Annotated in this window: 50 protein-coding genes (2 of these 50 running past the window's edge); 25 read left to right on the forward strand and 25 right to left on the reverse strand. The window is 41.6% G+C overall.

Annotated elements, in window-relative coordinates; all coding sequences use genetic code 11:
- Both AOG26_RS01200 and pdsO read right to left on the reverse strand, forming a co-directional pair.
- Nucleotides 1–940 carry the 5' portion of a marine proteobacterial sortase target protein gene (locus tag AOG26_RS01200; protein ID WP_054560856.1) on the reverse strand. It extends 1,061 nt beyond the left edge of the window, so only the first 940 of its 2,001 coding nucleotides appear in the window; the start codon lies at nt 938–940; its stop codon lies off the left edge, out of view.
- A 26-nt stretch (nt 941–966) separates the two neighbouring features.
- Nucleotides 967–1,704 carry a sortase-associated OmpA-like protein PdsO gene (gene pdsO, locus AOG26_RS01205; protein WP_054560857.1) on the reverse strand — a complete coding sequence of 246 codons (738 nt, stop codon included), beginning with the start codon at nt 1,702–1,704 and terminating at the stop codon, nt 967–969.
- Nucleotides 1,705–1,923: 219 nt separating this feature from the next.
- Here pdsO and pdsR point away from each other — a divergent pair, with 219 nt between their 5' ends.
- The 4 genes from pdsR to AOG26_RS01220 all read left to right on the forward strand — a co-directional run bounded on the left by pdsR (nt 1,924) and on the right by AOG26_RS01220 (nt 5,283).
- A complete protein-coding gene (pdsR, locus tag AOG26_RS01210) occupies nt 1,924–2,613 on the forward strand; it encodes a proteobacterial dedicated sortase system response regulator (protein ID WP_054560858.1) in 690 nt (229 codons plus the stop codon).
- Complete coding sequence (gene pdsS / locus AOG26_RS01215) at nt 2,613–4,736, forward strand: proteobacterial dedicated sortase system histidine kinase (RefSeq protein ID WP_054560859.1); 2,124 nt, start codon at nt 2,613–2,615, stop codon at nt 4,734–4,736. Before pdsR ends, pdsS begins: the two co-directional genes overlap by 1 nt.
- 116 nt (nt 4,737–4,852) lie before the next feature.
- Nucleotides 4,853–5,023 (forward strand): hypothetical protein, encoded by a 171-nt coding sequence (locus AOG26_RS20780; RefSeq protein WP_160316762.1) that lies wholly within the window; start codon nt 4,853–4,855, stop codon nt 5,021–5,023.
- Between the two features lie 50 nt (nt 5,024–5,073).
- A complete protein-coding gene (locus AOG26_RS01220; RefSeq protein WP_054560860.1) occupies nt 5,074–5,283 on the forward strand; it encodes a hypothetical protein in 210 nt (69 codons plus the stop codon).
- A gap of 1 nt (nt 5,284) precedes the next feature.
- Here AOG26_RS01220 and AOG26_RS01225 read toward each other — a convergent pair whose 3' ends face one another.
- The 4 genes from AOG26_RS01225 to AOG26_RS01240 are packed head-to-tail and all read right to left on the reverse strand — an operon-like array spanning nt 5,285 to nt 9,126.
- Entirely contained in the window at nt 5,285–5,785 is a 501-nt protein-coding gene (locus AOG26_RS01225) for a DUF1543 domain-containing protein (protein ID WP_054560861.1), read from the reverse strand.
- A gap of 8 nt (nt 5,786–5,793) precedes the next feature.
- Nucleotides 5,794–7,137, reverse strand: coding sequence for a sigma 54-interacting transcriptional regulator (locus AOG26_RS01230; protein WP_054560862.1), 1,344 nt, complete (start codon nt 7,135–7,137; stop codon nt 5,794–5,796).
- 2 nt (nt 7,138–7,139) lie between these two features.
- Nucleotides 7,140–7,667, reverse strand: a complete 528-nt coding sequence (locus AOG26_RS01235; RefSeq protein ID WP_054560863.1) for a hypothetical protein — start codon at nt 7,665–7,667, stop codon at nt 7,140–7,142.
- A gap of 1 nt (nt 7,668) precedes the next feature.
- Entirely contained in the window at nt 7,669–9,126 is a 1,458-nt protein-coding gene (locus tag AOG26_RS01240; RefSeq protein WP_054560864.1) for a sensor histidine kinase, read from the reverse strand.
- 312 nt (nt 9,127–9,438) lie between these two features.
- On the opposite strand from AOG26_RS01240, the gene AOG26_RS01245 reads away from it, so the two are divergent.
- From AOG26_RS01245 to AOG26_RS01265, 5 genes are all read left to right on the forward strand, one after another.
- Complete coding sequence (locus tag AOG26_RS01245) at nt 9,439–9,666, forward strand: cag pathogenicity island protein Cag25 (RefSeq protein ID WP_054560865.1); 228 nt, start codon at nt 9,439–9,441, stop codon at nt 9,664–9,666.
- A 9-nt stretch (nt 9,667–9,675) separates the two neighbouring features.
- Nucleotides 9,676–9,903, forward strand: coding sequence for a hypothetical protein (locus AOG26_RS01250; RefSeq protein WP_054551189.1), 228 nt, complete (start codon nt 9,676–9,678; stop codon nt 9,901–9,903).
- Between the two features lie 103 nt (nt 9,904–10,006).
- Nucleotides 10,007–10,240 carry an EF-hand domain-containing protein gene (locus AOG26_RS01255; protein WP_054560866.1) on the forward strand — a complete coding sequence of 78 codons (234 nt, stop codon included), beginning with the start codon at nt 10,007–10,009 and terminating at the stop codon, nt 10,238–10,240.
- A gap of 4 nt (nt 10,241–10,244) precedes the next feature.
- Nucleotides 10,245–10,478, forward strand: a complete 234-nt coding sequence (locus AOG26_RS01260) for an EF-hand domain-containing protein (RefSeq protein ID WP_054560867.1) — start codon at nt 10,245–10,247, stop codon at nt 10,476–10,478.
- A 93-nt stretch (nt 10,479–10,571) separates the two neighbouring features.
- The gene (locus AOG26_RS01265) at nt 10,572–12,212 is read left to right on the forward strand and encodes an amidohydrolase (RefSeq protein WP_054560868.1); all 1,641 of its coding nucleotides are present in this window, start codon (nt 10,572–10,574) and stop codon (nt 12,210–12,212) included.
- Between the two features lie 2 nt (nt 12,213–12,214).
- Here the strand turns inward: AOG26_RS01265 and AOG26_RS01270 are convergent, their stop codons facing one another.
- Nucleotides 12,215–12,445 (reverse strand): YgjV family protein, encoded by a 231-nt coding sequence (locus tag AOG26_RS01270; RefSeq protein ID WP_054560869.1) that lies wholly within the window; start codon nt 12,443–12,445, stop codon nt 12,215–12,217.
- A 268-nt stretch (nt 12,446–12,713) separates the two neighbouring features.
- Here AOG26_RS01270 and AOG26_RS01275 point away from each other — a divergent pair, with 268 nt between their 5' ends.
- Nucleotides 12,714–13,370: a Crp/Fnr family transcriptional regulator gene (locus AOG26_RS01275; protein WP_054560870.1), complete on the forward strand. Its 657-nt coding sequence runs from the start codon at nt 12,714–12,716 to the stop codon at nt 13,368–13,370.
- A gap of 361 nt (nt 13,371–13,731) precedes the next feature.
- A complete protein-coding gene (locus AOG26_RS01280) occupies nt 13,732–15,660 on the forward strand; it encodes a hypothetical protein (protein WP_054560871.1) in 1,929 nt (642 codons plus the stop codon).
- Between the two features lie 216 nt (nt 15,661–15,876).
- On the opposite strand, the gene AOG26_RS01285 is transcribed toward AOG26_RS01280, so the two are convergent.
- Nucleotides 15,877–16,443 carry a phosphoribosyltransferase gene (locus AOG26_RS01285; protein ID WP_054560872.1) on the reverse strand — a complete coding sequence of 189 codons (567 nt, stop codon included), beginning with the start codon at nt 16,441–16,443 and terminating at the stop codon, nt 15,877–15,879.
- 199 nt (nt 16,444–16,642) lie between these two features.
- A complete protein-coding gene (pepB, locus tag AOG26_RS01290) occupies nt 16,643–17,938 on the reverse strand; it encodes an aminopeptidase PepB (protein WP_054560873.1) in 1,296 nt (431 codons plus the stop codon).
- A 149-nt stretch (nt 17,939–18,087) separates the two neighbouring features.
- On the opposite strand from pepB, the gene sfsA reads away from it, so the two are divergent.
- From sfsA to mdoH, 10 genes are all read left to right on the forward strand, one after another.
- On the forward strand, nt 18,088–18,807 hold the full coding sequence (gene sfsA / locus AOG26_RS01295; protein WP_054561190.1) for a DNA/RNA nuclease SfsA: 720 nt from the start codon (nt 18,088–18,090) through the stop codon (nt 18,805–18,807).
- 252 nt (nt 18,808–19,059) lie between these two features.
- The gene (gene dksA, locus AOG26_RS01300; protein WP_054551179.1) at nt 19,060–19,503 is read left to right on the forward strand and encodes an RNA polymerase-binding protein DksA; all 444 of its coding nucleotides are present in this window, start codon (nt 19,060–19,062) and stop codon (nt 19,501–19,503) included.
- Nucleotides 19,504–19,523: 20 nt separating this feature from the next.
- Nucleotides 19,524–20,468 carry a tRNA glutamyl-Q(34) synthetase GluQRS gene (gene gluQRS / locus AOG26_RS01305; RefSeq protein ID WP_054560874.1) on the forward strand — a complete coding sequence of 315 codons (945 nt, stop codon included), beginning with the start codon at nt 19,524–19,526 and terminating at the stop codon, nt 20,466–20,468.
- A gap of 292 nt (nt 20,469–20,760) precedes the next feature.
- A complete protein-coding gene (gene pcnB / locus AOG26_RS01310; RefSeq protein ID WP_235575459.1) occupies nt 20,761–22,047 on the forward strand; it encodes a polynucleotide adenylyltransferase PcnB in 1,287 nt (428 codons plus the stop codon).
- Nucleotides 22,048–22,049: 2 nt separating this feature from the next.
- Nucleotides 22,050–22,538, forward strand: a complete 489-nt coding sequence (gene folK, locus AOG26_RS01315; RefSeq protein ID WP_054560875.1) for a 2-amino-4-hydroxy-6-hydroxymethyldihydropteridine diphosphokinase — start codon at nt 22,050–22,052, stop codon at nt 22,536–22,538.
- 29 nt (nt 22,539–22,567) lie between these two features.
- Entirely contained in the window at nt 22,568–23,362 is a 795-nt protein-coding gene (panB, locus tag AOG26_RS01320; protein ID WP_054560876.1) for a 3-methyl-2-oxobutanoate hydroxymethyltransferase, read from the forward strand.
- Entirely contained in the window at nt 23,363–24,214 is an 852-nt protein-coding gene (gene panC / locus AOG26_RS01325; RefSeq protein ID WP_054560877.1) for a pantoate--beta-alanine ligase, read from the forward strand.
- A 96-nt stretch (nt 24,215–24,310) separates the two neighbouring features.
- Complete coding sequence (locus AOG26_RS01330; protein ID WP_370625252.1) at nt 24,311–24,511, forward strand: hypothetical protein; 201 nt, start codon at nt 24,311–24,313, stop codon at nt 24,509–24,511.
- A 346-nt stretch (nt 24,512–24,857) separates the two neighbouring features.
- Nucleotides 24,858–26,576 carry a glucan biosynthesis protein gene (locus tag AOG26_RS01335; RefSeq protein WP_054560878.1) on the forward strand — a complete coding sequence of 573 codons (1,719 nt, stop codon included), beginning with the start codon at nt 24,858–24,860 and terminating at the stop codon, nt 26,574–26,576.
- Nucleotides 26,548–28,530, forward strand: a complete 1,983-nt coding sequence (mdoH, locus tag AOG26_RS01340; protein WP_054560879.1) for a glucans biosynthesis glucosyltransferase MdoH — start codon at nt 26,548–26,550, stop codon at nt 28,528–28,530. The genes AOG26_RS01335 and mdoH overlap by 29 nt, the downstream gene beginning before the upstream one ends.
- A gap of 52 nt (nt 28,531–28,582) precedes the next feature.
- Here mdoH and AOG26_RS01345 read toward each other — a convergent pair whose 3' ends face one another.
- The 12 genes from AOG26_RS01345 to AOG26_RS01400 all read right to left on the reverse strand — a co-directional run bounded on the left by AOG26_RS01345 (nt 28,583) and on the right by AOG26_RS01400 (nt 42,155).
- Nucleotides 28,583–29,551 (reverse strand): PstS family phosphate ABC transporter substrate-binding protein, encoded by a 969-nt coding sequence (locus tag AOG26_RS01345; protein ID WP_054560880.1) that lies wholly within the window; start codon nt 29,549–29,551, stop codon nt 28,583–28,585.
- Nucleotides 29,552–29,642: 91 nt separating this feature from the next.
- Nucleotides 29,643–30,974 (reverse strand): phosphate regulon sensor histidine kinase PhoR, encoded by a 1,332-nt coding sequence (gene phoR / locus AOG26_RS01350; RefSeq protein WP_054560881.1) that lies wholly within the window; start codon nt 30,972–30,974, stop codon nt 29,643–29,645.
- A 56-nt stretch (nt 30,975–31,030) separates the two neighbouring features.
- Nucleotides 31,031–31,720 (reverse strand): phosphate regulon transcriptional regulator PhoB, encoded by a 690-nt coding sequence (phoB, locus tag AOG26_RS01355; protein ID WP_054551169.1) that lies wholly within the window; start codon nt 31,718–31,720, stop codon nt 31,031–31,033.
- A gap of 146 nt (nt 31,721–31,866) precedes the next feature.
- The gene (locus tag AOG26_RS01360) at nt 31,867–32,817 is read right to left on the reverse strand and encodes a porin (protein ID WP_054560882.1); all 951 of its coding nucleotides are present in this window, start codon (nt 32,815–32,817) and stop codon (nt 31,867–31,869) included.
- A gap of 419 nt (nt 32,818–33,236) precedes the next feature.
- A complete protein-coding gene (fba, locus tag AOG26_RS01365) occupies nt 33,237–34,301 on the reverse strand; it encodes a class II fructose-bisphosphate aldolase (RefSeq protein ID WP_054560883.1) in 1,065 nt (354 codons plus the stop codon).
- A 197-nt stretch (nt 34,302–34,498) separates the two neighbouring features.
- On the reverse strand, nt 34,499–35,674 hold the full coding sequence (locus tag AOG26_RS01370) for a phosphoglycerate kinase (protein WP_054551165.1): 1,176 nt from the start codon (nt 35,672–35,674) through the stop codon (nt 34,499–34,501).
- 42 nt (nt 35,675–35,716) lie between these two features.
- Nucleotides 35,717–36,733: an erythrose-4-phosphate dehydrogenase gene (epd, locus tag AOG26_RS01375; RefSeq protein ID WP_054551164.1), complete on the reverse strand. Its 1,017-nt coding sequence runs from the start codon at nt 36,731–36,733 to the stop codon at nt 35,717–35,719.
- A gap of 375 nt (nt 36,734–37,108) precedes the next feature.
- Nucleotides 37,109–37,570: a methyltransferase family protein gene (locus AOG26_RS01380; protein WP_082401543.1), complete on the reverse strand. Its 462-nt coding sequence runs from the start codon at nt 37,568–37,570 to the stop codon at nt 37,109–37,111.
- On the reverse strand, nt 37,567–38,190 hold the full coding sequence (locus AOG26_RS01385) for a 3'-5' exonuclease (RefSeq protein ID WP_054560884.1): 624 nt from the start codon (nt 38,188–38,190) through the stop codon (nt 37,567–37,569). Before AOG26_RS01385 ends, AOG26_RS01380 begins: the two co-directional genes overlap by 4 nt.
- An 8-nt stretch (nt 38,191–38,198) precedes the next feature.
- Nucleotides 38,199–40,037 carry a DUF294 nucleotidyltransferase-like domain-containing protein gene (locus AOG26_RS01390; protein ID WP_054560885.1) on the reverse strand — a complete coding sequence of 613 codons (1,839 nt, stop codon included), beginning with the start codon at nt 40,035–40,037 and terminating at the stop codon, nt 38,199–38,201.
- A 119-nt stretch (nt 40,038–40,156) separates the two neighbouring features.
- The gene (locus tag AOG26_RS01395) at nt 40,157–41,881 is read right to left on the reverse strand and encodes a sodium:solute symporter family protein (RefSeq protein ID WP_054560886.1); all 1,725 of its coding nucleotides are present in this window, start codon (nt 41,879–41,881) and stop codon (nt 40,157–40,159) included.
- A 10-nt stretch (nt 41,882–41,891) separates the two neighbouring features.
- Nucleotides 41,892–42,155: a DUF4212 domain-containing protein gene (locus AOG26_RS01400; RefSeq protein WP_054551160.1), complete on the reverse strand. Its 264-nt coding sequence runs from the start codon at nt 42,153–42,155 to the stop codon at nt 41,892–41,894.
- Nucleotides 42,156–42,542: 387 nt separating this feature from the next.
- Here AOG26_RS01400 and AOG26_RS01405 point away from each other — a divergent pair, with 387 nt between their 5' ends.
- Nucleotides 42,543–45,983, forward strand: coding sequence for a PAS domain-containing hybrid sensor histidine kinase/response regulator (locus AOG26_RS01405; RefSeq protein WP_054560887.1), 3,441 nt, complete (start codon nt 42,543–42,545; stop codon nt 45,981–45,983).
- A gap of 36 nt (nt 45,984–46,019) precedes the next feature.
- Here the strand turns inward: AOG26_RS01405 and AOG26_RS01410 are convergent, their stop codons facing one another.
- Nucleotides 46,020–48,623, reverse strand: a complete 2,604-nt coding sequence (locus AOG26_RS01410; RefSeq protein ID WP_054560888.1) for a DUF2339 domain-containing protein — start codon at nt 48,621–48,623, stop codon at nt 46,020–46,022.
- Between the two features lie 104 nt (nt 48,624–48,727).
- Nucleotides 48,728–50,089 carry a hypothetical protein gene (locus tag AOG26_RS01415; protein ID WP_054560889.1) on the reverse strand — a complete coding sequence of 454 codons (1,362 nt, stop codon included), beginning with the start codon at nt 50,087–50,089 and terminating at the stop codon, nt 48,728–48,730.
- Between the two features lie 340 nt (nt 50,090–50,429).
- Here AOG26_RS01415 and purU point away from each other — a divergent pair, with 340 nt between their 5' ends.
- Entirely contained in the window at nt 50,430–51,260 is an 831-nt protein-coding gene (purU, locus tag AOG26_RS01420) for a formyltetrahydrofolate deformylase (RefSeq protein ID WP_054560890.1), read from the forward strand.
- Between the two features lie 52 nt (nt 51,261–51,312).
- Here the strand turns inward: purU and AOG26_RS01425 are convergent, their stop codons facing one another.
- Nucleotides 51,313–51,963 carry a response regulator transcription factor gene (locus AOG26_RS01425; protein ID WP_054551155.1) on the reverse strand — a complete coding sequence of 217 codons (651 nt, stop codon included), beginning with the start codon at nt 51,961–51,963 and terminating at the stop codon, nt 51,313–51,315.
- Nucleotides 51,964–52,059: 96 nt separating this feature from the next.
- Complete coding sequence (gene acs, locus AOG26_RS01430) at nt 52,060–54,000, reverse strand: acetate--CoA ligase (protein ID WP_054560891.1); 1,941 nt, start codon at nt 53,998–54,000, stop codon at nt 52,060–52,062.
- Between the two features lie 282 nt (nt 54,001–54,282).
- On the opposite strand from acs, the gene AOG26_RS01435 reads away from it, so the two are divergent.
- Together AOG26_RS01435 and AOG26_RS01440 are read left to right on the forward strand one after the other, a co-directional pair.
- Nucleotides 54,283–55,449, forward strand: a complete 1,167-nt coding sequence (locus AOG26_RS01435; RefSeq protein WP_054560892.1) for a DcaP family trimeric outer membrane transporter — start codon at nt 54,283–54,285, stop codon at nt 55,447–55,449.
- 190 nt (nt 55,450–55,639) lie between these two features.
- Nucleotides 55,640–57,671: the 5' portion of a TonB-dependent siderophore receptor gene (locus tag AOG26_RS01440; RefSeq protein WP_054560893.1), read on the forward strand. 92 nt of this gene lie beyond the right edge of the window; the window shows 2,032 of its 2,124 coding nt (coding positions 1–2,032); its start codon is at nt 55,640–55,642; the stop codon falls past the right edge of the window.

Consider the following 57,671-nt stretch of genomic DNA (forward strand, 5'->3'; position numbering starts at 1 on the left):
GTACTAACATCAGTAAACCATATTCTTGCCCTGCTACTGTTTCGGTAAAAAATGCAGCCTGAGAGTGGGCTTTATCAAGGGGTTTAAATGTCAGCTCAAAGTCTCTATCCATTGGAACATCACGATTAAGTGATAACTGGTACCGACCAAAACTTGGGTTATCGATTTGCATACCCGCTAAATTAGCGCTGATATCACTGAGTTCAAGGCCAATATCCATCGCAATTGCAAGGTTCAGGCTCGCATCAGACTCTTGGCTTTGTGCGCGATGAAAAACAGGTTTCAGCCACGCTGATGCCACTTGCGCTGTGTTAGCTGTTGCGTCGTTCTGTTGGTCTGTGTCTGTTGTTTCTAGATTCGCTTTTTGCTGTAGTTCTGCCGTTAAAGGTTCGTAGCGCGGCGTAATAGTGGTAGGAAAGCGCAGTGAAAACACACCATCTCGAAAACCGATTATCTCTTGGTATTGCAAGGTAATTTCAATCTCTTCCCCTGCTCCAAGGTTTGCCACATCAGTAGAGAAAATATTCGCACGTTGCTGACGAACTAAAGCGGCGCGTTTACCCTGTTTTTGAGCTTGCTCAAATTGCTGTTCAGCCTGCTGCTTAAGGGCAATGTTACCGGTGATAATACGCTCACCAATTTGCATTTGCATGGCATGAACTGCGCTTTCATCAGGTAACGGAAACACATAGCGGGCATTTACCGCAAACGGATGCGGGTTTTGATAACGCTGTTTAACAACAACATGATTAATAAGCCCAGTGAGCGTCATAGTGACATCGTTTTTCACTAATAAGCCCGAAGACACTTGGCTATTTGAGTCATCATAAAATCGCAGTTCGGCACTGGCATTGGCTGCAAATGCAGGGTTAACTGCATAACCTAATAAGAGGATAAAAAGGCTCCCAAAAAGGAGCCTTTTGGTACGGTTACTCAACATAATATGTCACTCCATCGACCGATGAATTAGTGGTTACTTTGTGCTGTACGTAAGCTGCTTTGTGACACAGGGCGTGTCGTTAAGGTTACACGGCGGTCAAACACGTTGTCTTCGTAGTTATTTGAATCGGCAACACTTTGCTGCTCACCAAAGGCGGTTGCGGTTAAGCGCGTATGAGGCACACCTTGTTTAATTAAGTAGCTTTGCACTGCATTTACACGCTGTTTTGAGAGCATTAAATTAGCCAATTCATCACCACGCTGATCTGCAAAGCCATTTAAGTCGATAGCCAAATTTGGCTGGGCAATCAATAACTGCGCGACTTTGTCGAGTTGATTAGCAAAGTGTGGGGCAATTTCGCTAGAGCCGGTTTTAAACTGTACCGTCATCGCCAGTAAGGTGTTTAATTGGGCTTGTAGTAACTGCTCTTTTTCGTCAGCTAATAATTCAAGCTGCTCACTTAGTGCTGCGTTATCGGCAATCACTTGTTGGTAATCAGCGGTTTGCTCTTTCATTACAACTAATGCGTGAGCTTGTTCATCAATGGTGTTGTCTGCCGCTTCTTTTTCACCAATTAAGCCACCAGCAAACGCGCCAATAAATGCTCCCACTGGGCCGCCGACTATGCCGCCAACAACTGCGCCAGCACCTAAGCCAATGGCTGTTTCTTTTGGTGTTTCTTGTTTACTTTGACTCGCAGCATCTGCAAAAGGGGCTACAGATACAGCAGATGTGATAACAGCGGCAATAATTAATTTTTTCATGGTTTAATCCTTTTTCTACTTAATTGCTTGGCAACATTGGTTGGTGTTGCAAACTTGGTATGGAGCTATTAAAACAAGTCGAAATGGCAATAAAGGGGATCAAAAAAGGCAAACTGCTGAGCAATTGTGGCAGAAAAATGGCAATCGCGTTTTTGCCAGTACGCAAGGCAAAAAATTAGGTATAGTTCGCTATAGAAAGAATTTAAGTAAGTATTAGCAATGAAGAAAATAGCAATCGTTGAAGATGAAACTGCAATCCGTGAAAACTACACAGAAATGCTCAGCGCTCAGGGCTATCAGGTTGTAGGCTTTGCTGACAGATCCAGTGCTGAACTGGCATTTAGTCAATCTTTACCAGATTTAGCCATTGTTGATATTGGCCTTGGCCATGAAGTGGATGGTGGTTTTTTACTTTGCCAAACATTACGAAGTCTATCTAAAACCTTACCGATTATATTTTTAACCGCCCGCGATAGCGAAATTGATACCGTATGCGGCCTGCGCATGGGTGCTGACGATTACTTAACTAAAGACATCAGTATGGCGCACCTTGCTGCTCGAATTGGCGCATTGTTTAGACGCCTTGATGCCTTCGACCAACCCGCCGATCAAACCGCTCTTTTGCATCGCGGCCCATTAAAGTTAGATACTCAGCGCATGCAGGTTTTTTGGCAAGAGCAACTGGTTGATTTAACTGTGACAGAATTTTGGATGGTGCATTCACTTGCACAGCGTCCAGGCCATGTAAAAAGCCGCAACGAATTAATGAGTGATGCCAAGATTTATGTTGATGACAGCACTATTACTTCTCACGTAAAACGTATTCGTAAAAAATTTATTGCTTTAGATGGTGCATTTGACTGCATTGATACCGTTTACGGTATGGGTTATCGCTGGGAGCAAGCTTAATGCTGCGTTTTGGGCTTAGAACAAAGTTTATTTTCTTATCCTGCTTTTTATTTTTATTGCCTTGGCTTGGCTATGAATATGTTTGGGAAATGGAAAAGTTCTTAAGACAAGGGCAAGAAAAAACCTTAGTAGGCACCACCCGCGCACTCGCAACCGCATTACATGAACGCCCCGCTTTGTTTGACTCGCAAACCAACTTTTTAGATCAAGTTGTAAAAGGCCGAGATTTATACGCTTACAACCTAAATAACCCGATTCAGCTTGATGGTAAATTGTCGGAGTGGCAGCCTTACCAAAGCTTATTTTGGCATTATGACAAACGCTACTTACAGGGGCTAAGCAATGAGCATCAAGATAGTGATCTAAGTTTTGATCACATGGTAGGCAAGTACGAAAACTACCTTTATGCGGCATTTAAAGTCACTGACAGCTCACTGGTGTATCGTGCTAAAAATGTGCTGAGCTTTACCCGTAATGATCACTTTCAGATCATGTTAAAAACACCTGAAGGTGAATTTAAAAGTTATGTGGTGGCTGCCCGTCAAGATGGTTGGGTTAATGCCTTTGATGCTACGACACAAGAGCCGGTCACTAAAATCCAAGGCTATTTTAAAAGCACCGATACGGGTTACAACATAGAGCTGCGTTTTCCGCTTTCGATGCTAGGTAATAAGCTTGGTTTTGCGATTGAAGATTGGGATGAAGACAAAGTTGAGCCTCAGCTAATGTCGACCTCAAACCTGCAAAACCCAAATGATATCGGCTCAGTTTTAGTGCCTTCACCAGAAATTAACCGTATTTTGAAAGGCATGGGCCACAGTGGCAGTCGAATTTGGGTCGTCGATAACCATCATCGTGTACTTGCGCAATCAGGCTCAATTCATCATGCCGATGGCGTTTGGGCAGACGGCTTAAAAGAGGAGCCTGCAACAACATGGTGGCAACGCTTTGAGCAAGATTACTTACACCCACTTTACTATAAAATTTTAACTCGCCCAGAAAATGAGTTTATTGATACCTTGCATGATGTCGCAGCGATGCAAGGTACTCACATAGCCAGTGCTTTAAATGGTAAACCCGCATCATCATGGCGCTTAACCCCAGATAACAAAGCCGTTATTTTATCGGCGGCCTACCCTATTTGGATCCAAGATAAAGTCATTGGTGCAGTAATCGCAGAAGAAACCACCAACGGCGTGCGCACTCTGCGTAATAAATCCTTAGAAAAGCTCTTTAATGTCATCTTAGCGGTGATGCTTGTTGGTACTGTGACACTGTTCTTTTTTGCTTCAAGAATTTCCAGCCGTATTCGCCGCTTACGTGATAATGCCGAGCAAGCTATTGATGCTCAAGGGCGGATCACTGGCAAGATTACTTATGCCGATTCGAATGACGAAATTGGCGACCTTTCTCGCAGCTTTGCCAACATTGTTAGCCGTTTAAGTGGTTATACTGATTACCTAGAAAATATGTCATCACGACTCTCCCATGAACTGCGTACGCCCGTGGCTGTTGTGCGCTCATCACTTGAAAACTTACAAATGCAGCCGCAATCTGAACTGAGTCAAAAATACCTCGACCGTGCCAGTGAAGGGGTTGAGCGGTTAGGTAAAATTATTACCACCATGAGTGAAGCAACGCGCCTTGAACAAAGTATTCAAAATGCCGAGGCAGAAGAGTTTGACCTGACCAAGGTGATCACCGGCTGCATGCAGGGCTATCAAATAACCTATGGTGAAAGCCTATTTACCTTGTCGCTTTGTAAGGAGCCGTTAAATGTTAGTGGCGCACCAGAATTTATTGCGCAATTACTCGATAAGCTCATCAACAATGCACTTGAGTTTAAAACCCCGCAAAGCACAATTTCAGTCAGCTTAACCAAGCAAGAGCAGCATGCATTATTAAAAATCAGCAACCAAGGGCCTTTGCTCCCTGACGGTTTAGTTGAACACATTTTCGACTCAATGGTCTCGGTGAGAAGTCAGCAACATCAGCAGCAGCCACACTTGGGTTTAGGCCTTTATATTGTAAGGCTTATTTGCGATTACCATCACGGTAAAGTATTAGCAGAAAATTTAGCTGATGGCACAGGTGTTGTATTCACTGTGGAGCTGCCTATTTAATAAGCATATTTGCGTTACATATGATTACAGTTTAATGACTGAGTATTCACCGATAATTCAGATTACAGGACGTAATATTTGTAATACAAAAGGCAAATTATTCTTTGGAGGGCATCATGCGATCTGGATTACAACGTGAAGAGATTGAGTTCATTATGGGGCTATTTAGCTATAATGAAGCAACCGATAAACCAGTGGCTCCAAAAAAGCAGCCTGTAAAAGCTGACACAAAAAAAGTTGATACAGCGCAATATAAAGCAAACTACAAAGCAACTTATTTGACCTAGCTAAGGGTAGCTCATTACAATGGCGCACCTTTGGAATATAACGCCTTGTAATGAAAAAACACTCACCTAAAAAAGAACTGATTTTACTGCCCGTTTTGTTCGTGGCTATTTTGCTTTGTGTTGCAGGTCACTTCCTACTCCAGCCTAACTACCAAGACAGCCATACCGTTGAGTATTTACTCGCTGCACTGCCATTTGCCTTGTTTGGATTGGTGATTATCGCCTTTAAAGTTGCCAGTAAAAACGATAACCAAGATTAGATCAAAGAACGTAATAGCCAAACCAATCGGGCTTCATTGCTTGAGCTTGCCCGCTTGGCGTTAATTTGATTGATAAATTACTATCAAGTAAGTCAATCGCAAAACAATCGTCTACATCGTGTAAATCATCTTTATGAAGATGAGTCATTCCAGCCAATAAAGACTCTTTAGCGCGTTGCTTTGCTTCTTCACTGCTACGGGCAACGTACAATGCAAAATCATGTTGCTCCGCAAGACTATCTGCTCGGTAAGCACCTAAATTTACAAAATACAGTTTTTCGGCTTGGTGATGCGCAGTATCAACCACTTCGACCTGATAGCCATCGATGTGCTGAATTTGCATGTAACTATCCATGTGCACATTGCTTTTATCACCCACCCACTGTGCTTTTAACTTTGAATAGGTTTGCTCAATGTTATCGCCTACAACAAATCGAACGTCGTGCATTTCAATGTGGCAACCTTGAATACGACCGCCCAGATAGACTAAAAAAAGCGCCATGTTTTTCCTTATATTAAGCTTTCAACATTAATGTTGTGCTTTTTAATTAATTTATAAAAATCTGAGCGATTACGTTTCGCAAGCTTTGCGGCTTCGGCAACATTACCCGCTGACATTTTCAGCGTATTAATTAAATAGTCTCGCTCAAATTCTTTTTTTGCATCATTTAACGAAAGTGGCTCAGCAATACTAACATTACTGTTTAATGCACTCTCTACTAGCTGAGCGGCAATCACTTTACCAGGTGTAAGGGCTACTACCTGCTCTATTACATTTTGTAATTGACGGATATTACCCGGCCAGTCATAGCGCACCAAAGCATGCATTGCATCATTGGCAAACTGCTTTTGCTCTTGCCCCATACGTTTAGCAATTAGACCTGCAAAATGCTGTGCTAGCAAACTTATATCTTCTCTGCGTTCACAAAGCGGAGGCAGTTTTAAGTTCACCACATTTAATCGGTAGTATAAATCTTCACGAAACTGCTGATTGCTAATTGCCTCAGGAAGATTCTTATGAGTCGCCGACACTACCCGCACATCAATTGGGATCTCTTCTTGAAAGCCCACAGGGCGAATGGTTTTCTCTTGTAAAACCCTCAGTAGTTTTACCTGTAAATTTAGCGGCATATCACCAATTTCGTCTAGAAAAAGGGTACCACCTTGTGCTTGTTGAAACAAACCTTGATGGTCTTTGACTGCACCTGTAAATGCGCCTTTTTTATGCCCAAACAATTCAGATTCTAAAAGCTCTCCCGGCACTGCGCCGCAGTTAATTGCCACAAATGGCCCATCACTAACATGGCTGTGTTGATGTATTGCTTGTGCAAGCAGCTCTTTACCTGTGCCGCTGGCACCTGAGATCAACACATTCACTTGCGTTGGACCAAGCAATTTAACTTGCTCAAGTAGATGCAACATCGCGCCGCTACGGGTGACAATATTCGTTTGTGTGGGTGTTTCATCACCGTGTACACCATGGATCTCGATAGCTTTAGCAAGGCTGTCGAACAGCTCATCTTTATCAACCGGTTTGGTAATAAACGCAAATATACCTTGTTTAGTCGCTTCCACGGCATCAGGTATCGAACCATGTGCTGTCATCATAATCACCGGCATTGAAGGGTAACGACTTTGTAATTGGCGATGAAGAGCCATGCCGTCCATTTCATCCATTCTTAAGTCAGTGATCACCGCATCATAGGTTTGGTTTTTTAGTGTTTGTAATGCCTCAATGCCACTTTCAACTGTGTTTACCAAATAGCCTTTAGACTCAATTCTAATCGCTAGTAACTTTAATAAACTCGCATCGTCATCTACTAATAAAACCCGTGCTTTTGTTACTTCATTCATGATTACTGCTCCTTGGTTTCTTCACGTAGCAGAAGTTGTTGTTCGATAGTCGCAAGCGACGATAAGGTTTTGTCCATTTCATCACTTAGCGCTTGCTTAGCTTGTTTTGCCGCTAAATTCTGTTGTAAATATTGCTTTTGTAACCATAGATACTGCTTAATATCATCTGGCCAATAAAAAGCATGGTCACTTTTTTCAAGCTGATTAAGGGCTTTTTCTGGCTCTGAAGCACCGAGTAAACAAATTGATTCAAACAGACGCTTTAGCTCATTTTCGCCAACATAATTTGCTTTATCAGAAGCCGCTTTAAAGCCACCACATTTGGCTGCATGCCAAGCAATGACTGTACTTGCAGGCGGGTATAACGGCTCACTTTTCGGCCGAGGCTTGGGATTAGGTTGCCCTTGAGGTTTCACTTCTGCTGTCGGCTCTACTTGCTCTGGCTCAACATGCTTTTGCGTGATCGTGCACCCTGTTATAAAAAGTGTGCCTATAACAAGCATAAAACTGGCTTTATTCGCTAAGCCCATATCAGTTAACTCCTTGGGTTAATTGAATTGGTAAAATGGCTGTAAATACACACCCTTGTGGCTCATTATCTGTAATAGAGAGCTTACCGTTTAATTGTTCAACGGTTTCTTTAACGATAGTTAAACCGAGCCCGCTGCCCATTTCAGTATGTTGTTTTGCATTCTTGCCTTGGTAAAAAGCCCCAAACACGGCGGCTTTTTCAGTGTCGTCTATTCCTACTCCTAAGTCGCAGACACTCAAAATTAACTGCCCCTGTTTTAAGCTTGCTTTTATTGTCACTGACTCGTGTTCCGGCGAAAACTTCAGCGCATTTGAGGTAAGCTGAATAAGCACCATTTCAAGTAGCTCAATTGAGATAAACAAGGCTTTATTTGGTAACTCGTTAACCCAAGTAATGGATAAGTCACGCGCTGATAATCGGTGCTCAAAATGACGCTCAATTTTATTCATCATCACGTTAAAATTAAGCTCGCTTAGGCTTTGCTTACTCGTGCGGATAGCGTTGTAACTCAATAGGCTTTCAATCATGGCTCTGAGTCGCACCATACTTTGTGTTATTAACTCAAGGACAGCTTGTTGCTCACTATTGATTGGACCAACAATTTCATCTACAAGTAAGTCAGTCCCTTCAACCATAGAAGCGAGGGGAGTTTTTAATTCATGTGTCACATGGCGTAAAAACGTATCTTTTTGCTGCTCAAGCATATGTAACTGTGCTTGAACCCATTCTAGTTTATTACCTAATTCAACTAACTCTGACGAGCCACGAACTTGAATTTTTTGCTGCCAATGGCCTTGCCCTAGTTTATCAATCACATGTGTGAGTTCCCTAAGCCGTCCGCTGATCCGCCAAAGAAACCCGCCTCCAACCAATAACGTGAGAGGAATTAACGCAACTAACCAATTAATGAATGAAGTTTGAAGTGCTTTTAATTGCTGCTGATTTTTTGTGATGCGTAATTCATTTTGCTCTTTGAGCCAATTTGTTTGCTCACTGATAAGCTTGCTGGCAGGAGCAAATAACTCACCATCTTGCTTTTGCTCTATCAACAAGTGCTGTTGTGCAAATTGTAATACCTCAGCCAATTGCCGCCACTGTGAGACATAATCAGCGGTTGGGCTTAAAAATATAAGCTCATCAATACTTTGCAGTGAGGATTGCCACTTATTGGCAATCAAGCTATCGAGGGATTCACTTTTAAGCACCCAATTTTGTCGAGTTGCCCTTTCTAAGCTATTTAAGTCTTGTTTGAGGTTATTAAATGCTTTAGTGATTTCGTAATTGTCACCGACGATTTCTTGAGTCACCGCTAGCTGCTTATTAAGCGCATTTAAAAATAAAATCACCACCAAAGATAACGGTAGTAAAGACAGCAAAATGCTACAGACGAACTGGCCAATAAGACTAGGTCGCCAATTGAGTAACTGTTTTATTTTTATCGCTACTGTATTTTGCATATTCACTCTCAACATAATTGCAGATGCTGATTATTAGTGAACAAACTTAGACACTCGCTGAATCCGACCTTAAAAAGTACTGATTTTTATCCAAAAACCGATACAAAGTTGCTATTTGGCAACAGGCTAACTCATTGAAATAAAATGGATAAAGTTTTAACACCTGAAAATCGTTGCAAAAAAGACACAACACCCTGTAACTATTTCGCATTCAAAACCACATAAAAACTATAAACTATTGATAATTAAAACCTTTTAACATTGGCACTGATTTTGATTAGTACTAAGCAAATTAGTTATTTAGGACACAAAATGAAAGTAACGGCCCAGGTAGCCACCCTGCTTATAAGTCTCACCTCGCTAAGTAGTTATGCACTAGATTTGCAAACAACGTTTAACGAGCTTGATAAAGACAGTAATGGCTTTTTGAGTGAAGCAGAAGCATCTGAAGATGCATTATTACATGGCAACTTTACGCAAATTGATAGTAACCAAGATGGCCAAATTTCATTTTCTGAGTTTCAGTCGTTTATTCAATAGGAGATTGTAATGAAACAACTTTTAGCTGCATTCTCGCTGATGTTTTTAGTTATCAGCGCCACTGTTTTAGCATCACAAATGGATGTTCGATTTGCTAAATTTGATACAAACGCCGACGGCGAGATTTCATTAACTGAAGCAACTAAACACGATAACTTACTTAAGCAATTTGCTGATCTGGATGAAAACGGCGATCAGGTTTTGTCTGAACAAGAGTTTGAAAAATTCAAACCTTAACGGCTTAAAGTGCTTGCCATAATCCCAGAGGGAATGTGTAAACGGATTTAAATTTTGGGAGTTAAATTATGGCAAGCACTTTTATTTATAAAGGAGAGTAATTATGAGAATTTTCTGGCTTGCTTCATGCACCTTAATTACTATAAGCTTCAATAGCTTAGCATTGGATGTAAAACAACGATTTGATCACCTCGATAAAGATAAAAATGGTTTTTTATCTGTGCAGGAACTGTCATCACAACCGCACTTGCAAAAACGCATAGCGCAGTGGGATACAGATAAAGATCAACAAATCTCGCTCCTTGAATTTAAACACTATTTAACAAACAAGAGTTAAAATAATGTCAAAATTAACCTTTGCCAGCCTAATTTTATGTGGTGTATTTAGCACAATAAGTTTTGCTGCAGATAGTATTGGTGAAAAATTTAAACAACTTGATCGTAATGACGATGGCTACCTGACTCGTTCAGAGTCAGCGAGAGATCCTGCTCTGTGGTCACGTTTCAAAAACTACGACAGCGATAAAGATAATAAATTATCGCTCAGTGAATTTAAGGTCTACGCAAGCAAATAAAGAGTTACAGTTAATTATTTACCTGCTGCTGAGTTGCAGTTTACTGCAACTCTGATACTGTTTTCGTAAATCAATAAAAACTATTAGAAGATTATGAAACTCATCATCAGCTTACTAGCAACAGCTTCACTTAGCTGCTTTGCCAACACCACTGTTATTTACAATGTAAATGGCTACACGCCTACCTACAAAGGTGAAACCCAACACTTTTCTGCACTGGTTTTTAAAGACGGTAAAGTCGTAAAAACAGGTAATGATTCAATTAAAAACAGCTTCCCAGACGCCACCGCAATTGATGGTAAACAAGCCACACTATTGCCTGGTTTGGTCGATGCTCATGGCCATGTAATTGGTTTAGGGAATAACCTTTCACAACTTGATGTCAGGAATACGCGCTCGGCAGATGAGGTTGGCAAAATGCTGGCTGAGTTTGCCAAAGATAAACAAGGTTGGATCATTGGTCGCGGTTGGAATCAAGAGCAATGGCCTGGCGGTGAGTTTCCAACTGCAGCTGATTTAGACAAGTATGTAAAAGACAAACCTGTGGTACTTTCTCGCGTTGATGGCCATGCTGTGTGGGTTAACTCAAAAGCCATGGAACTTGCAGGTATTGATAAACAAACTCCCTCTCCTGCCGGCGGTGAAATTTTAAAGCTGGATTCAGGCTTACCTTCTGGGGTATTCATCGATAAAGCTGAAACACTTATTACCCAACATGTACCAAAAGCAAGCCATGCCAGCATTAATACGGCATTAGATAATGCAGGTAAACATCTACTAAGTTTGGGTATTACATCAACCCATGATGCCGGTATCGATTATGATACGTGGCAAGTGTACCAGCAGCGCTCTGAGCAAAGTACCCTCCCCGTAAGAATCGTTGCCATGTTAAGTGCAGCCGATCCTCAACTAGAAACCATGCTCAAAGCCGGAAAATATAAAGACATGAATGACATGCTGTCGATTCGCAGTGTCAAAGTGTATGCGGATGGTGCTTTGGGAAGTCGAGGCGCAGCTCTCATCGAGGAATACGCAGATCGTAAAAATCACCACGGCTTAATGCTTGAAACGCAAGAAAAGCTTGAGCAGCTATTCAACTTAAGCTTTGCCCATGGCTTTAGTGCGAACACCCATGCAATTGGTGATAAAGCCAATCACGTGGTGCTCGATGCTTATGAAAATGTATTCAAAAAAACCGGTGGGATTTTACTGCGTAACCGAATTGAACACGCACAAATTGTTACTCCTGAAGATATCCCTCGTTTTAAAACGTTAAAAATTATTCCATCAATGCAGCCTGTTCATGCAACCTCTGATATGCATATGGCAGAGCAGCGCCTAACTGAAAAACAACTTGAAGGGGCGTATGCTTGGAAAACCTTTTTAGCGCAAGGCTCAGTGATTGCAGCAGGTTCTGACTTTCCTGTAGAGCTTGCTGATCCGTTTGATGGCTTATATTCAGCAATTACACGAATGGATCATAATCAACTTCCTGAAGGTGGCTGGCGACCACAAGAGCTGCTATCGCGTGATGAAGCTTTGCGTGCTTTTACTTTAGGTGGTGCTTATGCTGCACATCAAGAGTTTAAGGTAGGTAGTTTAGAGCAAGGAAAGTGGGCTGACTTTATTTTGATTGATAAAGACTATTACAAAGCCCCAGTTTCTGAGATCCACGATATAAACGTGACACAAACTTGGATTGCGGGCGAGCTAAAATATAAAAAAGAGGAATAATATTACTCGGCGTCAGCTTTTTGCTGACGCTTTAATTTAATGATGTGGTAAATATTCACAAACGCCAGTAAACCATTGGTGAAGGCAACCGGGACAGCACCAATTGCCAATCCGTAGAAGGTAAATGCAATACACCCTGCTAGGTTAAGCCAACGTAGTTTTACTACATCGCTCATTGTCAAAGAGGCAACCAACAGTGCTGACGCTAAATAGCCTAAATATTCCCAACTCAATTGTTCTCTCCTAGGCTTTAGGTTAGCATTGGAGCTTGTCATTTTTTTTGACGCACTCAGTGCTACTTTGACAATAAAATAAAAAAGCTAACTTACTAAAAACCTTGTAAAGCTTAAGAATAATCTTGGCTTTAAAATCATTACACGGGAAATGAAGGTATCAGTAACGTGAAACACCTTACTAGCAAGTTAGCGTAAATTCTTAGAATCTTAATGCTAACGTCATTAAGATGTAATAAATAGGACAATTGTCCGAAGAGCGGCGTTAATGTTTCAATATCATTTTTCAAGCTATCTTGTTGACCAATTACTGACATTTGCTGGCAGTAGTTTTCAACAAGCTAAAAAAGAAGTGCTGATCCACCAAGATCAACCCTTGTCAAAACTCGTATTAGTGAGAAGCGGCACAGTGTCGTTCAGTTATGACGTGGGGAATGGCCGACGCCTTCTTTTGGGCCAGCTTGATTGTAACAATACACTGATTGGTGAGATTGAAGCACTGAATAACTACCCGTGTATTTACACAGTTACGTGCTTTAGCGATGTAAGTTACAACCTAATTGAGCTTAAACATTGGCGCGCACTACTATTAGAAAAGCCTGAGTTAAGCTTATACACAGCGCAAACTATTGCTGCTAAGTTCCAAGAAAACCAAAAAATAAACTTAGATAAACTACTATTACCACTTAGCTACAATATAGCTAAAGATTGCTTGTTAAGAGCTGAAAACAGCAACCCAACACTACTGCGTGCATACCCTACCGTAAATGCCGAAGCAGAACGCTTTGCTACCACAGAAAGAGCTTATAGACGAGTAGTTACAGAACTAGTTGAGAAAGGCTTAGTGCAGCGAAGCAATCAAGGTTTACAAGTAGTAGATATCGACAAGCTTAGCGACTACGTTGAAAGTTTTGCACAGTTATAAATGTGTTACAAATTTTTCTTAAATGCTTTAAAATAATATTACCAAACTGAAAAGCAAAGTCAGCACAAGTTCAGTTGGATAATCTATAAATATTCATAGAGTTAAGCTTCTTTACTGCAAAGCTCTATATTATAATTTTGCAAAGCGGTGTGTTATCAGCTGTTGCACTTGAAAGATAAGACAGAACTTTCTTATTTTATTAATGAAAGTATATATAATGTTCACTTGACGTATATATAATGTACGCTTATCCTTCAATAACAGATAACCATGTGTGGCGTTTTTTCGGTGCACAAACCGGTACTATTTGCTCTAATAAAAGTCTGATTACTTTACGAGAAAGGAAAGAAAGGTAACGATTATGGGAAACAATGAATTTAAACTAACCAAGCTAGCGCTAGCGTTAGGTGTCACTTTAAGCTTAAGTGGTTGTTTGAGTGATGACGACAAAAACGACACAGTGCCTGAGCCACCAGTTCCAACACAAAATGTAGCAGTTCCACCTACGGCAGCTGAAGTTCAAGCTGGTACTATCACTGTTAATGTTGTTGATATCACTGGTACTCGCCTTGCTGATACAGTAACTGCAACTATTACTTTTAAATCTGAAGATGGCTTATTGACGGCTTCAGGTGAAGCTTTAACTGATGACACAAAGTCAACGACTACAAGTACTTTCGCTTACACTGTTGACTCTATTCCTGCTGATGGTATTAGCTATAGCTATGTTGTTTCAGCTGAAGGTTATTTAAACAATTCAGGTACATTATCTGTTAGTAGTACAGACAACGTCGCAGCTCAAGAAATCCGATTAACACCAAGAACCCTTGCTGACTCTGATGTAGCTATCGTAGCTGATACTAAAGATCTAGCTGACTTAGCTGAAGACGGAACTACGGTTGCGTACGATCCATCTACTGGATTAAGTGTCACTGGTGATAAAGACGAGATTGAATTAAAGCAAGCTATATCAGCAGATAAAGCTGATACAGCTGTAGGTAGTGCAAGTGTAAAAATCAAAAATGGCACACAATTTTTAGACACAGACGGTAATGCTCTAACTTCAGCTCCTAAAATGACTGTTGCCTACTTCGCAAATGAAGCAACTCGCAACGATAATGAGTCAGAAAGCGCTGCTACGACAAACTCGTCTTTAGATGCGTTTCCAGGCGGCCTTGCTCTTTCTGTAGCAAATCCTGATGGTTCTGATTCGGCAGTATCAGGCTCATTTACATCTGGTGGTTTTGTAGCTATCGAATTAGTTGATGATGAGGGTAACAAAGTAAAAAGTTTCGGTGAAGGAAACTCTATTACTGTTGCAATGGAAGTTGATAAAAAAACTTCTAACCCATGTCCAGTAACTCTTCCTGATGGTGAAGATGTAACAACATATGCTGAAGCTAATGGCTTTGCAAGTGGTACATGTACCGTAGCTAACCCTGTAGCTCGCAAAATTGCTGCTGGCGACATTTTCCCTGTATGGAGTTATGATGAAGATGTAGGCGAGTGGACTTTTGAGAGCTATGGTGAAGTAACAGTTAATTCTAATGACCCTCTAGATGGTACTTACAGCACTTTTGACGTAACTGTTGACGTAGATCACCTATCATACTGGAACCTTGATTACTTCAACAACCAACAATGTTCAAGTTTCTCTTTTGACATTTTAGATAGTAATGATGCAGCTAACACAGCGCGAACTACTATTATTTTAGAAAATAACGGTTTTAGAAGAACATTAACAAGCTATACTGGTGATTATTCAAAAGCTACTATCTTTAACCCACCATCATTCCCAGTAAAAGTTAAAGTACTTAGTAATGGTGTTAACGTACTTGATGGTTTATCTTCTGACGCTGATGGAAATGCATCTGCTATGTCTGTTGATAATCTTTGTGATTTAAATAACCAAGATCTGAAACTTACAATTGCATCACCTGTTATCGTATCTAAACCGATTACGACTCAACTAGTTTGTAGTAACACAGAAGAATTCGATGTAGGTACAGATCCTGTACAGACTCCTACTCCGGTATTTTTCCAAGTTGGTAACCAATTTGTACAATCTGTATACTCTACCGGCACATTCAATGTTGATTTAGAGCAGGGTACTACTTACACAGCTTGGTACTTTGATTACAACAACTACACATGGCTGACCTCTGAAGTTACAGGCAATACTACAGCTGCAACTTTAGATATCCCAACAGTTTGTGAAGTTGTTGAACAACCAATCACAGGTGGTACTGGTGGTACTGGTGGTACTGGTGGTTCTGGTAACGGTGGCTAGTCCACAACGCTAATAAAGCTTTTAAAACCGCGCTTATGCGCGGTTTTTTATTGCCTTTAAAAAATATACATAAACACCAAGTTACTCTTTTGTGATAAGCATCAATGCATTTACGCTGCTTAAACTACCACTATTATCAATGGGGAGTTTTACGCACTTAATTAAAGACAATAAAAAAGGCCCACTAAGAGCCTTTTATGAATAATCTGAACAAGGTTACTTTTCAAGTAAAATGTCGTGGATGTTCGCTAAATCAGACTTACCTTCGATAATTTCGTCTGGCGTTAGGCCTGAAAGCTCATGAGGGAACACTAACCACTCTTCAGACTCATGAATGAAGTAATCTGGCACCATGTCTACCTTTGAGTTCTTCGGCTTGTAGTATGGGCATGCAACGCGAATATCACGTGGTAGGTTTAAACGCATTAACTCCGAAAGCTTTTCTTTTAATGCAAAAATACTGCGGCCAGAATCGAACACGTCATCAACGATTAGTAATGAATTGTCTGCATTGGCATTTTCAATGATGTAATGCAAACCGTGAACTTTAATCTCTTTAGATTGCTGGTTAATACCGTAATACGAAGAAGTACGCACTGCGATATGGTCAGTTTCTATACCTTTGTAATCGTAATATTCTTGAACTGCGATACCAATTGGAGCACCACCACGCCAAATACCAATGATGAAATCAGGACGGAAACCATCTTCATAAACTTGTGCCGCAACACGAAATGAATCTTCAAGAAGCTGCTGCGCAGTGATATAGCACTTATCTGACATAAATAGAGACCCCAGTGTGAATTGATCATTCAAGTGTAGCTAATTTAATAAAAACTAACCACAGGATGAGAAAATGTGGGGCGTGATTTTATACTAATTTACTCAAAAAAGCTTGTATCAGTTTGTAAAATTCCCCTTTAGATCAAAAGAGCCCCTTAACTTAGATAAAGTTAAGGGGATTAATGAAAAAGTAAATTGCTTATGCTTTTTCTAGTAATGTTCTTGCAACGGTACGCATACCTTGAGTTGTTGCGCCCGCAGCCCACTCGCTTGTGCTACCCATGTTAAATGCAGCAGCAAGGTCAATGTGCACCCAACCTTTCCCTTCATTTGGCACAAAGCGTGATAAGAAACCAGCCGCATTGGAAGCACCACCGTAGCCACCACCTTTTTGTGGGCGGCTATTTGCTGTGTCAGCATATGGCGACGGGCAATTTTGTTGGTGCCATTTTTCAAGTGGTAATGGCCAAGCAGCTTCCATTTCTTGCTCTGCAAAGTCTTGTACGTCACGTACAAGCTCTTTATCAAGACCAAACAATGCATTGTACTCTTGGCCTACAGCAACAAGCGCAGCGCCTGTTAAGGTTGCCGCATCAATGATTAATGGCGCGCCAGACTCACCTGCTGCCATTAAGCCATCAGCTAGTACTAAACGACCTTCAGCGTCTGTGTTAACGATTTCAACCGTTGTACCATTTTTATACGTTAAGATATCGCCAAGTTTGTAGGCGTGGCCTGAAATTAAGTTTTCAGCACAGCATAAGAACAACTTAATGCGTTTGTTGATACCACGGCTAATAGCAAGTGCTAAACCTGCAGTCACAGTTGCTGCGCCGCCCATGTCGCATTTCATGCCTAACATGCCTTCACTTGCTTTGATTGAGTAACCACCTGAATCAAACGTAATGCCTTTACCAACTAAAGCGGCTGCAACAGGCGCGTTTTCATCACCAGTTGGGTTGTAATCTAATGCTAATAATACTGGTGGACGTTCACTACCACGGCCTACCGCATGGATACCAATCCATTGTTGCTCTAATAAAGCATCACCTTTAATAATTTGGTAGCTTACGTGCTCAGGTGCTAGTGACTGAATAAACTCAGCTGCTTTACCAGCTAGGCTCTCTGGGAAAATATCATCAGCTGTGCCATTGATCATTTGACGAGCCCACGTCGCAGCTTGCTTTAAAGAAGCCAATTCTTTGCCGTCTGTTTTTGCATTTTCAACAAACTCAATAGCATCTAAATTCTTTGGTGAAACAAAGCCTTGGTAGAAAGCCCATTGTGTTTCTGTACACCAAACATCGCCCACTAAGGCAATATTTTTTAAGCCTTGATTAGCTAACGTACGTGCTGCTTTTTGTACGTTTTTAAGTGTATCTTGCTCAGTTAAATGAACAGTTGCGCCTTGTTCAGTAAAAGAAAGAGCGGCTTTTTCGCCCCAATGTGCGGCAGCGCCCTGCTCGCTAAGTTGAACTAGAAATTTTTCTGACATGTTAGAATACTCTTTGCGCTAAAAATGTTACTCGAGTTTACTACAGCCAACGTCAGTTCCCAACAGCTTGCGATAAATAGCATTATGAGATGTGGTTCAATCCTCGTAATGAATCACTTACAATAAAGAAAAACGAATTACTAAGAGCCATGAAGTTTACTCCCGCATTACAAACAGCTACCTTAATTAAACGCTACAAACGTTTTTTAGCCGACTTAAAAACTGCCGATGGCGTAGAGTTTACAGCTCACTGTGCTAATACCGGCAAAATGACGGGCTGTGCAGAGCCTGGATTTAAAGCGTTTTATTCAACCAGTGATAACGCCAAACGTAAGTTCCCTCAATCCTTGCAATTAACTCAGAACCAATTCGATCACTTAATATGTGTTAATACCGCGATTGCAAACAACGTTGTACAAGAAGCCTTAAATGCAGGCGCGATTACTGAACTTGTTGACTATCAAACAATTGCTGCAGAAGTAAAATACGGCCAAGAAAATAGCCGTATCGATTTTTTATTAACAGGTGAACACAAACCCCATTGCTATGTAGAAGTAAAATCTGTGACATTACTTTCACAAACAGAACCACAATCTGGGCAAGGGTATTTTCCGGATGCAAAAACTGAGCGAGGCCAAAAACATCTGCGAGAGTTAATAGAAGTGGTGCAACAAGGACATCGTGCAGTATTATTTTTTGCCGTTTTACATGAAGGTATCAATCAAGTAAGTGCGGCGGAACATATCGACCCGAAATACGCCAAACTTTTAACTGAAGCTATAGATAATGGTGTTGAAGTGATTGCTTATAAAGCAAAAATTTCGGCAGAAGAAATTAAGTTGCAAGAAAAATGTGATTTTCTGAACTAAGCTACTCTTTTACTAAAACGACAATAAAAGCACTATTTTAGTTGTATTATTTTTTTTTGCCCATATAACTTAGCAAATTTAAAAAATTTATGGATAGTTAAGGGCTTACAAAACCGCCCATAATTATTTGAGCAATCATTAGCGCAAGGTCAAGAGGATTAATTAAAAATAAATTTGCCTCAGTCTAATGATTCTGCTATTTATAGCCGCCGGCTAACGCTGGGCAAAATATTAAGGATTTAGGAGAAAGTTATGCCAGACCAAAAAAGACTAGGGTTATTGGCTCAGGCCGGGTTGGAACCATACCAAGAACAGCCAGGTGAAGAGTATATGAATGAAGCACAACGTGCTCATTTCAAAACAATTTTAGAAGCTTGGCGTAACGATTTACGTAACGAAGTAGACCGTACTAAATCGCATATGCAAGACGAAGCAGCTAACTTTCCAGATCCAGTAGATCGTGCAGCACAAGAAGAAGAATTCTCATTAGAACTTCGTACTCGTGACCGTGAGCGTAAACTGATCAAGAAAATTGAAAAAACGATTCAATTAATCAAAGAAGATGACTTTGGTTTCTGTGAATCATGTGGTATCGAAATTGGTATCCGCCGCCTAGAAGCGCGTCCTACAGCTGATTTATGTGTAGACTGTAAAACGCTTGCGGAAATTAAAGAAAAGCAATCTGGACGCGGTTAATTACATCCTTTAATTAGCCCATGTCTACCACAGCCGTTAACACGCCAATGCGTGAATATCGTGGCCGCTTTGCGCCATCCCCTTCAGGGCCATTACATTTTGGCTCACTTATAGCGGCTGTGGGTAGCTTCCTTGATGCAAAAGCCAATCAAGGGAAATGGTTAGTACGCATTGAAGATATCGACACAACGCGTGTTGTAAGCGGTGCTAGTGACGATATATTACATACCTTAGAGGCTTACGGTCTTTACTGGGACGAGCCTGTCATATACCAAACCCAGCGTCATGAGCAATACCAAGCCATTGTTGACGAGTTAATTTCGCAGAACCTTGTTTATGCATGTCATTGCACGCGCAAAGAAATTAAAACAATCGGTGGAATATACCAAGGCCACTGCCGGTATAAAAACCACGCTTTAACTGATTCAGCGCTACGTTTAACCCAGCAATTTGCAACCAGTCAATACCATGATTTAATTCAAGGTAAAGTGTATGTTGATAGCCAACTTGCCAAAGAAGATTACTTAATAAAGCGAAGCGATGGTTTATTTGCTTACCAACTGGTCGTAGTCGCCGATGATATTGCACAAGATATTACAAGAGTCGTTCGCGGCGCTGATTTACTCGAACCTACCGCACGACAACTCAGTTTGTTTAAGCAGCTAAATAAACCGGCCCCAGAATACGCCCACCTACCTTTAGCAGTAGCTAAACCCGGTTTTAAGCTATCAAAACAAAATTACGCTCCGGCAATAGCAAAATCAGATCCAAAGCCTGCGTTGTTCGATGCCTTGCGCTTTTTAGGCTTAAAGCCAGAAAGCTCACTTTTATCGTTAAATATCGATCAGATGTTAGCATGGGCTATTGAAACTTACCGCCTTGAACACATACCAAAGGTGCAAGAAATACAAGTTAGCGAGGATCCAAACTCTCCTTTTTGTAACTTTGTTACTATTGAAAAATAAATTGCCAATTTTAAAGGCCGGGTAACTTAATTTTTCAGCCCTGCTGGTATATGATAGCGACCCAAAGTGTGCGAATCATCAACACCTTAATTTAGCGCCATTTAAAACACACTGATTACACGTCAATCTCACATCGGCGAAGTATCAAACAAACGCTATACTTGATGAGTCGCAAAGTCCGCGTCGTAGGAGACAGATTATTATTTCTAAGCTTTTTCAATTTTGTCGGCAGATTATTGGCCCAAATGCCACGACATCAAGTGATGCTTTGCCAACGAGCGAGTTACCTTTGGTGATCGAGCGCAGTGAACATGGTATTTCGCGCAAACAATTTAGCCCAAATGCAATCAAAGTATTGTACCGCCTTAAAGAAGGTGGTTTTGATGCCTACCTTGTAGGTGGTTGTATTCGAGATATATTGTTAGGCCAACAACCAAAAGACTTCGACGTTGTAACAAACGCAACCCCTGAGCAAATCAAAAAGCTATTTCGTAACTGTCGCCTAATTGGTCGCCGTTTTCGTTTAGCCCATATCGTGTTTGGTCGAGAAATTATTGAAGTGGCGACCATGCGTGGCCATCACGAAGCCGAAGAAAGCAAAAATCAAATTAGCCAATCAAGTGAACACGGCCAACTCCTGCGTGACAATGTCTATGGCAGCATCGAAGAAGATGCTGAGCGCCGCGACTTTTCGATTAATGCACTTTACTACTCAATTAACGATTTTTGTATTTATGACTATGCCAATGGCATTAGCGCGATAAAAGCAAAACAAATTGAGCTAATTGGCGACCCAGAAACACGTTACCGTGAAGACCCTGTGCGCATGTTACGTGCAGTGCGTTTTGCCACCAAACTAGGAATGAGCATTGCACCTGGCACCGAAAAGCCAATTAAAGGCCTTGCTAATTTACTTGATCATATTCCGCCTGCTCGTTTGTTTGAAGAATCACTCAAATTGTTTTTAAACGGCAAAGCTGAAGAAAACTACTTAATGCTACGCCAGTATGGTTTATTCAAAGCATTATTTCCTGCTCTTGATAAAATCTTAGATGCCAACCCTGAAGGCTTTGAGCATACGTTTATCCTGCAAATGTTTAAAAACACCGATAAACGTATTAATGCTGATAAAAAAGTCACCCCAGCCTTTATTTTTGCAGCCTTATTGTGGTTCCCATTGCAGAGCATTGCGAAGAAGTTACAACAACGCGACCAACTTTCAGAGTACGATGCATTTGCACAAGCAATGAACAAAGTACTGAGTGAAAACGCGCAACATGTAGCAGTACCAAAACGCTTCACCTTGGGTGCACGCGATATTTGGCATATTCAGCAACGCCTTGATAAACGAGGTGGTCAGCGTGCTTACAGGCTCACTCAACAGCCTCGCTTCAAGGCTGCCTATGATTTCTTACTACTGCGTGTGCAAGCTGGCGAAGAGCAGCAAACAGAGCTTGCTGACTGGTGGACAACCTACCTAAGCCAAGACATCAATGGTCAAAAAGAAATGGTTAAAAGTTTAGGACACCAAGGTGGCCCTAAGCGCCGTCGTCGCCCACGCAAGAAAAAAGTAGACTAAGTATGAATACCGTTTATTTAGGTTTAGGTGCCAACTTAAACACACCACGTAAACAAATTCATGCTGCTGTCACTGCCCTAAAAGCATTAAAAGACGTTGAGTTTGTTTGTGTATCCCATGATTACGCAAGCAAACCAATGGGGCCACAAGATCAACCCGATTATGTAAATGCAGTCGCGTGTGTTAAAACTGCACTTAAGCCAGAGCAGTTGCTTGATTTAACTCAAGCCATTGAGCTTGAGCATGGCCGTGTTAGAAAAGAAGAACGCTGGGGTCCGCGTACCCTTGATATAGATATTTTATTGTTCGGTAATGACGTGATAGACACCCCTCGCTTAACTGTGCCTCATTATGGCTTAACAGAGCGAGAATTTGTTGTTTATCCCTTGTTGGAAATTGCACCAACACTTGTACTACCGAATAATCAATCACTTGCTGATATAACAAAAACGTTGCCTTTAAACGATTTACAACAACTCCCTCAGCAGTAATCAACCAAGGCTAAGCCTTAGAGGAAATTATGTCTAAAATCACCGTTTCAACTCTCAATAAAATGAAACAAGAACAACAAAAAATCACCGCATTAACGGCTTACGATGCCAGTTTTGCTAAATTGTTTCATGATAATGGCGTCGAGGTGATTTTAGTCGGTGACTCACTAGGCATGGTACTGCAAGGTGCTGATGACACCCTAGCAGTAACCAACACAGATATTGCTTATCATACACGTTGTGTACGTGCCGGAAGCCGCGAATTATTTGTGATTGCTGACTTACCTTTTATGACCTATGCCAACCCAGCTGATGCCTGTAAAAATGCAGCTGAGCTGATGCGTGCTGGGGCAAACATGATTAAGCTTGAAGGCGGCGAATGGCTGCACGACAGTATTCGTGCAATGACCCAACAAGGTATTCCAGTATGTGGCCACCTAGGATTAACACCTCAGTCAGTACATGTATTTGGCGGTTTCAAAATTCAAGGTCGTGAGCAATCTCAAGCCGATAAAATGGTCAGCGATGCAAAAGCACTTGAGGCGGCAGGTGCACAGTTACTTGTTTTAGAATGTATTCCAAGTGAACTTGCTAAACGTATTACTGATGAACTGAGTATTCCTACCATTGGTATTGGGGCAGGTAATCAAACTGATGGGCAAATCTTAGTAATGCACGACCTAGTTGGTATTTCGGCAGGTTATATCCCTAAGTTTTCAAAGAATTTTTTATTAGAAACCGGCAATATGCCAGCAGCAGTGCAAAAGTATTGTGAAGATGTAAAAAGTGGTGCTTTCCCAAGTACCGAACACGAGTTTAAATAAATGCAATCAATCACTGAAATTAAATCGTTACGCAGCCAAATCAAAGCTTGGCGTCAAGCGGGCCTGAGCATTGCGCTAGTGCCTACCATGGGCAATTTACACCAAGGTCACTTTTCACTTGTTGAAAAAGCCAAAACATTGGCTGATAAAGTGGTTGTGAGTATCTTTGTAAACCCGATGCAATTCGGTGTCAATGAAGACCTTGATAGTTACCCGCGTACACTAAACGAAGATAAACAAGGTTTAGCAGATCTTGGTACTGATATCGTGTTTACCCCATCCGTTGAGACGATTTACCCAAATGGTTTAGGCGAGCAAAGCTTTGTCGATGTACCGGGTGTTTCTATGGGTTACTGTGGAGGCTCGCGTCCTGGTCACTTCAAAGGCGTTGCAACCGTTGTCACTAAATTATTTAATTTGGTTCAACCTGACTTTGCTTGTTTTGGTGAAAAAGATTTTCAGCAGCTACAGGTTATTAAAACCATGACGCGCGACCTATCTATCCCAGTTGAAATTGTTGGCGTTCCTACTTGCCGTGAAATCTCAGGTTTAGCAATGAGCTCTCGTAATGGCTATTTATCTGATGAGCAAAAAGACACTGCAAGAGTACTGTTTGCCACACTAAATAATACTGCAACGGCACTTAAACAAGGCAGCGCAGACATTGCAGCTCTTGAGGCAGATGCAAAAGCACAGCTTGAAAAGGCAGGACTAAAACCTGACTATTATTCGATTGCAGAGCGCTCAACACTAAAACCAGCCACCGTGGCTGACAAACAACTTGTTATTTTAGCTGCTGCTTATTTGGGCTCAGTACGTTTAATTGACAATTTACAAGTTGAGCTGGATTAAATAGCAACAATCTGGGTAAGATGGATTGCAAAGAAAAGACATAAACTAGGGATAAGCATGAAAAAATTACCAGCAATTGCAGCAACATTGTTTGCTATGACATTACTGTCTGCCTGCTCAAACAAAATTGAAAACCCAGAAATGCAGCAATGTGCTCAGCAAAACTATCAATGCGAAGCGAGCTGTGAGCAACAAAGCACCGCTGATGGCTTAGTTCATAAAGTCTGTAGCAACAAGTGCATTGAAGCTTACAACCAATGTAAAGCCAATGCAGAAAAGTTAGGCGAAGTTAAATAACAACGACTCGCTTTTTAAGGCACTGAAAACCTATTCGGTGCCTGCACTCCCCTCCTCGATTACAATTTCACTCGCACAATTAAGCCTCTGGTAATTTTGTTCATATTTTTGTTTACCCTTTAAGCTATTCATATTAGGGCAAGCTTTCGTTCATTAAACTTCTCCATATTGGTGACGAATAAACAACTGCAACTGTGTAATTGTTTCTCACTAATTTCAAAATTTTACTCTTCGCATTTAGCTGCACCAACTCAAAGCCATTGAGATTGTTAATTTTTATTTTGGGTCCAGCAATTGCTATGAGATATGAAAGAATTATTGTGATTTACGGCTAAAGGAAAATTGAATGAAACCAGAAACCCGAACTAAGCTCTTCAGCGCTATTAAAAAGAAGACCTTCTTGGGCGTATTATTAGCCATGAGCGCAGGTCATAGTTACGCAGTTGAAGACCCAGAGCAGCCAAAAGTAACTGAAACAGAACAAACAGCCGCTGAGGTTCAAGCAACCGAAAATGAAAAACAGCAAGTAGAGGATACTGCTGCTGTTGAGCTTAAGCCTGCAATGATCACGATTCCAGAAGAAAAGCTATTTGAAGTTATCACTGCACGTGCGAAAAAATTAGCCTCTGAGCCGTATGTAGCGCCTAAAGAGTTAGAGCTTGAAGCATTAACTAATATTGGTTATCAGGACTACCGTGCGATTCGTTTTCGTACTGAGCAAGCAATTTGGAAAGATCAAAGCCTGTATGAAGTGCAGTTATTCCACCCTGGCTTTTTATATCGCTCACCAGTTGCAATCAATACTCTTGAGCAAAATGCCGAAGTAAAAAGTTTACCTTTTAAAACAGATTACTATCGTTACGATGCAACTGCTGCCCCGTTAGAGCAAGAGATCAGCACCGCTATTGCCAATACACAACTTGGCCATGCAGGTTTTCGTTTGCATTTTCCACTGAACAACAACCAGTACAAAGACGAAGTAGCTGTGTTCCAAGGTGCTTCGTATTTTCGTTTAGTTGGCCCGCATCAAGTATATGGTCTGTCAGCTCGAGGTCTTGCAGTTGATACAGCACTGAGCTCAGGCGAAGAGTTTCCTGTTTTCAAAGAGTTCTGGTTAGTAAAACCTGCACCCGAAGATACTACCATCGTGCTTTATGCATTATTAGATAGCCCTTCAGTGTCGGGAGCCTATCGTTTTGAACTAACACCTTCTACTAACACTGAAGTAAAAACCGAGATGCAAATTTTTGCCCGTAAAGACATTAAAAAGCTCGGCATAGCCCCGCTAACAAGTATGTTTTACCACGGTGAAAATAGTACTAAGTTTTTTGATGATTACCGCCCTGAAGTACATGATTCTGATGGCCTATTAATGCAATCAGAACAAGGTCAATGGATTTGGCGTGCACTGAATAACCCAAAAAAATTAAGTGTCACTTCGTTTAGCTACGAGAACCCTAAAGGCTTTGGCCTTGCACAGCGAGACCGAGACTTTAATAACTACCTTGATACCGAAGCGCATTATCACAACCGTCCGAGCATGTGGATTGAGCCAGTGGGTAATTGGGGTAAAGGGCGTGTTGAGTTAGTAGAAATCCCTACAGATACCGAAACCAACGACAATATTGTTAGCTATTGGGTGCCAGAGCAGCCTATGAAAGCTGGTGACAGCTTAAGCTTTAGTTACAAGCTGTCGACTTTCAATGCCACGCTTGCAACTCAAGATAAAGCGAGTGTGTTAAGAACCCGAATTGGTAGTGCAGCATTACCTGGTGAAGACAATCCACCACCAAAAAGCCACCGCCAATTTACCGTTGATTTTAGTGGCGAAACCATTAATCAACTATCAGCTAATTTTGCCATGCAGGCGGATCTTACACTCTCTGCTGGGCAAATAAGCGATAAAACGGTACAGCAGTTACCAAACAATCAAGGATGGCGCGTAGCATTTAAAGTGGCGCCAGAGGGAGATAAGCCTGTTGATATGCGCTTATCGTTAAAACTACGTGATAAAGAAATCAGCGAGGTATGGAGCTATGTCTGGTATCCAAACGACGTCCAATAGTAAAGCATTAAAGGCAACAGCAATGCCATTTAAGAAGACCCGCGCTTGGCTTTTTTCAAGCCTAGCGCTTACCATTACCGCCTATGGCGTGTGGATCATGTTCGATATTTTAAATTCTAACGGCATGACACCGCTTGAGTACGCTTTACTGGCATTATTTACAGTTACCTTCGCGTGGATTGTTACAGCCTTTTGTAGTGGCTGTATGGGCTTCATCCTGCAATTATTTCGTATTGACCCGTTGACCTTAAAACGTCAAAAGCCAATCGAGATTAATCAGCATGCCTTGAGCCAAACTAAAACAGCCATTGTTATGCCTATCTACAACGAAGATACAGAGCGTGTCATCGCCGGTTTTGAAGTAAGTTTACGCTCGCTGGCTAAAACAGGGCAAATGCCGCATTACGACTTTTACTTGCTAAGTGATACGCAAGACCCTGAAATTGCACGTAATGAACTTAAAGCGTGGAATGCACTTACTGAGCGCTTAGGTGATTTAGCAAAGCATACTTTTTATCGTCGCCGTGAAGATAATAAACACCGTAAAGTGGGTAACTTAACTGATTTTTGTGAACGTTGGGGCAGCCAGTACGATCACATGATTGTGCTTGATGCCGATAGCATTATGACGGGTCAATGTATGCTTGAACTGACTTCTAGCATGATCAGCAATCCAAAATCAGGCTTGATCCAGACGATCCCGATTCCGGTTCGCCAAGACACGTTTTTTGGCCGCTTTTTACAGTTTGCATCAATTTTATATAGCCCAATGCTGGCAACTGGTTCTGCTTTTTGGCAAACAAACCAAGCAAACTACTGGGGCCACAATGCGATTATTCGCGTTGAAGCATTCACAAAGTGCTGCGGCCTACCTGTTCTAAAAGGTAATGCCCCATTTGGTGGTGAGATCTTAAGTCATGACTTTGTAGAAGCTTCTCTGCTACACCGCAGTGGTTGGGATGTGTTACTGCTCAGCGATGTTGAAGGCAGTTACGAAGAAGTACCAAGTAACATTCTCGATTACGCGATTCGTGATAGACGCTGGGTGCAAGGTAATATCCAGCATTTAGGTTTACTGCCTAAATCAGGTCTTAAGCTAATGAGTAAAATGCACTTTTTATTTGGAGCCACAGCGTATATTTCATCGTTGATTTGGTTATCGATGCTGGCATTAAGTACCTTAGATGCAGTAACTCGTGCACTTAATAGCGACGTGTACTTTAACCATGCTTATCAACTTTTCCCAACCTGGCAAATTGCTAAAACGGATTTAATTGATTCGTTGTTATTTATTACAGCTGTATTGTTGTTACTGCCTAAATTAATGGGCGTAATTGTGACTTTAGTGCATCGTAATAACGCCTTTGGCGGTACGATGAAGTTAATTGCCGGTTCACTCATCGAAACTATTTTTGCGATTGTGATTGCCCCTTTAATGATGGTTTTTCATAGCTACTTTGTAGTGTGCGTATTTTTAGGCAAAAAAGTTAGCTGGGATGCACAACCTCGCGAAGGCAGAATGGTACCGTGGAAAGAAGCGATTGGTTATACGTTATTTTCGACTATTACCGCGATTATCTGGGGCTCGGTTGCTTACTATTACACACCGACCTTCTTTTGGTGGTTATCACCTATTTTAGTAGGTCTTATTTTAGCAGCGCCAATTGTACGCTATTCAAGCAGCATCGGCTTAGGAGTGAAAATGCGTAAAATGGGTTTATTTTTATGTCCAAGTGAAGTTGAAAACGATGATACCTTAGCGGCACTTCGTGTACATCAACAAGAAATTGGCTTGCCAAAAGATGAACACGCTGACTTTAATGTACCAGCATTACCCAATGAATACCCAACGGTAATGCCTATTCAAAGCTTTAAGGCACCCTCGGGTAAAAAGCGCAAGCAAGTACGTATTGCTCAGCAACGTATTAAAGCCAAGCTCTTTGCCAAAAGCTAAACGAAAAAAAACCGCTCAATGAGCGGTTTTTTCATCTATGTCTGTATGGTTGTTACAGAAGGCCTAGCTTTTTAAGTTCAGCCATTGCCATTTTACCTGAAAGTGGCACATAACCATCTTTCTCAACAATTTTTTGACCGTCTACAGAAAGAACCATTTTTAAGAACTCTGCATCGATTGGTGAAAGCGGCTTGTTAGGGTGCTTGTTCACATAAACGTATAAGAAACGAGATAGTGGGTATTTACCTGTTGCTACGTTTTCTAATGTTGCATCAACAAAGTTATCGCCTTTCTTAGAAAGTGGAACTGTGCGTACACCTGATGTTTTATAACCGATACCTGAGTAACCAATCGCGTTCACTGAAGAAGAGATTGACTGTACTACAGATGCAGAACCAGGTTGTTCGTTTACGTTGTTACGGAAGTCACCTTTACAAAGTGCTTTCTTCTTGAAGTAACCGTAAGTACCTGATACTGAGTTACGACCGTAAAGCTGGATATCTTTTGCAGCCCAATCACCCTCAAGACCTACTTCGCTCCAACGGTTAACTTGTTCACTTGCACCACATTTACGTGTAGAAGAGAAAATCGCATCAACTTGGTCAATACGTAAACCTTTGATTGGGTTATCTTTGTGTACGAATACAGCTAGAGCATCGATTGCAACGCGAACTTCAGTTGGCTTGTAGCCATAACGCTTTTCGAATGCTTCGATTTCTTTTGACTTCATACGACGGCTCATTGGGCCGAAGTTTGCTGTACCTTCAGTTAATGCTGGAGGAGCAGTTGAAGAACCCGCTGCTTGGATTTGAATGTTTACGTTTGGATAGAAGCGTTTGTACTCTTCTGCCCAGAACGTCATCATGTTTGCAAGAGTGTCAGAACCAACAGATGAGAAGTTACCAGAGATACCACTTGTTTTAGTGTACTCAGGCATATCTTTATCAACTGCAGCTGCTTGTGCTGATACAAATGTTGTTACAGCCACACCCATTGCGGCAACGAGATTTTTGAATTTCATAGGGGTTACTCCGATTTGTTCGTCCCATTTCCTAACTGCGGTCTACTCTAATGACACTAGATGACAGTTAGATTACCCTTAAATGACATTTTTATGACTTTTCGGTTTTTTTGGTATTACCTGCAATACGCACGACTTTTTCGCTACCAAATGCAAACGCAAAGGTCGAGCCTTGTCCTAATTTACTGCTGATATCTAAACGACTATCATGCCTTGTAAGTACATGTTTTGTAATAGCTAAACCTAATCCAGACCCACCTGTCGTACGGCTACGCGCTTTATCTACACGATAAAAACGCTCGGTTAAACGGTTAATATGCTCTGCGGCAATACCATCACCATTATCGGTCACACTAAATGCGGCTTGGTTATTTTTAAGCTGCCAATCAACTACAATCTTGCCACTAGGCTTGGTGTAATGGATGGCGTTAAACACAAGATTAGAAAAGGCACTACGTAATTCATCTTCGGCCCCTTTAATGTCTAAGCTCGCATCAACATTAAAAATAAGCTCATGGCCTTTATCTTGGTTTAATGACTGTGCTTCGGTTTGAATATAGGTAAGTAGCTGCGGTACATTGACAGGCTTATCGTTATCTTGACGACGTGCCCCTTCAATACGCGACAACGACAGTAATTGATTGACCAAGCTATCCATACGCTTACATTGTTCAAGCATGGTTGTTTGCGCTTTTTGCCACATTGCAGGAGGTGGTAAGCTATCTGAATCAAGCATTTCTAAGTAACCGGTTACCACAGTAAGCGGTGTTCTCAGCTCATGAGAAACATTGGCCACAAAGTCTTTACGCATCTGCTCAAGTTGCTTTAAGCGAGTAACATCACGCACCACCATCATCAACTGTGAACTTGCATAGGGCATAACACGAAACTCTAAGGTTTGATCGTAGCTGTGGCCACCATCAAGCTCGAGCGGTTCATCGAAACAAGCTTTATGCATGTACTTTGCAAACTTAGGATCGCGAATAAGATTATCTAAGCGTTGCCCATGATCAGTAGGCCACTGTAAACCTAAAACCTTTAAAGCCAATTGGTTACACCAAATAATGCTTAGGTCTTTTTGTAATACAACCACCGCATCAGGCACAGCTTCGGCGCCATCACGAAAACGGCGTATTAAGTCTGCCAATTCATTGCGTTTTTTACGGTTGCGGTGTTGTAAATGATAGATCCCTTCAAAGACTTGCTCCCACGCTCCCTCCCCTTCGGGTGGGTTAAAACTACGTTGATTAAGGAGCCAATCGCTGAGGCGATATAATTGATGATAATGCCAAATTAAAAGTGCAAAAGAGCCTAAAAATAAAAGCAAAAAAGGCGCACCTACAAGTACGCCAACTAATAACAAGGGTAAGAAATACATAAACAGGCGTTTTGCTAACGCCTGTTTATTCACTACTCGATACATACACTCACTTTACCTTAAGTATGTAAATTAGCTTGTTAAGGTCATTGCCATGACACTTATAATTTACTTGAAAAACGATAGCCTGCACCGCGAACGGTTTGCACTAAACGGTCATGCCCTAATGGTGCAATCGCTTTACGTAGACGGCGAATATGTACATCAACAGTACGGTCTTCTACATATACATTTGTTCCCCATACATGATCAAGTAATTGTTCACGACTGTAAACACGTTCAGGATGTGTCATGAAGAAATGTAGTAATCTAAATTCAGTAGGCCCCATATCTAATTCACTACCTTCTGATGTTACACGGTGTGAGATTGGGTCAAGGCGTAAGCCATGAACTTCAATGGCTTCTTCTAATGAGGTTGGTGAAACACGGCGAATAACCGCTTTAATGCGCGCCATTAATTCTTTAGGAGAAAATGGTTTGGTTACGTAATCATCAGCACCTACTTCAAGGCCGCGTACTTTGTCTTCTTCTTCACCGCGAGCAGTCAGCATAATGATAGGGATCTGACGAGTATATTCGTTTTGCTTAAATTTCTTAGCAATTTGAATACCGCTACCACCAGGTAACATCCAATCTAATAAAACCATATCTGGGTATGGTTCAACCATAGCTTCAATCGCAGAGTCATAATCTTCTGCTTCAATTGCTTGAAAACCATTTTGCTCTAAAACAAAAACCAGCATCTCTCTGATAGGCGCTTCGTCATCGACGACTAGTACTTTACGTGACATTCCAATTTATCTCTTTCGTTAGCGAACTGGTTTCATTATTATGACTAAGTATGACATTTTTATGAAAGTCTAACGAGTAATTGAAAAAGCGCAAAAAAATCAAAGCAAAAATAGCCATTTTTTACGCTTAAATAGTAAATTTTGGATTAAAAGTCATACCTTAAAGTGACTGCAAGATGATCTTCATCAGCATTATTATCTAGTGAAAATTGCGTATACCACATGTACATACGCGCTTGTTTTGACAGGCTTCGTTCAACCCCAACAGAAGTACCGCTACCCGAATCTTTCAATTTACCAAAGCTGCCATCAGTATCTTGATATTGCGCCAGCAACTTATATTTATCTATTTTGTAAGATGCGCTCACTAAAAACCCATCTTCTTTGTCAGAACCTGTGATTTTTTCGCTTTGTTGATACATACCGCCTAGGGTTAAATCGCCTAATTTGCCTTGCGCCGTAAACCGTGTTGTATCATAACCGGCTACTTTACTGTCGTGGGCAACACTTACAAAGTAAGGCGCTTTTTTAAATTTACTATCACCATACATAAATGCCGCAGAAACACCGGTTTCTTCATCTTGTTTGGAGTTATCTTCAGCAATATAGGTGACCACAAATTGCATATTGCCAACAATTGGCGAACTGTAATGAACTACATCACCAAGGCGATTTTCACCATTAAATAAGGCTTTAACATCACCATTAAAGTCGTTCATTAAATCAATTTTACCCTGCGATACTTTTAACGCCGTATCGTGACGACCAAGCACTACCTGCCCATAGCTGCCTTGTAGACCAACATATTGATTACGCGCGGTAATATTCTCTTCAGTTTTACCATCGCTATCTTGATCTGCCGCATTTACTGCAAATTCAAACTTATATACGGCTTTTAACCCATCGCTTATTTCACCGCTGCCTTTGATCCCCATACGAGAGTTATAGCTCTCAATAGACGTTTCGCTGCCATCGCCAGTGTCGCTATTAGCAACCCCTAAATGGGCCCGACCATACACATCTACAGCTTCGGCAGCACTATGAAAAGAAATAAAGCACATTGCAAAGCTCGACAACATCATGGCAGGTTTATTCATGGTAGCGATCCTCAATTTAAGCAATAACTTAAAAATCGAACATAAAGGGCTTTTGGTCAAGGCGAGGAGGAGATATTTCACATAAAAATCACGGATCACTGATCTACCAACTTAATCAGATCAGGATCAGGTTTTTACTAAGAAGATCAACTTCAGATCAGTTTTTTACTTAGAGAATAAGATAACTTGTTGATTTAATGTTAAGATGCTCAGCATTTCGTTTAAAAGATGAGCAAAGAAAAGCCTGTGATCAGTATACAACTAGTAAAATAATGATCCGTGAAAGCGAAGGTTAGTAAAACAGTGATCCTGAAAAGCACGAGTAGGTATTTCGCTGATCCGCCTTGATCTAACTAATAATACCTATTTGAATGTAATAAAAAACCGGCATAAAGCCGGCTTTTTCAACTTATTATCAATTACTTGATTTGTGGATCAAGTTCACCCGATAAGTATTTAAGGTGCATATCATCTAAAGAGATAGGCTTGATCTTACCAGCTTGACCCGCAGTACCAAAGGCTTCGTAACGAGCAACACAGATCTCAGTCATTGCTTTCGTTGCTTCTGCTAAGTATTTACGTGGATCAAAGTTAGCTGGGTTTAAAGCTAAGTGACGACGAATTGCACCTGTTGATGCTAAACGAAGATCGGTATCGATATTTACTTTACGAACACCGTACTTAATACCTTCGATGATCTGCTCTACAGGCACACCATACGTTTCAGGGATTTCGCCACCGTATTGGTTAATCACTTCTAGCCACTCTTGTGGCACAGAAGAAGAACCATGCATTACTAAGTGTGTGTTAGGAATACGCGCGTGGATTTCTTTAATACGATCAATCGCTAAGATATCGTCTGTTGGTGGACGAGTAAATTTGTACGCGCCATGTGATGTACCACAAGCGATAGCAAGTGCATCAACCTTAGTTTTACTAACGAAATCAGCGGCTTCTTCAGGATCTGTTAGCATTTGATCAGTAGACAATTTACCTTCAGCACCAACGCCGTCTTCTTCACCTGCTTCACCTGTTTCCAGTGAACCTAAAACACCTAACTCGCCTTCAACAGACACACCACAAGCATGTGCCATTTCAACTGTTTGACGTGTTACATCAACATTGTATTCGTAGCTTGAAGGGGTTTTACCATCAGACATTAATGAGCCATCCATCATAACTGACGAAAAGCCTAACTGGATTGAGCGCTGACATACACCTGGTGAAGTACCGTGGTCTTGGTGCATTACAACTGGAATATGAGGCCATTCTTCAACGGCTGCTAAAATCATATGACGAATAAAAGGGGCACCAGCATAGGCACGTGCGCCTGCTGAACCTTGTACAATTACCGGGCTGTTTGTTTTGTCAGCCGCTTCCATAATTGCACGCATTTGCTCTTGGTTATTAACGTTAAACGCAGGTACGCCGTAACCATTTTCAGCTGCATGATCAAGAAGTTGTCGCATACTGATTAAAGCCATTTGGTATTCTCCAAATTGTATCGACAGTAGTTTCCTACTATCTAGTTTGAACGGATAAGTTATTTTTTTGATGCATCACTGCATCACGAAAAGCTCGCGCCTACCGTAACAGCTGTAAATAAAACGAGGGTGAGAGGTATTTTATTAACAGCTAAACCAGCGTAATTACCTAATAACTACGCTGGCAAACGCACTAATTACTTAGCACGTTCTTCAAGCATAGCAACTGCTGGTAATTTTTTCCCTTCTAAAAATTCAAGGAAAGCACCACCACCGGTTGAAATGTAAGAAACTTTATCGGCAATGCCGTATTTATCAATCGCTGCAAGCGTATCACCGCCACCAGCAATCGAGAATGCACTTGAGTTAGCAATCGCATCAGCAATAGCACGTGTGCCGTTACCAAATTGGTCAAATTCAAATACACCAACTGGACCATTCCATACAACAGTGCCTGCATTAGCAATGATTTTTGCTAGTTGGTTTGCTGTATCAGGACCAATATCGAAGATCATGTCTTCGTCTGTTACTTCATTCACATCTTTTAATGTCGCCACTGCAGATTCTGAGAACTCATTACCTACAACAACATCAGTTGGTACCGGTATTTCACCGTTATTAGCTTTTGCCGCAGCACTTAATTTGTTTGCTTCATCAATTAAATCAGCTTCAAATAAAGATTTACCTACTGGGTGACCTGCCGCTGCGATGAAGGTATTAGCGATACCACCACCCGTTACAAGTTGATCAACCACTTTAGAAAGTGAATCAAGTACAGTTAACTTAGTCGATACTTTAGAGCCACCAACGATAGCAACTAAAGGACGAGCTGGGTTATCAAGCGCTTTACCTAGTGCGTCTAGCTCCGCAGCAAGCAGTGGACCTGCACATGCAACATCAGCAAATAAACCCACACCGTGAGTCGATGCTTGTGCACGGTGAGCCGTACCAAATGCGTCCATTACGTAAACATCACATAATGCAGCTAGTTTTTTAGACAGTGCTTCGTCGTTTTTCTTTTCGCCAGCGTTAAAACGTACGTTTTCGAAAACAACCACTTCGTTATCAGCAACGTCTACGCCTTCTAGGTAGTCTTTTTCAAGACGAACTGTTTGCTCAAGGGCATCATTTAAATAATTAACCACAGGGGCAAGGGAAAACGCTTCATCATATTCCCCTTCCGTAGGGCGGCCAAGGTGTGACATCACCATTACTTTAGCGCCTTTTTCTAACGCTAATTTGATAGTTGGTAATGCTGCACGAATACGTGCATCAGAGGTCACTTTACCTTCTTTTACAGGCACATTTAAATCTTCACGAATTAACACGCGTTTGCCGTTTAAATCTAAATCTGCCATTTTAATGACCGACATGGACTTCTCCTTAGTTAACGATACTAATATTATATTTATAAATTATTGGCTTACAGCCATCATCGCACGCGCAGTGTCGAGCATACGATTCGCAAAGCCCCACTCATTATCGCACCACACTAACAACTTTATCAGTCGTTTATGACTAACACGTGTCTGAGTGCCATCTATGATACAAGAATGTGGGTCATGATTAAAATCTACCGATACCAATGGCTCTTCTGTATAGCTTAAAATACCGTCAAGGCGGTCTTTTGCAGCTAACTTAAGTGCTTGATTGACAGTCGCTAAATTCACATCGGTATTCACTGTTACACTTAAATCCATCGCCGTCACATTGATCGTTGGTACCCTAACAGCAATGGCTTCAAAGCGACTATGAAACTTAGGCAAAATACGCTCAATACCACGAGCAAGCTTTGTATCCACCGGAATAATAGACTGGCTTGCAGCGCGAGTACGACGTAAATCATGATGATACGCATCAATCACTTGCTGATCATGCATCGAGGCATGAATCGTTGTAATAGCCCCAGATTCAATCGAAAATGCGTCATCCAGCACTTTAATTACTGGCACAATACAGTTTGTGGTACATGAACCGTTTGAAACAATCGTATGTTCAGCTTTTAGCTCATCATCGTTAATACCATACACAATTGTGGCATCAACATCAGCATCTGCAGGCTGTGAAAACAATACTTTTTTTGCACCAGCAGCCAAGTGTAGTTCTGCATGTTCACGAGAGTGATACACTCCAGTACATTCAAGAACCACATCAACATCAAGAGTTTGCCAAGGTAGTTCTGCAGGGTTTTCTTCTGCAAATAAGGCTATAGAGTCGTTAGCAACCGTTAAAGTATCTTCGCCAAGATTAACAGGGAATGAAAAGCGGCCGTGAGATGTATCGTATTTAAGGAGATGGGCAATGCCCTTAGGGTCGGCTAATTCGTTAATAGCGACAATTTTGATTTGATCTTCAAGCCCTGATTCATACAGTGCACGGACGATATTGCGCCCGATTCGACCAAAACCATTAATTGCAAGTTTGATTGCCATGAAGAAGAAAATCCACTCTATTTGCTTGCAGATAAAGGCAACTGCCTTTTAGATGGCGGTATTGTAATCGACCTTACACATTTTTATAAGAGGGCAAGGTAAATAAAACTACTTTAACAACCCTAGATGGCTCAATTTTGGTAATCAACCTGAAGAGTTTTTATAAGAGGTCAGCCAAAATAAAAATTGCTTAGCATGTTTTAGATGGCGCAGTTTTGGTAATCGACCTTACACATTTTTATAAGAGGGCAAGGTAAATAAAACTACTTTAACAACCCTAGATGGCTCAATTTTGGTAATCGACCTTACACATTATTATAAGAGAGCAAGGTAAATAAAACTGCGTTAGCAACCTCATTCTCTTACTTTTTTCCTTTATAGCCAGCGACGAACAGTTTTTTTGTATTGCTGGTATGCTGACCCAAACTTCTCTGCCATAAACGTTTCTTCTGGCATAATTTGAAATCGATTCATATAGAGAATAAATACCGGCAGCATTATAAAACTCGCAATATTACCAAGATAAATTCCCCAACCAACTAGCATTAATAACATACCAACATACATTGGGTTACGGCTAAATTGATAAACACCACTTGTAACAAGGCTCGCCGACTTTTCTGGAATTCGAGGGTCAACGGTCGTGCCTTGCTTGCGAAATTGATAAACCCCTAATAAAGCAAACACCACACCTAAAAATGCAATGAGTAGTGCTACAAAAGATGATGCGAAAAACGAGAAGCTAAAACTCATAAACAACTCTGCTATGCCCCACATCATCAACGCAATGATCAGCAGCAGCGCGCCTGGAGGAATTTTTAATTCTAACTGATTCACACAAGCTCCCCTACTTTCAATGCCTTACCACGACTAATTTGATGACACTGGGCTAAGAATAACTCGGCCGTTGCCATAGCATCAGTAAGGGCATGGTGCGAGCTGTAATGTGGTAAGTTGTAGCGTTTACGGCATTCGCTAAGTGTTAAATCATCGTGGCCAATTTCGTGGCCTTGCTGGTGCAGGCGTTTTTTTTCAATAACAAAGGTATCAAGAATTAAACGCGCTTTTGCATCTAAGCCAAGCGTTCTGCAGGCCTGTTTTAAAAAACCCCAATCAAGTGCCGCGTTATGAAACACTAAAATGCACTCACCAAAATGCTGATGCAGCTTGCCAAGAATGGTTTCGAGGCTTTCACCTGTATCTATGTCTTGTTTTGCAATACCATGATAAATCGGACTTTGCTCTAAGCTTTGCACGTCTTTATTTATTAAGTGCTGTGCACCGCTGAGTTTAATGCATTGATCTTCTATCATCACCCACGCCACCGAGACAATTTCGTGCTGGCGAGGATCAAGGCCCGTTAATTCCATGTCTATCACTACGTAGCGCTCTTTATAGGCATCGGCTGCCAAGAGTTGCTTGCGCGCTAAATACCGACTTAACCAGCGTTTAACCATACCCTCTCCTATAAACTACCGCGAGCAAATTTAAATGCGGCGGCTTGCTGTGCCTGTTTAACCAAATAAAATGCTTCTTTTAATTGATGTCGCTCTAATGAATTCAAAGCATTTGGGTTAATACAGTTGCTAGGCAATCCTTCCTCGTTAATTTGTGTGCCTAAACGCAGTTGAGTTAAAAAACGCCAACAGTCTTTTAAGTTATACAAGTCATCTTTATTGAGTAGCGAAAATTTCATTAATGCATCAATACGCTCTTGCGTGTTAGCGCGCTGAATACCCGCTTTGAGGGAATATAAACGCACGATGTCGTTGATGATCACCACACCGCGTTTTTTTAAGTCGAGGTACTTATGCTGCTTTTCGTCTTTCTCTAATTTAAATTGATTAAACAAACCAATGGGTACAGGGGTATTTTTAATGTCGCTGGCCATAGCCGCATAGAATAAGTCGTTTTTAGAAATGCGTTTTAGCTGCTCACAAAAGCGCGCATATAAGGTAGTGGAACCTTCAATAAAACGTAGGTCAAAAAATATCTTACAATTGAGCATCGCCTCTGGTGTGGGTGAGGTGATCCACTTATGAAACTTTTCTGTCCATGCATTAATGCCCATACGGCACTGTGCATTGCTCGCCATAATATTGCCAGGGCAACGTTTTATACCGCACTCAATTAAATGCTCACAGACATACTCGCCCATGCGCTTAAAGTAATCGTGTTGTTCTTCTGTTAAATCATCAGGTAGCAACAGGCCATTATCTTGGTCAGAATGCAGTGTTTGCTCTTCCCTTGCTTGTGAACCAAAACAAATAAAACTAAAGCTGGTTGGTGCCGCGCCATTATCTTCTTGGAACAAACGGATCAAACGCGAAGTCAGTGCATCGGTTAAGCCACTTAATAATTTACCAATCAAGGAGATATCATCAATATTGTTTGAAAAACCTTTTAATAAACCGGGTATCTCTTGCGAATAACGCTTTAAATCAACCACGCTGTGCGCTTTGTAAATTCGTCCAATCAATTGTACTGGGTCGCTTTTTTGCTGACGCAGCAAATCAGTACTGGTGAGCATACCTAGGGGTTTGTGATGTTCATCAAGCACAGGTAAATGGTGAATATTGTGCTTAAGCATTAAGTGTAGCGCCGAAAACACGCGGTTATTTTCAAAAATAAACTTGGGCTTACACGTCATGATGCTACTTACTGACTCTTGAGGGTCAACCTCATCGGCCAATACGCGGTTGCGTAAATCTCGGTCGGTGACAACCCCAACGAGGCGATCATGTTCCGTTAACATAATCGACGAAACACCCTGTTGTTTCATTTTTTTAGCGGTTTGACGAATACTTGCATCTGGTGCCAAGGTAACGGCTTTGCGATTCATCAATTCGCAAATTTTCTTCTCCGACCAACTGTCGTTTTGACTTTTATAATGAGACGACAATAAACGGTTTTTGTGGGCGCGAACAAAGTATTGCTCAAACACTTTATACTCACGGCGTAAGTAATCAAATGCCGATTGGTTTAACATGTAAACAATGCCTTCCTTTTGCACTGAAATACTATTTTGAATCGCTTCGCCAGTTAACAGTGAAGGAAAACCAAAGTAATCGCCACTCGATAACTTAGTAATCACATCGCCTTTTGGGTCGACTAAATCATAATCGCCAGAGCGAATTAAAAATAATCTGAGATTATCTGAACTTAACCACTGATTTTGATTCTCACGGGTCAGATAAATAATATCGAGATGGTTTACAAAATACTCACTGGCAGCGCCATCAAGCTGATTAAATGGAGTTTGTTGCATCACAAATTGGGCGACTTCCTGTTGCTCGGTATTCATGGTCATTCTCGCTATAAAATAGAGACAATATCTACACTACCCCTGTTTGAAATAAATAAAAAGCCCGACTTAAGTCGGGCTTTTGAACTTCAAGAGTGTGTTCTTATAAAATGGTTTTATTAGTGCGCGTGTGCTGCGCTCGAACCTTTAGGGTTACGGATACCTTCAACCATTTCTTGGATTTCAACTGGTGTTTCAGCCGTTAGTTTAAGTACGATAGCTGCAACTACAAAGTTAACAATCATACCAATAAGACCGATACCCTCAGGCGAAATACCAAATAACCAGTTTGCAGGAGCATTCAATTCAGGGCTTACGAACTTGAAGTAGATAATATAAGCCGCTGTGAATGTAATACCTGTCACCATACCCGCAATCGCACCTTCTTTATTCATCTTCTTAGAGAAGATACCCATAATGATAGCTGGGAAGAAGCTCGCCGCTGCTAAGCCAAAGGCGAAAGCAACAACCGAAGCCACAAACCCTGGCGGGTTAATACCAAAGTAAGCTGAAATCACAATCGCTATCATCGCAGCTAAGCGCGCTGCAAGTAGCTCTTGTTTGTCACTTATATCTGGTTTTAAGGTGCGTTTTAATAAGTCATGCGATACCGAGGTCGAGATCACCAATAGTAAGCCTGCTGTTGTTGATAGCGCTGCTGCGATACCACCTGCTGCTACTAATGCAATCACCCATGCTGGTAAGTCTGCAATCTCAGGGTTTGCAAGTACCATGATGTCGCGGTCAACTTTAACTTCGTTTGCGCTGTTTGGATCATCAATCTTACCTGCTGAGTAGAACATTTTACCGTCACCATTTTTATCGTTAAAGGTGATTAGGCCTGTTCTTTCCCAGTTTTTAACCCAAGCTGGTGCTTCTGCGTACTCTGTACCGCTACCGTCTTTACCGTTAATTGTATCAATCATGTTTACACGAGCGAATGACGCTACAGCAGGTGCTGTTGTATAAACGATTGCAATGAAAACAAGTGTCCATGCAGCTGAGATACGCGTGTCTTTAACACGTGGAACAGTGAAGAAACGAACAATTACGTGCGGTAAACCTGCAGTACCAACCATTAGCGCGCCAGTGATTGCGAATACATCAATCATGCTCTTCGAGCCTTCGGTATACTGCGCAAAGCCAAGCTCGGTACTGAGCCCATCTAGTTTATCGAGGACAAACTGTCCTGAGCCATCGCTAAGAGTTGCACCGAAACCGGTTTGTGGGAAGAAGTGACCTGTCATCATCATTGAAATGAAGATTGCTGGAACAAGGTAAGCAAATACTAGTACACAGTACTGAGCTACTTGCGTATATGTAATCCCCTTCATACCGCCTAATACAGCGTAGAAGAATACAATCACCATACCAATGTAAACACCGGTCTCAATATCTACTTCTAAGAAGCGAGAGAAAACCACACCTACACCACGCATTTGACCTGCGATATATGTGAAACAGATAAAAATAGCACATAAAATTGCAACAACACGTGCAGCTTGTGAGTAATAACGGTCACCGATGAAATCAGGTACCGTGAACTTACCAAACTTACGTAGGTAAGGAGCTAAACAAAGTGCAAGTAGTACATAACCACCTGTCCAACCCATTAGATATACACCACCGTCATAGCCCGCAAACGAGATAATACCCGCCATTGAGATAAACGATGCCGCACTCATCCAGTCAGCAGCGGTTGCCATACCATTTGCTAGCGGCGGTACACCGCCCCCTGCAACATAGAATTCATTTGTTGACCCAGCACGAGCCCAGATTGCGATGCCGATATAAAGCGCAAAGCTTAAACCGACGATAATAAACGTGAGTGTTTGAACATCCATTGCTTAGCTCCTATTCGTCTACGCCGTATTTTTTATCTAACGTATTCATTTTGAAAACGTAAACAAAAATCAAAGCAACAAAGGTATAAATAGCGCCTTGCTGGGAGAACCAGAAGCCGAGTTTAAACCCAAAAAAACGTATCTCGTTAAGTACGTCTACCAGTAAAATGCCGAAGCCAAATGACACGACAAACCAAATTGCTAATAATTTAAATAGCAGTGCGAGGTTTTCCGCCCAATAAGCTTTTGCTTGTTCTTCATCTTTAAAAGCCATTTTTTATCCCCTTATGCATTACAAGAAAGTAATGAGTGGTATTAGTTGTCATTAACTAAGTTAGCAAGGGTTCTGATTTATGGAATTGAGACCATAGTCGTAACAGCTAGTTTACGTTTACGTAAACTGCAAAACACCATTTGTTAACGAATGGTAAAAAACAATATTTAACAACAACTTAACCTACAAAGATAAATTTACGAAATAACGAAAATAGTAAAAACGAATGATCTGCGACATTAGTCTAATAAAGATACATAAAACAGTACTATTTATTAATTTTCAATAACTTGCATTTTATTAATTATTATTGCAAAAAATCTTGCCATCGAAATCGCGCATAATTCTGGTAAGGTAGTGTTATTACAATAATTACTGAATTTAAACATGACAGCTGCGCTTTTATTTGTTGCACTCGCCTATATTGGCGTGTTGTTTTGGTTGGCAAATTGGGGAGACAAAACCACTCCTCTTGCTAAAAGAATTAGTCACCACCCATTTGTTTATTCTTTTTCATTAGGGATTTACTGTACGTCTTGGACTTACTACGGTTCAGTTGGTACAGCAGCCACCAGCAGTTGGAATTACTTACCTATTTTAATTGGCCCTGCGTTGCTTTTTTTCTTTGGCCAAGGGTTTTTACGTAAATTAGTACTGGTCAGTAAAAAACAAAATATTACGACCATCGCCGACTTTATTTCTGCTCGCTATGGTAAACGGCAGACCACCGCCATTATGGTGACAATTATCGCTTTATTGGCGACGATTCCGTATATCGCACTGCAATTAAAAGCACTGAGTAGCAGCTTCTTACTACTGCAAAACGACGATCGTATTTCGGGCTCTATGCTCGCCCTTTCGGCAACACTCATTATGGCGATGTTTGCGATATTCTTTGGTACTCGTAAAGTCGATGTAACCGAATATCGCTCAGGGCTTATGCTCGCTGTCGCCTTTGAATCTATGATTAAGTTATTAGCTTTAGTGGCCGTTGCGGGGCTTGCTTTATATACATTATTTAATTTAACTACGGTGCAAACCGAGCAGCTAACGGGCTCTATTTGGAAGCACTGGCATAACTTCGACTTTTTTAGCTTTAACTTTATCGGCCAGTCATTAATGGCGGCAGCGGCGATTATCTGTTTACCAAGGCAGTTCCACGTGACTGTGGTCGATAACCAAGATAAACGCCACCTTTATACTGCCCGCTGGGCATTCCCCCTGTATTTGTTACTTACTGCTGCAATGATTTTCCCTATTGCAACGGCAGCTATACACCCAGGCATTGGCAGTGGCTTCTCACCAGATAGCTTTGTATTAGCCCTACCACTGATGCACGAAAACGCCTTTTTAACGACCTTTGTATTTATCGGGGGTCTATCTGCGGCTACAGCGATGATTGTTGTAGCCACACTCACGCTCAGCACTATGATTTCAAACGATGTGGTATTGCCGCTAATGCTGCGTCGTAAGTTTAAACGTAACCTCATCACTAGCAGTTATAAGTCGCAAATCCTGTTAGTAAGACGCTTCACGATTGCCGGCATTTTGATTTTGTCGTATTTCTACCAGCAATGGTTTGGCCATGGTAAAGCATTGGCTAGTATGGGTTTAGTGGCCTTTTCTTTAGTGTCGCAATTACTTCCTGCGATTGTGGGTGGCCTATATTGGCGAAAAGGCCATGCTTATGGGGTTTATGCCGGATTATTAGCAGGCTTTATTTGCTGGGTCTTATTCTTAATGCTGCCTATTTTAGATGCAGGCAACACCTTAAACGCAGAGCTACAACAAACACTTATTACTCGTGGCACCCTAATCGCCTTATTTGCCAATATTGGCTGTTACATTAGTTTTTCGCTCGGTGCAGATGAGCGTTTAATTGATAAAATTCAAGCAGCAGCCTTTGTAAATCCAAAAGAGCAAGCCGTATTCGCCAGACGCTTAAATAAAAACGTGAAAGCCACCGTTTACGATTTTAAAGTGCTGCTGCAAACCTTCTTAGGCGTGCAACGCTCGCAGCAAGTACTGGCTCATTTTGCGTTGTCGCATAACTTAGATGACAACAACGCGCACCCAGAACCTGAGTTTATTGCTTATTGTGAGCGCGCCTTAACCGGTGTACTTGGCGCATCTTCAGCACAAGCGCTGATCCACACGGTTGCTTCTGGTAAACGTATGGCCTTTGAAGAAGTGGTTAACTTTTTTGATGAAACCACACAAGCCCTGCAATTTAATCAAAACTTATTATTTACCTCTCTCGAAAACCTCAGCCATGGTATTTCGGTTGTTGATAAAGAGCTTAATTTAGTGGCATGGAATAAGCGCTACGCAGAGATGTTTGCCTACCCAGATAACTTTCTTGAAGTAGGCCAACCAATTGAAGATGTGCTTAGATACAATGCCGAGCGCGGTGAATGTGGCCCCGGTGAAGTTGAACGCCATGTAGAAAAGCGCGTGCAGCATCTTAAAAACGGCACGCCCCATCACTTTATTCGTCACCGCCGTAATGGCCAAGTGTTCGAAATGATTGGTAACCCACTGCCTGATGGCGGCTTTGTAACAAGTTTCTCTGATATTACCACGCATATCGAAACGCAAAATGCGCTTGAAGAAGTAAACATGGATCTTGAAAACCGCATTGAAGCGCGTACTCAAGAAATCCGTACTATCAATAAAGATTTACAAGCACAAATCGATAGCCGAGTACAAACTGAGCAAGCACTTACTTTAGCGAAAAAAGAGGCTGAACAAGCCAATGACAGTAAAACACGATTTTTAGCCTTGGCTAGCCACGATATTTTACAACCGCTGAATGCGGCGCGCCTATACCTTGCAGCCATTGATGATAAAACCCTTTCGAGCAACAACTTAAATAACTTTGAAAAGCTTGGCGCAAGCTTAGATTCAACGGTGCATTTGATGTCGGCGCTGTTAGAAATTGCCAAGCTCGAGCAAGGGGCAATGACCCCTACCCCGCGCCACTTTAGTATTGATGACATACTTGCCCCGCTGAAAAATGAATACGCCATTATGTCGAGCGAAAAAGGCTTAAAACTGACGGTTCGTTCAAAGGGAGTTATCGTTCACAGTGATATCACTTACTTACGACGAATTATTCAAAACTTGGTGTCAAATGCGGTTAAATACACCGATAGTGGCCGAGTTTTAATTGCTTGTCGCAAACGCAAACACCATTTACGAATTGAAGTATGGGACACAGGCCCCGGCATTACAGAAGTAGAGCAAGCGAAAATCTTCAATGACTTTTACCGTATTGAAGCGGGAGATAACAAAGGGGTTGGCCTTGGCTTAGGAGTAGTTAAACGAATGGCCGACTTACTCTCTTTACGTTTAGATGTAAGTTCAACACCTGGCAAAGGTAGCCGCTTTAGTATTGAAGTACCTTATGGTGAAAGCCAATTTATTCAACAAAAAGATACGCCTAAAAAAGGGGTTGAGAACCGCAGTGCGATGAACATTATTGCAGTGGATGATGACCCTGAAAACCTTAATGCCATGGCAAGCCTATTGCAAAAGTGGCAGGCAAATTATCAGCTCTTTGATCAGGTTGAAACCGTGATGGCCTATGCCAAAGAGCACCGAGCGCCCGATGTGATCTTAATGGATTACCAGTTGGGTCATGATTGCGATGGCATAACCCTTATTAAAACCCTAAGAGAAATTTGGCAAAGCCCAGTGCCTGCCATTTTAATCACAGCGGTGCGTGATGAAGCCCTTAAACAGCAAACCAAAGAAGAGCAAATTCATTACCTTAGTAAACCCGTTAAGCCCGCAAAACTCAAAGCACTGCTTAACCACAGTACTTAACAATAGTGCTTAACCAACGTATTTAACAACATCGATTTAAGGCAAAGCAGTAGGCTTTGCCTTAAATTTTTGGAACAACCAACTAAGCCCAACTAACGACAAGCCTAAGCCGATAAACGAAATAGCCCGCAGCAACCCGGTTAAGTTTGCCATATCAATCAAGAACACTTTTAACACCACCAGCGCCAATAAGCCAAGGCCGAGCTTTTGTAATACCGTAATGGTTCTTAACTGCCCCACCACAACCACCAAGGCACCGATAACAAGCCAAACTAAAGAATAACTGTAAAGCTCGGCATCTGAAGTTGGCAAAGCAATATTTATAAACTCGCCTTGCCAGTTATGGCGAATTTCCGCATTGATATATAAAACACTTATCACACCTGCAAGTGCTGTAAACAGCTTTTGTAAATAGTGCTGAGATTTAGTCAGTTGGCTTGCCCAAATTGCAATACAGGCGGGGACTAACCAAAGTAATAGTAACCAGTTAATAATCGGCCAACTGCCTATATTTATCGGCTCAAAAAACGGATTTACAGCAGTAAAGCTTTTCAGTATTAGTAAGCCACTCAGTGTTAATAACGCAAAACCTGCTACTTGATAGAGTTTTGCCAATTGCGCAGTAAAGCGTGAACGCAGTAAATAAACACAACCTAATATACCCCAGTTACAGGTTAATAAAATATGCTCATACACAGACAAGCTCTCAAAGTCTGGGTAGTGCCCCACCAACTGATAGCTCGTCTCTGTGGTAATAAATAAAGCAATGCAATGAAGCGTTGCACCTTCTAGCCACACCCGAACAGATTGCTGCTGCCAGTGCCTCGCTGCAAAGTAAAATAAGCAAGCGCATACTGGGTATACAACCAAACTCCAGTGCACTCCGAGCAGCAACGCATCACTGTAATCAGTTGACCAAGGTGCAAAGCTTAACCTAACTAGTAAAGCGCCAACTAAGCCCTTAAGCGGCCAAGTAGGTATGCTGAGTGACTGTTTCTTGACATAAAAACTGATCAACAACACTTGCGCAGCAAGCGCTAAGGTCAAGCTGCTGCCTTCAAGGAGCATGGTTAACGCTAAGCTAATATTGGCATTACCGCCAAGCCAGTAACTAAATACCCGCATCGGATTAGTGCTAATGACTGATAACTTAAATAACCAAGCAGACAGAGCCAATAATACAAAGCACCAAACCGGATACGCCGTCATCAAGGCATGATCGGGAGTGATAACATATAAGCAACTAATAATCACAAAACTTGAAAGTGAAGCGGGTAAAGCAAAACCTAAGCGTTTAGGGTATTTACGACCAAACAAAAACCCATAACCCGCGAACAAAGCAATAAAAAACAGCCCTGCTCCGTAATTTTGCCGAAATACAAAAAGCTGCTCAGAGTAATCAACAGCATTGTGTTGCCCTGTAAGCAAACACACCACACTCAACACAGCTAGCATCAGCCAGTGATCCCATGCACTGTTTTTTAATACCAAAAGAAGCAGTAAAGCCACTAACGACAACATACTAAGCTGCCAAGTAAGCAGTTGGTTACTGCTCATGAGTAAAAGATAAAGTGGCACGACAACAGCTATCAACAGAGGGTTGTCGGGCAGTTGCTTAAGTAGTGTTTTAAAGCGATGTGGACGATATTCTATTTGTTTAATACTCAGCCCTAGGCGTGGAATCGCAATTAACAATACGATGCTAAATAGAGCATAAAGATTAATAAACCAATGCAGATTTTTAGCTGCACCCATTGCAACTAGGTAATACCAGCCTAAGTGACCTGCCCATAACAGATACCACAACCAATGCCGTTTTACGTAATGCGCGACTAGCGAAGCCGATACACTGACAAACGCAACATAGGTTAGCAGTGCTATAAAGTCATTACTCCCGTTATTGACCCAAACCGGCACGCTGTAGGCACCAATAATACCAATGACCGCAAGCATAGGACCAAAACGCAGTGCCATCCAGCTTGCTGCTACAGAAACTAAGGTTAAAATGCTAAATGCCGGTAAAGCTTGCAGTAAGCCATAATGGCTGTAGGCCAGCAAGGTCAATGCAAAACAACTAATAAAACCACCACTTGCCAGCGCTGCGGGAATATAGTTGCTAAACCCATCAAAAATAATACCTTTGCGATGTAAGACCTCAGCCGCGACAATTAAGCTCAAACCAAAAATAGCGCCAAGCGTAAGTCGCATGGTTTCGGATAATAAGCCTGCCTCCAGTGAATAGCGGGCTAAAAAGATACCGCCAAAGGCAAGTGCAACCGCTCCTACCCAAGTTAACCAATTGGCTTTGATTTGTGTAACGAGTTGGCTTACTAGCGGATTTAAAGTCGCAGGCTTGGGTTTTGTTTGCTCTGGCTTTTTATTAGTAGCCTCAATCGGCTTACTAATGACTACAGGCTCTGGTTCAAATTTTGCTGTGTCAGTCAGTTCGTCGTTTGAATTATCAAACTGATTTGCAGTATTTGCTTGTGGATTATGACTATATGTCGCGTTAAGTTTGACTCGAAGAGCAGCTACTTCTCGCTTTAAACTGGAGAGTTGAAAAAAGGCAAAAATACCCGCAATGGAGCCACCTACAACAACTAGTGCTAGTAATATTAGTAACGCAATACCGCCATCCATACTCTCTCCTTGTGTACGCTTTAAACAAAAAGCAAAAGCCTTAATTGTTTATACAATAAACACTTAGCAAGAGTAAATAAACAACGATATTGCGTTTTAGCCGGTTAAGACTGTTCAGTCACCGTACGCTCTAAGGTCATTTTAAAACCTGAGTCTGTGGTTTCATCGTGTTCAATCACTAAGATATAGTTACCTTCTTCGGTAAAATCCATATCGCTTTGTTGTAATAGCACAATCTGTTGACCATTGTCTTCATAGACCACATAGGTTGTATAAACTTCGTTATCAACCACCTGTTCTTGCTGGTCGTATTGATCTAACCCTTCAACAACATTGCTGGTATCTTCAACCGTTTCACCATTGAGGGTGAAGTACACATCAACTTCGTCAATCTCTTGCCCTGCATAGCTATCAATTAAGTTAACCACAGTAACTGCGTGGCTGTAGCTGCTTGGAGTTAGGTTTTCTTCAATGGTCATCATACGAGGCCCGTAATCTTTGTCATTGTAGAAAAGACCAACCGCACTTTGCTCACGCTCTAATGTCATTAAGAAGTTATCGACAATTGTGTCACCCGCTTCGTCTAACATAGCGACGCTATAACTATTTGGTGACATGCTCATGTATTCAGAGTAACTATCGTTGCTAACAACTTCGGTGTTGGTCGCCGTTGTGCCTCGGGTTACTTTAAACTGGGTTTGCGTGTAATCATCGATGGTATTGATAAAACGCAGCTGACCTTGCGCGTCTTGGTGGTTTAGTTGTGTTACTGAGCTACTTGCCGTCACGACATCAAGCGTAATACCATCTTCTTCTGTTGCATAACTTGGGCGGATCATCGCCATGTACGTTGCTTCATCATTAAAGTACACGGTTGGTGATTCAAAAATCACATCAGTGCTGCCGCTAGCGGTAATATAAATAGTGTAATAACCTTCCTCAAGCGTCGCTAATTCTGGCTCAACGAGGTATTGCGAAGTCATTAATAACTCAGCGGTATCAAATAACCCGTCGTCAGTGGCAACGTATACATCGTAAAGGTTATCTTCGCCAACGATATTAAAAAAGCCAACATTGAATTCATCTTCATCGCTTGACGTCGGAACACTTAGCTCAGTAAAAATTGGTTCAGCAAAATCACCATTCATTACTAGCAACTGAGTTTGATCATTTTTAATTTTGATGGTTTCTTCGTCGATGGTGATATAACTATCATTTGCATCAACATATTCAAAACTGAGTTCATACTCCCCCGAACTGTAGTTATGACGAGTTGATACATCACCAAAATCTGCCCCCGAACGTTCAGTGTCATCAACAAATAAACGCGTGTATGGGCTGTTGTAAGAGCCATTGTACAGTTGCACATAGCCACTGTTGCTACTGCTGCTGTCATCGCTTGAACAGGCAGCCAGTACCGAAAGCAAACTTGAGGCAACAATTGTTTTAAGCAGAGTGCTTTTCATGGAATTTTTTCCTTATTGTTTGTAATACCCCATTCTGACTCGAATAGTGCGAAAAAATTCTATGTTTTACAAACTATTACCTTCACTTACAGTTACTTACGATAAGGTTAAAAAGTGTAGAAAATGATGTAGAAAAGCACTTAATTAATCATAATTATGGACAGAAAATCACATTTATAGTGAAAGCAGCTTACTTTTACACGAAAAGTAAATAATGATTACATTTTAGACGCTTATACAATCAAATCAGATAAATTATTAGATAGTCAAATTTGCGCTATGCAGCACAAAAAAATTAGCAAATAATGGTGTTCACACAAACGGGATTAGAATGAGGACTATGAACACGATTTTAACCACACAATGCGATGATGATGTTGGTCTAATTGCCAAGATCACCGGCCTTTGTCATCAGCATAATTTAAATATTACACGTAATAACGAATTTGTAGATAAAGGCGCTAAACGCTTTTTTATGCGTACAGAGTTAAGCGGCGTTATTTCAGATGACTTTTTACCAAGTCTTGCTGAGCTACTTCCTGATGGCGCAGAGCTTGCCCTGCACAGCAGCGAAAAAACCAAAGTGGTATTGCTTGCTACCAAAGAAGCGCACTGTTTAGGTGGTGTATTACTAAAGCAATTCGAAAAAGCCTTAAACATCGAAGTACTGGCTGTGATTGCCAACTACGCCGACTTAGCGCCACTGGCTGCAGGCTTTGGTGTACCATTTCATGTGGTATCGCACGAAGGCTTAAGCCGTGCGGAGCATGATCAACAAGTCGGTGATTTAATAGCCAGCTATCAGCCTGACATTATTGGCCTTGCTAAATATATGCGTATTTTAAGCCCTGAATTTGTGGCGCGCTTTGAAGGTAAGATTATTAATATTCACCATTCATTTTTGCCAGCCTTTATTGGCGCAAAGCCTTACCATCAGGCATTTGAGCGCGGTGTAAAAATTATTGGCGCGACCGCTCATTTTGTTAATAATGAGCTTGATGAAGGGCCGATTATTTTACAAGATGTGACGCATGTCAGTCATGCGGATACCGCAGAGATGATGGCAAAAATGGGTAAAGATGTAGAGAAAACAGTGTTCTGCAAAGCGTTGCAGCTCGCATCTGAACATAAACTGTTTATCAATGGTAATCGAACCGTGGTGTTCGCTTAAGCAATAAAATGAAGAGGCTGAATGGCCTCTTTATTGTTTTTATTATCTTTTGTTATGCCGACTCAATAGGCTCTAATTGTAACTTAGAGGCAATTAATACCGCTTGAGTACGATTATACACACCTAGCTTTCTAAAAATTGCTGTAATGTGTGCTTTAACGGTTGCTTCGGAAATATGTAACTCGTAAGCAATCTGTTTGTTTAACAAGCCTTCGTGTAAGTATTGCAACACCTTGTATTGCTGCGGCGTTAGTGAAGCCACTTGCGCAGCAATTTCTTTGTCTTCGCCATCTACGGCAGCCACTTTATCTTTAAGCTCAAGTGGAAGCCAAACATCGCCTTCAAGTATGTGGTTGATTGCCAGCGCAATATCATCTGATGAAGATGATTTTGGAATAAATCCCATCGCACCATAACCCATTACTTTAGAAACTACATTGATGTCTTCGCTGCCAGAAACAACAGCTATTGGTAAGCTTGGATAGTCTTCGCGAATGCGAATAAGGCCGTATAAATCGCCATTGCCTGGCATGTGAAGGTCTAGTAGTAAGATATCAAGATCTTCTTGCTCGCTCAGCACCTGCAAAGTGGTATCAAAGTTTTCCGATTCAAACACTTCTAAATCAGCGAACTTAGCACTCAATGCCCCTTTCAGCGCTTCACGAAATAACGGATGATCGTCCGCTATTAAAAACTGACTCATGGTTCACTCCTAATAAATTCGGCTGACACCTATTTCTAAGTGACAGCCGATATACTACGTTTAGAATCAACTTCTAATCAAGTTTTTAACGCGATTTTAACGATTTAATCGGTTTTCGATTAGCTCATCAACAACGCTCGGATCGGCTAGTGTAGAAGTATCTCCAAGCTGTTGGTGCTCATTTGCCGCAATTTTACGTAAAATTCGACGCATGATCTTACCAGAACGAGTTTTCGGTAAACCTGGAGACCATTGGATCATATCTGGTGATGCAATTGGGCTTAACTCTTTACGAACCCAGTTACGTACCTCTTTTGTTAGTTCATCGCTCACTACAACACCCTCATTTGGAGTGATGTAAACATAGATGCCCTGACCTTTAATATCATGTGGGTAACCTACTACTGCAGCTTCTGCTACTGCTTCGTGAGCAACCAATGCACTTTCGATTTCTGCAGTACCTAGGCGGTGACCTGATACGTTAAGTACGTCATCTACACGGCCTGTGATCCAGTAGTAGCCATCTTCATCACGACGACAACCATCACCTGTGAAGTACACGCCTGGGTATGCTGAGAAATAGGTTTGTTCAAAGCGTTCATGGTCGCCATAAACTGTACGTGCTTGTGATGGCCAGCTATCTAAAATAACAAGGTTACCGTCAACCGCGCCTTCTAGTGTATTACCCTCAGCATCAAATAGTGCTGGTGCAATACCAAAGAATGGACGTGTTGCTGAGCCTGGCTTCATATCTGTTGCACCTGGTAATGGTGTGATCATGATGCCGCCAGTCTCAGTTTGCCACCAGGTATCTACGATTGGGCAGTTTTCGTTACCAATATGCTCGTAATACCATGCCCACGCTTCTGGGTTAATTGGCTCACCTACAGAACCCATAACACGAAGACTTTTACGAGTTGAAGTCGCTGTTGGCTCATCGCCTTTCGCCATTAGAGCACGAATAGCAGTTGGTGCTGTGTAAAGGATAGTCACGTTGTGCTTATCAATTACTTCACCCATACGCCCCGCTGTTGGGTAAGTTGGTACACCTTCAAATACGACTTGCGTGCAGCCATTCACTAATGGGCCATAAGCAATGTAGCTGTGACCTGTGATCCAGCCCACATCGGCACTACACCAGAAAATATCGTCTTCTTTAAGATCAAACACATATTCATGTGTCATCGATGCATAAACAAGGTAACCACCGGTAGTATGAACCACCCCTTTTGGTTGACCCGTTGAGCCTGAAGTATAAAGAATGAAAAGCGGATCTTCTGCATTCATTGGTTCAGGTTCGCACTCAGTTGGTAAGTCAGCGACAAGCTCATGCCACCAAACATCATGACTATTCCATTCAACTTCACCACCCGTTAGCTGATGAACAATAACGTGCTCAACGGTGGTTACTGAGTCTTGTGATACCGCTTCATCAACATTTGCTTTAAGTGGTACGCAGTTGCCAGCACGGCGACCTTCGTCTGAAGTAATTACCACTTTAGCGCCTGAGTCATTAATTCGGTCAGCAATCGCTGATGGAGAGAAACCACCAAATACTACAGAGTGAATCGCACCAATACGCGCACACGCTTGCATAGCGTAAATAGCCTGCGGTGTCATTGGCATATAAATAGCAACACGGTCACCTTTTGATACGCCTAATTTTTTAAGGCCGTTGGCTAGCTTAGCTACTTCGTCGTGAAGCTGTTGGTAGCTAATATTTTCGTTGTGTTCAGGGTTGTCGCCTTCCCAAATAAGGGCTGTTTTATCGGCTTTAGTGGCAAGGTGGCGGTCAATACAGTTGTAAGATGCGTTAAGTTGGCCGTCTTCATACCAGCGAATGCTGATGTGGCCTTTGTCGAATGAGGTGTTCTTTACTTTGTTATAAGGAGTTGACCAATCAAGGCGTTTACCGTGCTCTCGCCAAAATCCTTCAGGGTCATCAATAGATTGCTTGTACAGTGTATTATATTTATCGTTATCAACTAGTGCTGCATTCTTGATATGCGCTGGTACTGGATAGATACTTTCTGACATTGTTGTCGTCTCCATTTTAATTACTTGCCTACGGCCTGCTTCAAGGATCACTCAGCAAAGCCCCTGAAAGTATTAGACCTTAGTTGTATATCTTGTCATTTAACAAAAAACTTTAAAATTGCCTTCTATAATCTAGTCCAATGTTAGGTTGGATGCGATTTAACTACCCATTCCACCTTAGTCTAATAGACCAATAGATAATTGAGAGAAGTCATTTCTTAAACAACAGTGATACAACAACATTAATGCAATCAACAAGTAGCTTCGACAGGAATACACATTATGACAACAACAAAAGTAACCGCATTAAAAACACTCACAGCTTCAGCTGTTTTATGTGCACTTGCAGGTACCGCTAACGCCGCAACCATCGGTAACACAGACGTTTCTTATGGTGGCTATGTAAAACTTGATGCTATGTGGAGTGATTACTCTGCAGGCGTACCAGCTGGCGGCAGCATTGGCCGTGACTTCTATGTACCAGGTACAACACCTGTAGGCGCAGACAGCGACAGCGATGCAGTATTTGACATGCATGCACGCCAATCTCGCTTTAACCTAGGTACAGCAACAAAATTAGACGACGGTAAAACCATCAAAACTAAAATTGAAATAGACTTTATTGCTTCAGCACCTGGCGGTAACGAACGCGTTAGTAACTCTTACGCGCCTCGTATTCGTCAAGCATTTGTAACTTATGATGGTTGGCTATTTGGTCAAGCCTGGTCAAACTTCCAAAACGTTGGCGCATTACCAGAAACACTTGATTTCGTCGGTCCTGCTGAAGGTACTGTGTTCGTACGTCAAGCACAGGCACGTTACACTACGGGTAATTGGTCATTCTCTATCGAAAACCCAGAGAGCACAGTCACAGTTGGCGGTGCACGTGTTGCCACTGATGATGCATCAATGCCTGACTTTACAGCACGTTATGCGCATAAAGCTGATTGGGGTGAATTAGTATTTACCGGTCTTGCTCGCCAGTTAACTTATAAACAAAATGGCATTGATGCAGATACATCATCGTTCGGTATCAGTGCATCTGGTAAAGTAAATTTTGGTCAAAACAACCTAAAATTTATGCTAACTCAAGGCACAGGTTTAGGCCGTTATGTTGGTTTAAATGTGGCTCATGGTGCGGTGCTTGACGGTGATGATTTAGATGCAATTGATTCAACGTCAGGTTTTATTGCCTATCAACAACACTGGAATAGCCAATGGCGCTCAACTTTCCTTTATTCATTCTTCTCAGCAGATAACAACACAGATTTACTTGCTGTGACTGGCGACCCTACAGAAATGAGCCAAAGCTATAGTGCCAACCTTTTATATTCGCCTGTTAAAAAGCTTACCTTTGGTGTTGAGTTTAAACATGCCGAGCGTGAGTTAGAAAGCGGTGCTGACGGCGATATGGACCGTCTGCAGTTCTCTGCAAAATACGTATTTTAAGATTTAAACTTATTTTACTTCCTGAAGCGGCTTCGGCCGCTTTTTTTATATCTCCTTTTTATATTTCTGTGCCCTTTAAACTTTTTGCAAACAATCATTCACCAAAACACAAATGCTAATTGCAAATTATTTTCATTTAGATTAAATTACGCATTAATTTCACTATTCATTGAACTAATTGGAACTTTGCATGTCATCAACAAAATTTTTGCGCTTATCTCAATTAAGCCTTGTGACCTCAGCACTTTTAAGTGGCCACGCTTTTGCAGAACAACAAAAAGAAGTACAAGCAATTGAAAAAATTGCCGTGTATGGCCAGCATCATAAAAACTACATCACTGAAGAAGCACAGTCAGCAACCAAATTAGGGCTAACAATTAAAGAAACACCACAGTCAATCTCTGTTGTTTCACGTGCGTTAATGGATGACTTCTCACTCGATAATCTAAACGCTGTACTTGAAAGTACACCGGGCGTCACTGTTGAGCAAATCGAAACTGACCGTACTTATTTTAAAGCTCGTGGTTTTGAGATCACCAACTTCCAAGTTAATGGCATGGGTATGCCGCAAGACAACGGTTCAATCCAAGGTACTCTAGATACTTCTATTTTCGATAGTGTTGAAATTGTACGTGGTGCCAATGGTTTAATGACAGGTGCTGGTAACCCATCAGCAACAGTCAACATGGTTCTAAAGCGCCCTACTTATCAAACGCAAGTAAATGCGTCTGTATCGTATGGTTCTTGGGACAACAAGCGTTTAGAGCTTGACGCTTCAACTGCTATCAACGAAAACCACGCTGTTCGTGCTGTATTCACCAAGCACAAAACTGAGTCATACCTTGACCGCTACGAGCAAGATAAAACAATTTATTACCTAGCCTACGAAGGTCAGCTAACTGACAGCACAGTAGTAACAGCAAACTATGTAAATCAGAAGAAAGATGCTGACAGCCCACTTTGGGGTGCTTTACCGCTTTATTACAGCGATGGCTCAGCAACAAACTTTGATGCGTCAACCAGCACTGCTTCAGATTGGTCTTATTGGAACAACACGACAGAGCAGCTGTTCTTATCAATTGAGCAAGCAATCACCAATACTTGGTTCTTAAAAGCCAGCTACGCGCACTTAGAAAATGAGCAAGATTCAGAGCTTTTCTATGTTTACGGCACACCAGATAGAGAAACAGGCCTTGGCTTAACGGGTTATGCCAGTGAATATGACCACAAAGATAAGCACGATATTTTAGATATTTACGCAACAGGTAAATTTGATTTATTTGGTATGGAACATGACCTGTCATTTGGTGTAAACCAAGCAGATATGGATAATAAAGATAAATCATTGTATGACCGTACAACAGGCAATGGTTTCCCTGCGATGCCTGAGCTAGGTGGTTGGGATGGTGTAGCGCCAGTGCCAACACTTACTGATGGTTTAACAGGAGCTGATATCACCAGCCGTCAACGCTCTGCATATATTTCAACACGCATCCGTGCAACTGACTCATTCAGTGTTTTAGCTGGTGTGAGCCAAGTAAATTGGGAAACTGAAGGTGCCTCTTACGGCGTTGCAAAAGACAAAGATAGCGACCAAACCGTGCCTTACTTCGGTGCTGTGTATGATATCAACGAAAGCTTCTCAACTTATGCAAGCTACACAGAAACCTTCGTACCGCAAACAGAGCGTGACATCAATGGCGATTACTTAGATCCAATCACAGGTAAAAGCAGTGAAATTGGTGTGAAAGCTCAGCTACTTGATGACGATTTATTTGTAACTCTTGCCTACTTTGATGCTAAACAAGTTGGCCTTGCCGTTGCTATCCCTGATTCATTACCTGACGACACTCGCTACTATGGCGCAGATGGTATTAACAGCGACGGTATTGAAGTAGAGCTTAGTGGTCAAATCAACGAAACACTAAGTGCAAGCTTCAGCTACAGTAATCTAAACATTGATGGTGATGAGTTAGTAAAAGACTACACACCTGAAAACCAGTTCAAACTTGCTGTAACTCATAAAGTGCCTGAGATTGATGGTTTAACCTTTGGCCTAAACTATCGTTGGCAAGACGATACAAAGCGCGTGCAAGTGCGTGATGCGGCAACAAATGCTGCACTTATCACCACAACGCAAGATGCGTACGGCCTATTAAACCTAATGGCAACCTACGATATTAATGACAATATGAGCGTTAACTTGAACGTTAATAACGTGA

The organism is Pseudoalteromonas sp. UCD-33C (assembly GCF_001306895.1).
Taxonomy (GTDB): domain Bacteria; phylum Pseudomonadota; class Gammaproteobacteria; order Enterobacterales; family Alteromonadaceae; genus Pseudoalteromonas.

What these genes read in the sequence shown, in the direction of transcription:
- mdoH (WP_054560879.1), top strand. Translation starts at nt 26,548, where the DNA reads ATGTCTGGTATCCAAACGACGTCCAATAGTAAAGCATTAAAGGCAACA.
- AOG26_RS01345 (WP_054560880.1), bottom strand. Translation starts at nt 29,551, where the DNA reads ATGAAATTCAAAAATCTCGTTGCCGCAATGGGTGTGGCTGTAACAACA.
- AOG26_RS01390 (WP_054560885.1), bottom strand. Translation starts at nt 40,037, where the DNA reads ATGAATACCGAGCAACAGGAAGTCGCCCAATTTGTGATGCAACAAACT.
- phoR (WP_054560881.1), bottom strand. Translation starts at nt 30,974, where the DNA reads ATGTATCGAGTAGTGAATAAACAGGCGTTAGCAAAACGCCTGTTTATG.
- AOG26_RS01275 (WP_054560870.1), top strand. Translation starts at nt 12,714, where the DNA reads ATGTTTCAATATCATTTTTCAAGCTATCTTGTTGACCAATTACTGACA.
- pdsO (WP_054560857.1), bottom strand. Translation starts at nt 1,704, where the DNA reads ATGAAAAAATTAATTATTGCCGCTGTTATCACATCTGCTGTATCTGTA.
- AOG26_RS20780 (WP_160316762.1), top strand. Translation starts at nt 4,853, where the DNA reads ATGCGATCTGGATTACAACGTGAAGAGATTGAGTTCATTATGGGGCTA.
- dksA (WP_054551179.1), top strand. Translation starts at nt 19,060, where the DNA reads ATGCCAGACCAAAAAAGACTAGGGTTATTGGCTCAGGCCGGGTTGGAA.
- AOG26_RS01385 (WP_054560884.1), bottom strand. Translation starts at nt 38,190, where the DNA reads ATGGTTAAACGCTGGTTAAGTCGGTATTTAGCGCGCAAGCAACTCTTG.
- AOG26_RS01400 (WP_054551160.1), bottom strand. Translation starts at nt 42,155, where the DNA reads ATGGCTTTTAAAGATGAAGAACAAGCAAAAGCTTATTGGGCGGAAAAC.
- AOG26_RS01260 (WP_054560867.1), top strand. Translation starts at nt 10,245, where the DNA reads ATGTCAAAATTAACCTTTGCCAGCCTAATTTTATGTGGTGTATTTAGC.
- AOG26_RS01360 (WP_054560882.1), bottom strand. Translation starts at nt 32,817, where the DNA reads ATGAATAAACCTGCCATGATGTTGTCGAGCTTTGCAATGTGCTTTATT.
- AOG26_RS01410 (WP_054560888.1), bottom strand. Translation starts at nt 48,623, where the DNA reads ATGGATGGCGGTATTGCGTTACTAATATTACTAGCACTAGTTGTTGTA.
- AOG26_RS01415 (WP_054560889.1), bottom strand. Translation starts at nt 50,089, where the DNA reads ATGAAAAGCACTCTGCTTAAAACAATTGTTGCCTCAAGTTTGCTTTCG.
- AOG26_RS01245 (WP_054560865.1), top strand. Translation starts at nt 9,439, where the DNA reads ATGAAAGTAACGGCCCAGGTAGCCACCCTGCTTATAAGTCTCACCTCG.
- AOG26_RS01285 (WP_054560872.1), bottom strand. Translation starts at nt 16,443, where the DNA reads ATGTCAGATAAGTGCTATATCACTGCGCAGCAGCTTCTTGAAGATTCA.
- panB (WP_054560876.1), top strand. Translation starts at nt 22,568, where the DNA reads ATGTCTAAAATCACCGTTTCAACTCTCAATAAAATGAAACAAGAACAA.
- AOG26_RS01280 (WP_054560871.1), top strand. Translation starts at nt 13,732, where the DNA reads ATGGGAAACAATGAATTTAAACTAACCAAGCTAGCGCTAGCGTTAGGT.
- AOG26_RS01405 (WP_054560887.1), top strand. Translation starts at nt 42,543, where the DNA reads ATGACAGCTGCGCTTTTATTTGTTGCACTCGCCTATATTGGCGTGTTG.
- AOG26_RS01395 (WP_054560886.1), bottom strand. Translation starts at nt 41,881, where the DNA reads ATGGATGTTCAAACACTCACGTTTATTATCGTCGGTTTAAGCTTTGCG.
- AOG26_RS01265 (WP_054560868.1), top strand. Translation starts at nt 10,572, where the DNA reads ATGAAACTCATCATCAGCTTACTAGCAACAGCTTCACTTAGCTGCTTT.
- AOG26_RS01250 (WP_054551189.1), top strand. Translation starts at nt 9,676, where the DNA reads ATGAAACAACTTTTAGCTGCATTCTCGCTGATGTTTTTAGTTATCAGC.
- AOG26_RS01435 (WP_054560892.1), top strand. Translation starts at nt 54,283, where the DNA reads ATGACAACAACAAAAGTAACCGCATTAAAAACACTCACAGCTTCAGCT.
- AOG26_RS01425 (WP_054551155.1), bottom strand. Translation starts at nt 51,963, where the DNA reads ATGAGTCAGTTTTTAATAGCGGACGATCATCCGTTATTTCGTGAAGCG.
- AOG26_RS01335 (WP_054560878.1), top strand. Translation starts at nt 24,858, where the DNA reads ATGAAACCAGAAACCCGAACTAAGCTCTTCAGCGCTATTAAAAAGAAG.
- folK (WP_054560875.1), top strand. Translation starts at nt 22,050, where the DNA reads ATGAATACCGTTTATTTAGGTTTAGGTGCCAACTTAAACACACCACGT.
- gluQRS (WP_054560874.1), top strand. Translation starts at nt 19,524, where the DNA reads ATGTCTACCACAGCCGTTAACACGCCAATGCGTGAATATCGTGGCCGC.
- sfsA (WP_054561190.1), top strand. Translation starts at nt 18,088, where the DNA reads ATGAAGTTTACTCCCGCATTACAAACAGCTACCTTAATTAAACGCTAC.
- purU (WP_054560890.1), top strand. Translation starts at nt 50,430, where the DNA reads ATGAACACGATTTTAACCACACAATGCGATGATGATGTTGGTCTAATT.
- fba (WP_054560883.1), bottom strand. Translation starts at nt 34,301, where the DNA reads ATGGCTTTAATCAGTATGCGACAACTTCTTGATCATGCAGCTGAAAAT.
- AOG26_RS01225 (WP_054560861.1), bottom strand. Translation starts at nt 5,785, where the DNA reads ATGGCGCTTTTTTTAGTCTATCTGGGCGGTCGTATTCAAGGTTGCCAC.
- pepB (WP_054560873.1), bottom strand. Translation starts at nt 17,938, where the DNA reads ATGTCAGAAAAATTTCTAGTTCAACTTAGCGAGCAGGGCGCTGCCGCA.
- AOG26_RS01330 (WP_370625252.1), top strand. Translation starts at nt 24,311, where the DNA reads ATGACATTACTGTCTGCCTGCTCAAACAAAATTGAAAACCCAGAAATG.
- panC (WP_054560877.1), top strand. Translation starts at nt 23,363, where the DNA reads ATGCAATCAATCACTGAAATTAAATCGTTACGCAGCCAAATCAAAGCT.
- acs (WP_054560891.1), bottom strand. Translation starts at nt 54,000, where the DNA reads ATGTCAGAAAGTATCTATCCAGTACCAGCGCATATCAAGAATGCAGCA.
- AOG26_RS01235 (WP_054560863.1), bottom strand. Translation starts at nt 7,667, where the DNA reads ATGGGCTTAGCGAATAAAGCCAGTTTTATGCTTGTTATAGGCACACTT.
- AOG26_RS01240 (WP_054560864.1), bottom strand. Translation starts at nt 9,126, where the DNA reads ATGCAAAATACAGTAGCGATAAAAATAAAACAGTTACTCAATTGGCGA.
- pdsS (WP_054560859.1), top strand. Translation starts at nt 2,613, where the DNA reads ATGCTGCGTTTTGGGCTTAGAACAAAGTTTATTTTCTTATCCTGCTTT.
- AOG26_RS01230 (WP_054560862.1), bottom strand. Translation starts at nt 7,137, where the DNA reads ATGAATGAAGTAACAAAAGCACGGGTTTTATTAGTAGATGACGATGCG.
- AOG26_RS01255 (WP_054560866.1), top strand. Translation starts at nt 10,007, where the DNA reads ATGAGAATTTTCTGGCTTGCTTCATGCACCTTAATTACTATAAGCTTC.
- AOG26_RS01370 (WP_054551165.1), bottom strand. Translation starts at nt 35,674, where the DNA reads ATGTCGGTCATTAAAATGGCAGATTTAGATTTAAACGGCAAACGCGTG.
- epd (WP_054551164.1), bottom strand. Translation starts at nt 36,733, where the DNA reads ATGGCAATCAAACTTGCAATTAATGGTTTTGGTCGAATCGGGCGCAAT.
- phoB (WP_054551169.1), bottom strand. Translation starts at nt 31,720, where the DNA reads ATGTCACGTAAAGTACTAGTCGTCGATGACGAAGCGCCTATCAGAGAG.
- pdsR (WP_054560858.1), top strand. Translation starts at nt 1,924, where the DNA reads ATGAAGAAAATAGCAATCGTTGAAGATGAAACTGCAATCCGTGAAAAC.
- AOG26_RS01220 (WP_054560860.1), top strand. Translation starts at nt 5,074, where the DNA reads ATGAAAAAACACTCACCTAAAAAAGAACTGATTTTACTGCCCGTTTTG.